Annotated in this window: 36 protein-coding genes, 2 tRNA genes and 1 pseudogene (2 of these 39 running past the window's edge); 36 read left to right on the plus strand and 3 right to left on the minus strand. The window is 24.2% G+C overall.

The annotated features are described in order from the left end of the window. The 9 genes and pseudogenes from T397_RS0101555 to T397_RS0101605 form a co-directional block, all read left to right on the plus strand. Positions 1-57: transfer RNA gene (locus tag T397_RS0101555), tRNA-Leu, on the plus strand; it begins 29 nt to the left of the window's first position. Positions 58-60: 3 nt separating this feature from the next. Then, positions 61-134 (plus strand) — tRNA-Gly (locus T397_RS0101560). A 266-nt stretch (positions 135-400) separates the two neighbouring features. Beyond that, positions 401-1,243 (plus strand): annotated as a pseudogene (locus T397_RS04430) (Abi family protein). A 195-nt stretch (positions 1,244-1,438) separates the two neighbouring features. Continuing rightward, complete coding sequence (pta, locus tag T397_RS0101580) at positions 1,439-2,416, plus strand: phosphate acetyltransferase (RefSeq protein ID WP_027123935.1); 978 nt, start codon at positions 1,439-1,441, stop codon at positions 2,414-2,416. 75 nt (positions 2,417-2,491) lie between these two features. Beyond that, the gene (tpx, locus tag T397_RS04210; RefSeq protein ID WP_052663064.1) at positions 2,492-3,310 is read left to right on the plus strand and encodes a thiol peroxidase; all 819 of its coding nucleotides are present in this window, start codon (positions 2,492-2,494) and stop codon (positions 3,308-3,310) included. A gap of 130 nt (positions 3,311-3,440) precedes the next feature. After that, entirely contained in the window at positions 3,441-4,721 is a 1,281-nt protein-coding gene (dcm, locus tag T397_RS0101590; protein ID WP_052663065.1) for a DNA (cytosine-5-)-methyltransferase, read from the plus strand. Next, positions 4,721-6,100, plus strand: a complete 1,380-nt coding sequence (locus T397_RS0101595) for a PDDEXK family nuclease (RefSeq protein WP_027123937.1) — start codon at positions 4,721-4,723, stop codon at positions 6,098-6,100. The genes dcm and T397_RS0101595 overlap by 1 nt, the downstream gene beginning before the upstream one ends. Position 6,101: 1 nt before the next feature. Continuing rightward, positions 6,102-7,355: a ParB N-terminal domain-containing protein gene (locus T397_RS0101600; RefSeq protein ID WP_027123938.1), complete on the plus strand. Its 1,254-nt coding sequence runs from the start codon at positions 6,102-6,104 to the stop codon at positions 7,353-7,355. Next, the gene (locus T397_RS0101605; RefSeq protein WP_027123939.1) at positions 7,348-9,903 is read left to right on the plus strand and encodes an SNF2-related protein; all 2,556 of its coding nucleotides are present in this window, start codon (positions 7,348-7,350) and stop codon (positions 9,901-9,903) included. The genes T397_RS0101600 and T397_RS0101605 overlap by 8 nt, the downstream gene beginning before the upstream one ends. 100 nt (positions 9,904-10,003) lie before the next feature. On the opposite strand, the gene T397_RS0101610 is transcribed toward T397_RS0101605, so the two are convergent. Beyond that, the gene (locus T397_RS0101610) at positions 10,004-13,318 is read right to left on the minus strand and encodes a synaptonemal complex protein 1 (protein WP_027123940.1); all 3,315 of its coding nucleotides are present in this window, start codon (positions 13,316-13,318) and stop codon (positions 10,004-10,006) included. A gap of 408 nt (positions 13,319-13,726) precedes the next feature. On the opposite strand from T397_RS0101610, the gene rpsD reads away from it, so the two are divergent. From rpsD to T397_RS03875, 8 genes are all read left to right on the plus strand, one after another. Next, complete coding sequence (gene rpsD / locus T397_RS0101615; protein ID WP_027123941.1) at positions 13,727-14,347, plus strand: 30S ribosomal protein S4; 621 nt, start codon at positions 13,727-13,729, stop codon at positions 14,345-14,347. Between the two features lie 79 nt (positions 14,348-14,426). Continuing rightward, positions 14,427-16,565, plus strand: a complete 2,139-nt coding sequence (gene topA, locus T397_RS03870; protein WP_052663066.1) for a type I DNA topoisomerase — start codon at positions 14,427-14,429, stop codon at positions 16,563-16,565. Between the two features lie 82 nt (positions 16,566-16,647). Then, positions 16,648-16,950: a thioredoxin gene (gene trxA / locus T397_RS0101625; protein ID WP_027123942.1), complete on the plus strand. Its 303-nt coding sequence runs from the start codon at positions 16,648-16,650 to the stop codon at positions 16,948-16,950. Positions 16,951-16,961: 11 nt separating this feature from the next. Continuing rightward, positions 16,962-17,810: an HAD-IIB family hydrolase gene (locus tag T397_RS0101630; protein WP_027123943.1), complete on the plus strand. Its 849-nt coding sequence runs from the start codon at positions 16,962-16,964 to the stop codon at positions 17,808-17,810. A gap of 102 nt (positions 17,811-17,912) precedes the next feature. Next, positions 17,913-18,074, plus strand: coding sequence for a 50S ribosomal protein L33 (gene rpmG / locus T397_RS0101640; RefSeq protein WP_027123944.1), 162 nt, complete (start codon positions 17,913-17,915; stop codon positions 18,072-18,074). Between the two features lie 7 nt (positions 18,075-18,081). Further along, positions 18,082-19,167 (plus strand): aminopeptidase P family protein, encoded by a 1,086-nt coding sequence (locus T397_RS0101645; RefSeq protein ID WP_052663067.1) that lies wholly within the window; start codon positions 18,082-18,084, stop codon positions 19,165-19,167. Between the two features lie 13 nt (positions 19,168-19,180). Beyond that, the gene (locus T397_RS0101650) at positions 19,181-19,915 is read left to right on the plus strand and encodes a hypothetical protein (RefSeq protein WP_027123946.1); all 735 of its coding nucleotides are present in this window, start codon (positions 19,181-19,183) and stop codon (positions 19,913-19,915) included. An 89-nt stretch (positions 19,916-20,004) separates the two neighbouring features. Further along, positions 20,005-21,561 carry a glycosyltransferase family 2 protein gene (locus T397_RS03875; protein ID WP_052663068.1) on the plus strand — a complete coding sequence of 519 codons (1,557 nt, stop codon included), beginning with the start codon at positions 20,005-20,007 and terminating at the stop codon, positions 21,559-21,561. A 5-nt stretch (positions 21,562-21,566) separates the two neighbouring features. Here the strand turns inward: T397_RS03875 and T397_RS0101660 are convergent, their stop codons facing one another. Continuing rightward, a complete protein-coding gene (locus T397_RS0101660; protein WP_027123948.1) occupies positions 21,567-22,238 on the minus strand; it encodes a potassium channel family protein in 672 nt (223 codons plus the stop codon). An 88-nt stretch (positions 22,239-22,326) separates the two neighbouring features. Between T397_RS0101660 and T397_RS0101665 the strand changes: the two genes are divergently transcribed. The 17 genes from T397_RS0101665 (at position 22,327) to T397_RS04215 (ending at position 54,367) form a co-directional block, all read left to right on the plus strand. Beyond that, complete coding sequence (locus T397_RS0101665) at positions 22,327-24,171, plus strand: TrkH family potassium uptake protein (protein WP_036448607.1); 1,845 nt, start codon at positions 22,327-22,329, stop codon at positions 24,169-24,171. Between the two features lie 150 nt (positions 24,172-24,321). Continuing rightward, the gene (locus T397_RS0101670) at positions 24,322-24,708 is read left to right on the plus strand and encodes an MPN385 family protein (RefSeq protein ID WP_027123950.1); all 387 of its coding nucleotides are present in this window, start codon (positions 24,322-24,324) and stop codon (positions 24,706-24,708) included. A 260-nt stretch (positions 24,709-24,968) separates the two neighbouring features. Further along, a complete protein-coding gene (locus T397_RS0101675; RefSeq protein ID WP_027123951.1) occupies positions 24,969-28,178 on the plus strand; it encodes a hypothetical protein in 3,210 nt (1,069 codons plus the stop codon). A gap of 31 nt (positions 28,179-28,209) precedes the next feature. After that, positions 28,210-31,644, plus strand: a complete 3,435-nt coding sequence (locus tag T397_RS0101680) for a hypothetical protein (RefSeq protein WP_027123952.1) — start codon at positions 28,210-28,212, stop codon at positions 31,642-31,644. A 214-nt stretch (positions 31,645-31,858) separates the two neighbouring features. Continuing rightward, positions 31,859-35,095: a hypothetical protein gene (locus tag T397_RS0101685; protein WP_027123953.1), complete on the plus strand. Its 3,237-nt coding sequence runs from the start codon at positions 31,859-31,861 to the stop codon at positions 35,093-35,095. Positions 35,096-35,116: 21 nt separating this feature from the next. Then, positions 35,117-38,623, plus strand: coding sequence for a hypothetical protein (locus T397_RS0101690; protein WP_027123954.1), 3,507 nt, complete (start codon positions 35,117-35,119; stop codon positions 38,621-38,623). A 182-nt stretch (positions 38,624-38,805) separates the two neighbouring features. Continuing rightward, positions 38,806-39,015 (plus strand): heavy-metal-associated domain-containing protein, encoded by a 210-nt coding sequence (locus T397_RS0101695; protein WP_027123955.1) that lies wholly within the window; start codon positions 38,806-38,808, stop codon positions 39,013-39,015. Next, positions 39,002-41,107, plus strand: a complete 2,106-nt coding sequence (locus T397_RS0101700) for a heavy metal translocating P-type ATPase (RefSeq protein WP_027123956.1) — start codon at positions 39,002-39,004, stop codon at positions 41,105-41,107. Before T397_RS0101695 ends, T397_RS0101700 begins: the two co-directional genes overlap by 14 nt. A 216-nt stretch (positions 41,108-41,323) precedes the next feature. After that, entirely contained in the window at positions 41,324-42,508 is a 1,185-nt protein-coding gene (gene tuf, locus T397_RS0101705) for an elongation factor Tu (RefSeq protein ID WP_027123957.1), read from the plus strand. 204 nt (positions 42,509-42,712) lie between these two features. Then, positions 42,713-45,664: an MPN396 family protein gene (locus tag T397_RS0101710; protein ID WP_027123958.1), complete on the plus strand. Its 2,952-nt coding sequence runs from the start codon at positions 42,713-42,715 to the stop codon at positions 45,662-45,664. A 4-nt stretch (positions 45,665-45,668) separates the two neighbouring features. Further along, complete coding sequence (apt, locus tag T397_RS0101715) at positions 45,669-46,205, plus strand: adenine phosphoribosyltransferase (RefSeq protein ID WP_027123959.1); 537 nt, start codon at positions 45,669-45,671, stop codon at positions 46,203-46,205. A gap of 21 nt (positions 46,206-46,226) precedes the next feature. Continuing rightward, positions 46,227-47,072: an energy-coupling factor transporter ATPase gene (locus tag T397_RS0101720; RefSeq protein WP_027123960.1), complete on the plus strand. Its 846-nt coding sequence runs from the start codon at positions 46,227-46,229 to the stop codon at positions 47,070-47,072. Next, positions 47,051-47,971 carry an ATP-binding cassette domain-containing protein gene (locus tag T397_RS0101725; RefSeq protein WP_027123961.1) on the plus strand — a complete coding sequence of 307 codons (921 nt, stop codon included), beginning with the start codon at positions 47,051-47,053 and terminating at the stop codon, positions 47,969-47,971. Before T397_RS0101720 ends, T397_RS0101725 begins: the two co-directional genes overlap by 22 nt. Next, on the plus strand, positions 47,964-49,184 hold the full coding sequence (locus T397_RS0101730) for an energy-coupling factor transporter transmembrane component T family protein (RefSeq protein ID WP_027123962.1): 1,221 nt from the start codon (positions 47,964-47,966) through the stop codon (positions 49,182-49,184). Before T397_RS0101725 ends, T397_RS0101730 begins: the two co-directional genes overlap by 8 nt. Next, complete coding sequence (gene truA / locus T397_RS0101735; RefSeq protein ID WP_052663069.1) at positions 49,159-49,920, plus strand: tRNA pseudouridine(38-40) synthase TruA; 762 nt, start codon at positions 49,159-49,161, stop codon at positions 49,918-49,920. The genes T397_RS0101730 and truA overlap by 26 nt, the downstream gene beginning before the upstream one ends. A 4-nt stretch (positions 49,921-49,924) precedes the next feature. Further along, positions 49,925-50,752, plus strand: coding sequence for a Cof-type HAD-IIB family hydrolase (locus T397_RS0101740; protein ID WP_027123964.1), 828 nt, complete (start codon positions 49,925-49,927; stop codon positions 50,750-50,752). Between the two features lie 276 nt (positions 50,753-51,028). Next, positions 51,029-54,367, plus strand: a complete 3,339-nt coding sequence (locus tag T397_RS04215) for a DEAD/DEAH box helicase (RefSeq protein WP_052663070.1) — start codon at positions 51,029-51,031, stop codon at positions 54,365-54,367. A 334-nt stretch (positions 54,368-54,701) separates the two neighbouring features. Here T397_RS04215 and T397_RS0101750 read toward each other — a convergent pair whose 3' ends face one another. After that, positions 54,702-55,733 (minus strand): DUF6856 family protein, encoded by a 1,032-nt coding sequence (locus T397_RS0101750; protein ID WP_027123965.1) that lies wholly within the window; start codon positions 55,731-55,733, stop codon positions 54,702-54,704. A 120-nt stretch (positions 55,734-55,853) separates the two neighbouring features. Between T397_RS0101750 and miaA the strand changes: the two genes are divergently transcribed. Next, positions 55,854-56,765: a tRNA (adenosine(37)-N6)-dimethylallyltransferase MiaA gene (gene miaA / locus T397_RS03885; RefSeq protein ID WP_052663071.1), complete on the plus strand. Its 912-nt coding sequence runs from the start codon at positions 55,854-55,856 to the stop codon at positions 56,763-56,765. 3 nt (positions 56,766-56,768) lie between these two features. Further along, positions 56,769-57,671 carry the 5' portion of a radical SAM family heme chaperone HemW gene (gene hemW / locus T397_RS0101760; protein ID WP_027123966.1) on the plus strand. 138 nt of this gene lie beyond the right edge of the window, so the window shows 903 of its 1,041 coding nt (coding positions 1-903); it begins with the start codon at positions 56,769-56,771; the stop codon falls past the right edge of the window.

Here is a 57,671-nt window from a genome sequence, read left to right on the forward strand (position 1 = left end):
GACTTAAAATCCTGGGGTAGCAATACCGTGCCGGTTCAAGTCCGGCTTCGGGCACCATAGGCGGGTATAGTTCAATGGTAGAACCACAGCCTTCCAAGCTGTTGATGTCGGTTCGATCCCGATTACCCGCTCCATTATTACTAAATTTCGAATTAATATAAATGCCAACTCTTTATTTAAATAAGGAGTTGGTTTTTTTATAAATTTATGGATAAAAATTTTAGATATTTTAAAATGAGTTTAAAAAATAATAAAATTACAATTTATTTTTATTAAAGTTTTGTATTATGAAAAAAGAAAAAAAATGTAAATTAAAAAAATTTTTAACATTTAATGAACAAATAGAATTATTAAAAAAAGAAATTTAAAAATTAATAATAAAGATAAATTACTTTACTATTTAAAAAACTACAATTATCAAAATTTTATCAATGGATATAATGACCCCTTTATGTCAGGTTTTAGAAGAGCAAATAATAAATACATGGATAAAGTTAATGAAGAATCTTTAATAACATTATTTAATTTTGATAGAGATATTAGTAAATTAATTTTAAGCAATATTTTCAACATAGAAAGAAGATTCAATACAGCTATTTGTTATTCAATTGCTAAAAAATTACATTCAATTAATATGCCTAATGGTGATATTCTTAATTTATCATCTGAAAATTGAAATAAAATTTATAAAATAAAAATTAAAGATAGAGAAAAAATAGAAAAACAAATTTTGAAAAAAATTGACATAAAGATAAATTTATATAAAAAATATAAAAATAATTTAAAAACAATTCCTATATAATCCTTATTTCTTTCAATTTCTTTTGGTTTTTTATTAAAATATTTTTTTAAATTAAACAATGAAATTCAAATGGATATATTGAATATAGCATTTCAAAAAAAGTTTGACAAAAATATAGATATTTTTTCAGCAGTAATGCACAGCTTGGTAAATATTAGAAATAGATGTTGTCATAATAATGTTGTTTATAATATTCAAATCAATAAAGATAGTCATTCATTAAAAAAATTTTTATATACTTTCTTTGAAAATTTTAATAACAATATTAGACTTTTAGAAATTGTAAAAATTATTGATTGTTTAAATTCTTTTGGTAGTTCTACTGAATCACTCCAAACGATTATAAAAGAAAAGATAAATTCAAAAATATCTAAATCTGATAAAATTCCAGATGAATCAAAAGAATTTATATATAAAAAAATGAATTATATTCCTTGCTAAAAAATATTTTTGAATTATAATAAATTTGTAAAGTCGGTAACGGTTGTCTTACTTTAAGATATGAAAGAGCATTTGCTCCATCCCAGCTGAAGCGCCCTAACATCTTGTTAGGGTTTTTTATTTTTATAAATATATAACTAATCAAATAAGTTTGTATAATTAATTTCTCAATATTTTTATTCATGGATTTTACAAATGAGCTCAATTATTAAAACATTAATTCAAAAAATTACTGATAAAAATGTTAAACCTAAAATTATTTTAGCTGAAGGTTGATCACCTTTTGTGCAAGAAGCAGCAGAAGAATTAGTTAAAAATTATCCAATTATTCCGATTTTAATATTTAGAAATAAAAATGAAATTCCAACGTCTATAAATTCTGATATAAAAAAAATTATTGTTGATGATTTAGATTTAAACAAATATGCTAATCAATTATACGAATTAAGAAAAACAAAAGGAATGACTATAGAACAAGCATTTGAAGAAGTTAAAAAACCAAATGTTTTAGCTTCTTTATTAGTTAAATTAAATGAGGCTGATGGTGAAGTTTGTGGAAAAGAGTATCCTACAAAAGATACATTAAAACCGGCATTGCAAATTATTAAAACTAAACCAAATAATAAAATTGTTTCAAGTTTGTTTGTAATGGAAAGACAAAATGAAATTTTAATATTTGCTGATTGTGCCATTAATATTAATCCAAATTCTGAAGAATTAGCTGAAATAACTAAGGGTGCGATTGATTTTGCTAAAAATGTTTTAAAAATTCAAAATCTTAAAACTGCTATGCTGAGTTATTCAACTTTTGGTTCAGGTGTTGGCGAATCTGTTGATAAAGTTAGAAATGCGTATGAAATTATTAAACAAGACCCAATATACAGCAATATAGATTTAGCAGGAGAAATTCAATTTGATGCTGCTTATGTTGATGAAGTAAGAAAACAAAAAGCACCTAAATTAACATGAGACAAAAAACCTGACATATATATTTTTCCAAACATAGATTCTGGTAATATTGGATATAAAATTGCACAACGTTTAGGTAATTTTGAAGCAATAGGTCCAATTTTAATTGGATTAGATAAACCTGTTAATGATTTATCGCGCGGAGCATCAGTTTCAGAAATTGTTGATGTTTCAATTATTACAGCAGCTCAAGCTATTTTATAAATTAGTTATTAACAAACAAAATTAATTTAATGTAAACTAATATCATATTAAATATTTAATAGGAATAGAAATTATATGAAATCATTATTACTTAAAGATATATCAATGAATAAATCTTTAAAAACAGAAGTAAAAATTGGATATGAAATTAAAAATATAGAATTAATAGATAAAGATTTAAATTTTCATTCTTTATATGAAATTCATGGAAAAAAAATTATTTCTATTTTCCCATCAATAGATACAGGAATTTGTGACACTCAAACTAAAGAAATGTATAAATTAGCAAAAGAAAAAAATATTGAATTAATTAATGTTAGTGCTGATTTGCCATTTGCGCACAAACGATGATGTTTAGCTAATGAATTAATTGATGCTAAATTACTTTCTGATTATAATGAACTTAAATTAGGACACGAATTAGGTATAGTGATACCAGAAGCTAATTTGCTATATAGAAGTGTTTTTATTTTAGATGAAAATAATAAAATTATTTATATTCAATTTGCTGAAAAAGTAGGCTCTTCTTTAGATTTTAACCAAATTAAAAATTTTTTAAATGCTAATTTAATTAATGTTGAAAAAACAGAAATCAAAATAGATAATTTAGCGAAGTATAAAAAACAATATAAATCGGTAAAAATTGATTTTAATTTTATTTGTAATCTTTTAATAGAAAAATTTGAAAATAAAAAAAATTTTTCAGAACTTGAAAAAATTTTTTTTAATTACAATGCTCATGGATCTGTAGTATGAAATTTATTTAATTTTTTAAATTTAACAGGAGACAAATATAATCATTTTAATGATGAAAATTTTAATGTAATTGAATGAATTGATAAAAATGATTATAAAATTTTGGAATTAATTAGTAAAATAGATATACTTGAATAATTTGTGTTTATTTTTTTTACATAAAGATTTGTACATACATATATATATATATATATTATGAAACACACTTTATCTAAATTATTTTTTATTGCTTTTATTTTTATTATCAGATACTTAATTTATATTAATTATGATTAAAGTTGTAGAGTTATTTGCTGGTGTTGGCGGATTTAGAGTTGGCTTAAATAATGTTAAACTAGTTAAAGGCAAAGTTAGAGAATCAAAAAACTTTAAATTTGTATTTTTTAATCAATGAGAACCCAAATCAAAAAATCAATTTGCATACAATTGCTATATTAGTAGATTTTTAAAAGATTCAAATTTAAATAATTCTAATGTTGATATTAACTTAATAGATAAATCTGCTATACCTAATCATGATTTATTAGTTGGCGGTTTTCCATGTCAAGATTATTCAGTTGCAACAACCTTAGTTAATTCAAAAGGTTTAGAAGGAAAAAAAGGTATTTTATGATGAGAAATCCATAAAATTTTAAAAGAAAAAAAACCAAAATTTTTGCTTTTTGAAAATGTTGATAGATTACTTATTTCACCATCTAAAAACAGAGGAAAAGATTTTTCTACAATTTTAAAATCCTTGTCAGATTTAAATTATTATGTTGAGTGAAAAATTATAAATGCTGCAGATTATGGAATGCCACAAAAACGAAAAAGAATTTTTATATTTGCTTGCAAAAAAAATTCATTCTTTTTTAAAAATGAAATAAAAAAATATTATAAAAATAATGTAAAAAATTTTAATTTTAAAAAATTAATAAATAATAAAAATAATTTTTTTAATAAATCATTCGATTTTTCTATAAAAGAAGAAAAAAAAATAAATTTAAATTCGGAATTAAAAAATAAAAATTTTAAAATAAATTTTTTTGATTTTGGAATAATGCTAAATATAAATAATGTTTATACATTTAAAACAAAATCAATATATGAAGGAAAAAAAATTTATTTAAAAAATATATTAATCAATAAAAGAGATATTGATAAAAAGTTTATTATTTCAGAAAACAGATTAGATAAAGTAAAAATATTAAAAAGCAAAAAAAAAATAACGAAAAAAAATAAAAAAACTGGACACAAATATAATTATTCTGAGGGGAGATTAAATTTTCCCGATAATATAAATTTGCCTAGTCGAACTTTAGTAACTTCTGAAGGCTCATTAAGTAGAATGAGTCATTTTATTGAATATAAAAAAAATAAATATAGATATTTATTACCTATAGAATGTGAAAGACTTAATATGTTTCCAGACAATTGAACTAAAATTGATGGTATAACTGACAAGCAACGTTATTTTTTAATGGGGAACGCATTAGTTTGTGGAATAATTAATAGATTATCACTTCCATTAAAAAAAATTATAAAGAAGGATATTAAAAACAATATTTAATGTTTAATAACAAAAATTTAAAAATATTGATAGATAAATTAAATTTATTAAGAGATAAAACTCTTTTAGAATTATCTAATTCCTATGATTTGAAAATTTCACTAGGAAAAAATAAAAGAAATTTAATTTTAAAGAAATATTTAGATTTATTTTTTAACAATAATTCTAATAAATTTTTAAAGGATAATAATATTTCCTTGAGATCTATATTTTATAATTTTGATAAACATGAACTAAAAGAACATATTCAATTAATATCTTTAACTTTAGATGATTTAAAACAAGATAATTTCAAAAAAACAAGCTTATATAACCTATTAAAAAATAAAATATTTCTTTTTGTTTTATTTGATAATAATAAAAATGATAAATCTGAATTTGTGAAAGAAATTTGTTACTTTAAATTTTCTGATGAAAATTTAAAAAATGCTGAAAAAGTTTTTTTTCATACTAAAAAGATTTTTACAAACGGGGGAGCAAAAACTTTTTCAAATAATAAAATTAAGTATAATTTTATTAAATCCTCTAATAAATTAAGTTTTCATTTAAGACCTCATGCAAAAAATTCTTATGATACATATACAACATTTGCTAATGAAAAAATAATAAAGCAAAGTTTTTGACTAAATAAGGAAGAATTTATTAAAAAAATTAAAATGTTTTTGCTTTCAAACAATATTTCAGAAAACAAAAATTTTAAAAATACAACTTTTGATATCACAATTGATAAAAATTATGAAAACATTTTAAAATCTATTAATATGGAATTTTCAAATCAATTTTATACTTTAGATGAAATTTTTAATTGATTTGAAAAAAAATTTGAAATTAAATCCAAAAATTTGATAAATTTTTTTTTAAAAACAAACAATTTTGAAATATCTAATAACATTGTTTCAAAAAAAATATCAAATTCAGAATATGCAAAAACAAATTGTGAAACTTTTTTTAAGAATATTGAAAATTATGATAATGAAATTATTAACAAAATTAAAGATTATGTAGGTGATAATTATTTTAACTATTATTATTTAAAAAATAAAACTCAAATTTGTAATAAATTAAGAATAGATTTTACTAATTTTGATAAAAAACTTATAAAAAATAAAAATATTTATTTTTTTAAGCTGTGTAATGTAAAAATTTTTAATTTCGTGAAATCAAAATCAAGATCAAATTTATTTATTAAATCTTTTTTAACAAATAAAAAAGAAATTTATATAAATGAATTTGTTGATACTTTAAAAAATAAATATAATTTAGTGATATCAAAAACAAAATTAATTAAGTTATGTGAAAATAATCTATATTACAATAAAAAATTTGATAAAATTTTCCTAAATAAAGAAATTTGTATTGAAAAAATAGAGTCATTATAGTATGCATGGTGAAACTAGAAATAACTTGTCTTTACTAGAAAAATTTGAAAACAAAGAAATAAAACAAACTGAAACTAATCAAAAACTTACAATTGCAGGATCAACAGAAGTTTATCCAGTATATTCTATTCCTATAAAATTTTTATATTTGAATGATAGTAACGATCGTATTTCTACAGATATAAGTAAATTAAAATCAAACGAAAAAGAAAATAATCATTTCAATTCCATTTTTGACAATGAAGAAAGAAATAAAATAATTGAAAAATTCATTGAAAAAAGTAGTGACGAAACATTTAAAAAAACTAAAGAAGATATTAAAATTCATGGTCAAATGAAACCGGGAGTAGTTTTAGATGACGGGAGAGTCATAGATGGAAATAGACGATTATCATGTATAAGACAATTAAATAGAGAAAATATTAATAATTTTGGAGAATTTCAAGCTAGCATCATAACGAAAAAATCAATTACAGAAAAAGATATTAAAATTTTTGAATTATCAATTCAATTTGGGGAAGACAGGAAAGTTGAGTATAATCCAATTGAAAAATTATCAGGTATATATGATGATATTGTAAAAAATAAAATTATTTCTGTAGAAGATTATGCTCAAAGTGTTAAAAAAACTGTAAAGTCTATTGAAGAAGAAGTTGAAATTTCAAAATTAATCGTTGATTTTTTGGAATTTATAAACTGTAACGATAATCAATTTTATATTGCAAAAGAATTAGCAATCGATGGACCTATAAGAGAAATTAATAAAATTATTAGTAAAATAGATGATAAAACATTGGTAGAAAAAATTAAAAGAAGTTGTTTCATGGGAATTATAGCAAAACCACAAAACGATTTAACAAGGTATATAAGAGATTTTAAAAAAATTGCTCATTTTGAAAAATCAGAATCTTTTTTTCAAGAATCAGATAAATTATGCAAGAATTTCTTAGAAGTATTTCCACCAGAAATTAAAGAAATTGAAGAAATTGAAAAAATAAGAAATGAAAACAAAAACATTGTTGATGAATTTTCTTCTATTGTTACTACCGCATTAGATAAAGCTAATTTTCTTAATTTAAAAACTGATTCTGTTAGAGAAATTAAAACTATATTTAAAAAATTAGAAAATTTTAATGATCCTGTTATTTTTGCAGGAATAAAAAAAGATTTAGATGTTTTTAACCAATTTAACGAAATTATAGATAAAACAATAAATTTACTAGAAAAAATTAAGAAAAACATAACAAATGTTTAAAACTTTAAATTTAAAACCATTTTATACAAGTGAAAATTCTGATATAGCAGATAGTTTTTATAATCCAATATTAAAAGTTGCTTCTAAATATGATAGAACATCTGGTTATTTTTCTTCTAAAGCTTTATCACTTTATGCAAAAGGATTAGAACATTTTGCAACAAAAAATAACAAATTTAGATTAATAATTTCACAAAATATTTCTAATGAGGATTATGAATTAATAAAAAAAGGTTATTTTTTAAAATCTAAAATTCAAAATAAATTAAATTTATCTTTAGATGAAAAACTTACTCTTACAGAAGAAAACCGTTTATCAAATTTAGCATTTTTGATTTCTCAAGGAATTGTAGAAATAAAATTTGCTTTTACAAAAAATGGAATTTTTCATGAAAAAATGGGAATTTTTTACGATGCTAATAACAATATAATAACTTTTGTTGGTTCAAATAATGAAACTGAATCTGCTTTTAAAAATAATTATGAATCATTTTATGTTCATTTAAGCTGAATAAAAGATCAAACAAACTTTTACAATGATTCAATTTCTCGATCAATTCAGAATTTTGAAAAATTATGAAATAATGATTCAGAAAATGTTCTTGTTTTAGAAGCGGAAAAAACTATAAAAGAAAAAATATTAAAATTCAATAAAAATAAAATAATATTTGATGAATTATATTTATCAAAAAATACAATTTTTTTTGATGTTGATAACAATGTTCCATTTTTAAAATTAAATTTAGATAACAACAAAATATTTAAATCAAGTCCTATTTTTAAAATATATATTAAGGATTACTTAAATTATTATGATGAAGTCAATAATATTGTAGTATTTAGGGATGATGTTGAAATTGAAAAATTAAAAAATATTTCACAAATTTTGACTGACGAATTAAAAAAAATAAAAATAAATTTTATAGTAACTAACAAATTTTTAAATTACATTAATGAATTTGATTTATTAATTAAGCAAAGATGCAAATTAGGAATTAGCATTAAAAGAAAAGAACCTACTATTTTAAAAAAATTTGAAATATACAAAGAAAAAATAAATAAATTGCTTTCTAGAACACTAAAAGAAAAACAAATTTGAGATTCTTTTTTTATGACGTCAATGATAAGATCTTGTAATTTTTCAGTACCTGGTTCCGGAAAAACATCTTCTGTTTTAGGAACTTTTGCATATTTGCGTGAATTAAATAAAATAAGCAAAATAGTTATAATTGGCCCAAAGAATTGTTTTAAATCTTGAAAAGATGAGTTTAAAAAATGTTTTAATAATAAAATTATTCTTAAATATTTTGATGCTCATGAAAATACGGAAAACCCTATAAATGATAATTATAATATGTATCTTTTTAATTATGAAATATTAGATAAGTATATAGATAAAATAATTCGTATTTCCAAAGAAAATAATTGTCTTTTAGTGTTTGATGAAATTCATAGAATAAAAAAAATTGATAGCAAAAGATTTTTATGGGCAAAAAGTATTGTAAATGACTTTAAATACAGAATTGCTCTTACAGGAACACCCATACCTAATACTTATTTGGATATTTTTAATATTCTAAATATTTTATTCGATAAAGATTACAATAGTTATTTTGGATTTTCAAAAATTAAATTAAAAAATACTGATGAGTTTTTAAGAAAATCAATTAATAAAAAAATTTATCCATTTTTTTGCAGAACTTCTAAACAGGATTTGCAAATACCTGAACCACAAAAAGATTTATTAATTAAATCAAATTCAAATATATCTGAAATTGAATTATTCAAAATAATATATCAAAAATCATACAAAAATAAATTTTCATTTTATACAAGAATTTTACAATTAGAATCAAACCCTCATTTATTATTGAAATCTATAAATAAATATGATTTGAAATCAATAATTAATGATTGAGATGAAAATGAGATATTAGATTTTCAAGATGATAAATATGATAAATATGAAAAATTAATAAACAGTATCGAAATAACATCTAAAAAAATAAAATGTATTGAATTAATTAAAGATCTAGTTTTATTAAAAAATAAAAAAGTAATTGTTTGATGCATTTTTGTTGATTCTATGCTTAGTATTCAAGAATTACTTGCAAATCAAGGAATAAATGCTAAAAGTTTGTATGGAGAAACAGATTCTCAAACTAGAGATTCAATTATAGAAAATTTTAAATTAAAGAAAATTGATGTTTTGTTGACTAATCCTCATACATTAGCTGAATCTGTTTCTTTGCACGAAGTTTGCAGTGACGCAATTTATTTTGAATTTTCATTTAATTTAGTTCATTTATTACAATCTAAAGATAGAATTCATAGATTGGGAATTAGAAATAATAATACACAATGATATTTTTTAATTAATGATTATGATATAAATGGAGTCAAATATTCATTGAATGAAATTATATATAATCGATTGACTGAAAAAGAAAAAATAATGTTAACTGCATTAAATCAAAATTCATTAGAATATATATCTACAATCGACGAAGATTTAGATTTTCTTTTTGATCACATGAAATTTATTTAATATTAATTTGTTTTGTTATTTTTTTATGTATTCTTGTAATAAATTTTAATATTAAAATAATCTTAATTCATTATAATTAACAAGTTGCAAAACAATAATTTTAAATATTTTTATTTTTTTTCATTTTTTTGTGTATTGCAAATCAAAAAATAGTTAAAATTGTAACAACAAATATAATCAGTGATGGTAGCAAAACAATATACAATTCATTATTGTTTTTTAAATTATTATTATTAATTAGTTCATAATCAAATATGAAATCTTTTGAAGTTAAATAATTTTGTGAATTTTTTTCAATAATTTGTACATTTAATTTTATTTGGTTTTGTTGTTTGTTTTCAATTATAAATTTATAGTCAAATTTGCTTTCAACAGAATTTCATCCATTTATTTTTTCTACAAAAGAATCTGGATTTTTAACTAAATTATTTAATTCTTCTTGTGTAAATTGGTTTGTTTTTAACGATAGTTGCAATTCGTCAATTCTATTTTTTTCGTTTTTTAAATTTTGATCAATTAATGTTTTAATAGTGTAATCAACTTGAAAAATTTTAGTTTCTTTAATTTTAGATAAATCATTATTTAATATGACTTTAACATTAAATGAAAATTTGTTGTTTTTCTTATCAAAATTAGAGATTTGATAAGAAAATTTACTTTTATCACCAACTACAGAATTTCAATTTAATAATTGGTCTACAAAATTATTTTCATCAATTGAATTAATTTCTTCCTGTGTAAATTCATTTTTGCTTAATTTTAAATCAATAGAATTGATTCTATTAATTTCTTGATTTAATAAGATTTCATCAGAAATTGGAGGCTCAACAGGTTTATCATCTTTCAAATAAATATGTTTTTCAAATTCTCTTGTTGTCATAGAGATATTTTTATTATTTGAACTAATTTTTATTTTGAACTTATATCCATAATTAGAAAATAAACTTTCTTGTTTATATGTTTTACTAAAATCAACAACTTCATAACTAAAATTTTTATTATCTAAATCAAAATTAGAAATATTTTGAAGTAAATTATTTTTTGTAATATTTTCGAAATCGCTCAAACTAGCTTCAGATTTTTCAAATTTATCCATAATTATTAAATTATTTGCATTTAATTTTTCAATTTCACCTTGAACAGAGTTTTGATTATAATTGGGATCTGTATTAGGTTTTATAGTTACTTTAACTTTGTTTATTAAAGATTTATTTTTTTCAATTTCAGAAACATTGTTTCCATAAAAATAAACTATTTGATATTCACCTGAAATTTCGTAATTTACATTATTGAAAATAATGTTGTAATTTGATCCAAATTCTTCGAAATTTGATTTAAAAGATTTTGTAAAAAATGGTTTAAGAGTTTTGTCATAATTTTTGAAATTATAATTGTTATTTCCTTGAGTTGTTTCAACATTTTTAGTTAAATGATAAATAGGTTTTTGAGAACTTTTAGTATATACCAATTCTGTGATATTATCTTGAATTTGATCATAATTTAAAACTGTTTTAGGTGGAACAATAGATTCATTTCATGTATTATTTAAATTTGGATTAGCACTATCTAGCGAATCTAAATTAAATGCAAAAAAATCTGATGATTTAGGAATAAATTTTTGACCCTCATAAACTTTTACTATTTTTTCTAAATTATTAGCTTGTTTAGTTGTATCAATTAATTTTAATTTTAAGTTCTTGTATGGTAATGGATCATAATAGTAATTAAAAGTTTGATCTGCTTTGTTAATAACTAATTCTTTATTATCTATTTTGCTTTTTTTAGGATCTAATCTATAGCCATTAAATAAAATTTTTTCTAATTTAAATTTACTTCCATCTCTTTTAACCAAAATTGTTGGTTTAACGTTTGGCAAACTTTCATTTGTTTCTTTGTTTTTGAAATTTATAGTAACTTTATATTGTCTTTTACCTATGTAATCTCTTAGATATGATGTGCCATAATAATGGCGATTAACACGATCATTATTTGTTGCTAAAACTTCATTAGTTTCAGCATCAACAATTTCTCCAGAAATTGAATCTTTTGATGTTAGTCCAGAGGGACATGTTTTGCTTGTTTTAAAAGATAATCCTTTTAACTCATTTGGTTTAATAACAAAAACTTCAGATTCTTCAAAAAATGTATTTTTATCTTTTAGTGTGATTCTAAATTTTATTTTTCTAGTCTTTGATGTTATATTGTCAATAACAGTTCGCAATTCTAAATGTTTATCTTTAGCTAATGTTATAGTTTGTCAATTTACTTCTTTGCTTGATATATTATCTACTGAATAAGGATTTGTTACATTTGTTGTTGGGTCATTATATTTTGGTTTACCTTCAACTGTTGTAAGTTCAGGATCTGCAATATAAAATAATTCACTATTGGTTGCTTTTGCTCCCGTTGTAACAATATGATGCATACATACTTCACAAAAATCCATTGCTGTTGCATATGTCCCATAATGCATAATACATTCATCTGCAGGCAAAAATACATTGTTATTTTTAGTTTTGTATAAACCAATTCCTCTAAAATTTAAAAATTCTTTTCAAGGTATAGAATTTTCATTTTCTGGATCACTAATATAAGCTCTATTGATATTATTACCCGATGAAGTTGTATCAGGGTATTCATCAGTTAATCCTCAAATAGAATGACCCATTTCATGCATATGAATTGTAGCTAAATTATCAGTGGTTGCTCTATAATAATCTGATAAAGTTGCATTAGCAGTCACATTTCCTAATTTTCTTATTATTCCTGCTGTAGAACCATTTATTATCCCATCATCTTCAAGAAAATTTTTAGAAACATCATAAGATAAAACATTTTTCTTTATTTTTCCTCAATTTGGTACTTGCAATCAAGATGATGAAACATTTGATGATGCATAAGAACCAAAAAAACTTTTAGATCCATCTGTAATGCTTTCATTGTAATTTAAGGCATCTGGTTGAATTGAATAAACATTAATTTTGTCATTTAAAAATGTTTGATATGGATTTCTTGTACCTCTAAGAATTTCTTTTTCTATTGTGTGTTGATGATTTGGATCAAAAATTGACCCATCTGTAGTCATTGGAGATGATAGTCATGGAGTTATAACTCTTTCATACATTGTATTAAAAAATGAATCATCTGAATCTTGAAATGAATAATTATCTCCCAAAAGCAAAACATTTATTTTGTTTTTATCATTTCCAGTTTTTCTTAATGTTTTAACTTCATATAAAGTATCAGGTTTAGCAATTGTATAAATATTGTCGTCTTCAGTGTTAGTTGCAACACTATTGTCATTATTATTAATTTGATAAGATTGATTAGTTTTGTTGCTAGCGATTAAAAAAATTGAACAAAAAATAAAAAACGTAATTATTAATTTACTTAAATTTAAATTTTTTTTAAACATTTTTACAAACCATAAAATATAAAATATTGCTTTTTTAAATTAATTTTTAATGCATCTTTTCAATTAAATGTTTTCTACAACATTATTAACATATTTATTTAAACACTAATTTTAATTTATATAAGATAAAAATAAAAATGTTAAGACAAAATTGTTAATAATTAAATAAACACAACATTTTAATAATAAAACTTAAATAATATTTCTTTTAAAAAAATTATCAAATTTTTAATTTATTTATTAAAATCTACGTAGCACATCAGCATATTAATATTGTAGGTAGAACAAATTTTGACATTTGTTTTGAAAGTAAGGAAGCTGATAGAACCTGAAATCATTAGCAAAATTTGCACTTATTAGAATTAATTTTAGCTTGTGCTTTAATTTAATCACAAGGATACTTATATAATGTCAAGATATACAGGTAGTGTTTTTCGACGTTCAAGACGTCTTAATTTTTCATTGCTAGAAAGTGGCAAAGAATTTTCAAAAGGAAAAAAACGCAATTCAATACCAGGACAACATGGAAGTAATAAAGTTCGTCCTAAGTTATCTGGTTATGCAGAACAATTACAAGAAAAACAAAGAATGCAATATATGTATGGAATTAATGATCGTCAATTTCGACGTTTGTTTTCTGTAGCTAAAAAAATGGAAGGAATTTTAACAATGAATCTATTTAGAGTTTTAGAATCTAGATTAGATAGCATTGTTTTTCGAATGGGTTTTGCTCCAACACGTCGTGGATCAAGACAATTAGTTAATCATGGTCATATAAAAGTTAATGGTAAAACTGTTAATATTCCTTCATACATTTTAAACATTGGAGATGTTATTGAATTGAAAACAAGTGCTCAAAATTTACCAATGGTTAAACAAGCTATTGAATTTAAAAAATGAGCACCATTTACAGAAGTTAATCAAAAAACATTTCAAGGAACATATACACGTTATCCAGAACGTAATGAATTGCCAATTGAAATTAATGAAACATACGTTGTTGAATGATACAAACGTTTAGTAAAATAAAACCAAATTCAATACTTTTTATTAGATTTATCTATAATCTAAAATATTTTAACTATCAAAAATTAGCGAAAAAACATAAATGAAAAATAAGTTGCTTATAATCGAATCACCAAATAAAATCAAAACGCTGCAAAAATATTTACCAGCTGATTTTGAAATTGTAGCAACTATAGGTCATATTCGTGATTTAAGCAAATTTGGTTTAGGTTTTGATAGTAAAACAATGGAACCAAAATGAATTATTCCTAAACCTAGTAAAACAGGTGAAAAATCTAAAAAAGAAATAATCACAGATATTAAAAATAAAGCTGAAAAAGCAAAAGAAATTTATTTAGCTAGCGACCCTGACCGAGAAGGCGAAGCAATATCTTGACATGTTTATGAAATTTTAAATCAAAATGATAAAAAGAAATGTAAAAGAATTGTTTTTAATGAAATTTCAAAAGAAGCAGTTTTGAATGCATTAGAACATCCTAGAGATATTGATAAAAAATGAGTTGAATCACAATTTGCTCGACGAATTTTAGATCGAATGATTGGATTTAGATTATCACGCTTAGTTCAAAATCAGTTGCATGCAGAATCAGCAGGAAGAGTTCAATCTGTTGCCTTAAAATTTTTAGAAGATCGTGAAAAAGAAATTGAATCATTTGTTCCTAGAAAATGATGAACAGTTGATGTTCTTTTAAAAAATAAAACTCCATTAATTTTGCGCAAAGTGTCTGATGAAATTGCTAAAAAATTAAGTTTTGAAGAACCAAAAGAAGTTTCTGGAATTGACTTTAAAACACTAGAAGATGCTAAATTGTTTAAAAAATCTTTAGGTGAAGAATACGAAATTTATTCAATTGATGATCCAAAATTTTATACAAAATCCCCTAAAGAACCATATAAAACTTCAACGATGCAACAAGATGGTATTAATAAATTAGGCTGAACAGCAAAGAAATTAACATTAGTAGCACAACATTTATATGAAGGAATTAATGTAGGAAAAGAACATATTGCTTTAATTTCATATCCACGTACAGATAGCACAAGAATAGCTGATGCTTTTAAAACAAATGTAATTAATTATATTGAAAAAAATTATGGAAAAAATTATTTAGCATCTTCAGAAGTTAAGCAAAAAAAGAAGAGTTCTAAAGTTTCTGTAAAAATTCAAGATGCTCATGAAGCTATTCGTCCAATTGATATTTCTATTACTCCAGATTCAATAAAAAACAAAGTGCATCGTGATGAATATGCATTATATAAGTTAATTTGAATTCGAACTGTAGCTGCTTTTATGGCACCGGCTCAATATCAAAGAATAGATATTCGTTTTACAAATAACGGTCATAAATTTTATGCTTCAAGTCGTTCAATTAAGTTTGATGGTTATACAAAAATATATACACATTATGAAACACAAGAAAAGATTCATATCTTACCATTAAATGAATTTGAAATAGGTAAAAAATTCAAAGCTTCTGAAGTACAAATTAATGAACATGTCACTTCACCACCCCCACGTTTTACACAAGCATCTTTAATTGCTGCTTTAGAAAAATCAGGAATTGGTCGACCATCAACATATAATACAATGGCAAATGTTGCATTAAATCGTGGGTATGCCAATTTAGAAGCAAAAGCATATGTACCTACTTCATTAGGTCGAAAAGTAATTACAGAATTAGAAAATTATTTTAATAATATTATTAATAAAGAATTTACAAAGGGAATGGAAGAACATTTAGATGAAATTGCGAACGGGAAGGAAGAGTATCGCAAATATTTATTAAATTTTTGAGAATCATTCGAAAAGGAAGTTATTATGGCATTTGATAAAATCGAAAAAGTTAAACCTGAAATTGAATATGTAGGACGTGATTGTCCAAATTGTAAATCTAAATTAATTTATCGTTATAGTTTTAAAAGTCGTAACAAATTTATAGGTTGTTCTAATTATCCAGAATGTCGTTATTTAGAATCATTAGAAAAACCAAAATTATTAGAGGAAAATTGTCCTAATTGTGGGAAGCAATTAGTAGAACGCTCTTCGCGTCGTAAAGGTAGTCAATCTTTTATTGGTTGCACAGGCTATCCATCATGTAATTACATGCGCACAATGGAAGGTGAAGTTATAGTTCCAAAAGATAAAACTAAAAAGACAACTTCCAAAAAGAAAACATCAAAAAATTCTAAGAAAGAATCAAATGATGACAAAGATGAATAATTTATAAGCAATTTTTATCACAAAATTTTATAGTTTAGTAAAATTAAATTTCTATTTAAATTTAAAAGGTTTATAAATACGTATGATAACAATTAAAAACAATTTAGAATTCGATGAATTAATTAAAAATAATGAAGTAGTTATTGTTGATTTTTATGCTGATTGATGTGGACCATGTAAAATGATGGCTCCATTTTTTGAAGAATTATCTAAAGAAATGACATCAATTACTTTTGCAAAATTAAATGTTGATGAATTAAATGATTTAGCTGAATCTTTTGAAATCACTTCTATTCCAACATTAATTGTTTTTAAAAATGGTAAACAATCTGAACGTCACGCTGGTTTTTTAAATAAAGAAGGAATAATCAATTTACTTAAATAATATTTATAAAAATGGATAACAAAAAATTTAGATTTTTAGCTTTAGATTTAGATGGAACATTATTGGGACATAACAAAAAAATTTCTAAAGAAACTATATTAGCTCTAGATTCTTATGCTGAAAAATACCCAGATTCTGTGAATGCTATTATTACTGGTAGATATCCATATTCTGCAAAACGATATGCCAATTTTATTAATGAAAAATCTAAATTATTTAAGATTCATTATGTTGGTGCTAGTAATGGTTCATTTTTTTATGAAATTGATTTAAATTCTAATAGTTACAATTTGTTATCCGAAAATTTAATTCCGCAACAACAAGCACTAAAAATTTACGAATTTTGTTTAAAAAACAACGTTTTGTTTTGAGGATATCCAAGAAATTTGCACAAAGGTGCACCTATTGTTTTAAGTTCTCATTTTTCATCTTTTTTAATTCATTTAGTAAGACCTAAAGATACACATATTATTAACAAATTTTTAAATGAAAATTATTCCAAAATTAATATTGTTTGCACATCAGCAAAAAAATTGGATGTTTTATTTGAAAATTTAAAAGAAATTTATCCAAATATTTTTGAAATTTCAAGAACTTCTAAAAATATGTTAGAAATCACAGCTTTTAATATAAATAAGGGCAAAATTGTTGATTTAATTTGTGATTCTAATAATATTTCTTATGATCAAAGAGTTGCAATTGGTGATTCTCATAATGACAAAAACATGTTTAAAAAAGTAGCAGTTAAATTAGCGCCCATTAATGTTAGAAATGCATTAAAAAGTGAAGCTGATTATATTGGAACAAAACATTTTAAAAAGCGAATTTCATGTTTGTTCTATGATTATTTGTTGAAATAATAATTTTTTAAGAATAAATTTAAAACTATTTTTATATAATGATAAGTAATTAAATAATCAAAATATTTCATTTGGATATAACTATATTAGGAGTATTTTAAAATGGCAGTAAAACGCGGAACAAGATTAAGTTGTTCAACATGTAATGAAATTAATTATATAACTCACAAAAATTCTAAAAAAAATCCTGATAAATTAGAATTAAATAAATATTGTTCACGTTGTCGAACAACATCTTTACATAAAGAAATCAAAAAGAAATAAGTTATTTATGAGTAATAAGCAATCTTTAGGTACTGAATTTATTTTTAAACATAGTGTTGTTAAGGACATTTTAAAAAGAGAAAAAGCTGATACTTTATTACTTGTTTCAGATCAAAATCGTTTATGATTTACTGAGTTTGCTTCAACTTTTGGTTTTTTATTTATCAACAAATCAAAAGCTATTTTAGTTACAGATGCTAGATATTTTGAAGCAGCACAACGAAACATTAAAAATGTTGAAGTTGTTTTATACAATAGTCCTAAAATTTTAGAAGAAGTAGCTAAAAAGATAAATGTTGATCAATTAATAATTGAAGGTGAGTACCTTACTTATAATTATGAAGGTTTACTTAATAAATTATCAAGTAAAAAACCAAAAATTATATCTTCACAAATTTTGCGTGCTATCAAAACACCTAAAGAATTGAAATTAATGCAAGAAGTTGTAAATATCACAGCTAAAGTTGGTAATAATTTAACTAAATGAATTAAACCAAATATGACTGAAATAGATTTAGCTAAAAAAATTACTATTGAATTGATTAATGCTGGTGGAGAAAAAAATTCTTTTGATCCTATTGTCGCTTCAGGCACAAATGGATCCAGTCCTCATCATCATCCAACAAATAAAAAATTAGTAATGGGCGAATTTGTCACTTGTGATTTTGGAACTACTTATAAAGGGTATTGTTCTGATATAACAAGAACTTTTGTTGTTGGAAATAAACCCAAAAATCAAAGATTAGTTAATGCTTATAGAGTAGTTGATGCTGCTAATCGTCAAGGAATTAAAGCATGTAAAGCTGGAATAAAGGGAATGGAATTAGATACTGTTTGTCGAAATTACATTAACCAAACAGAATTTAAAAAATATTTTGTTCATTCAACAGGTCATGGTGTAGGACTAGATGTTCATGAACTACCAAATGTTTCACCTAGTTATAATTTTGAACTTTTACAAAATTCGATTGTTACAGTAGAACCAGGTATTTATATCCCTAAAGTTGGGGGCATTAGAATTGAAGATATGGTTTTAGTCAAAGATAAAAAATCTATTTGAATGTCTGAAAAAATTTATCGTCCTAAATTTTAGAGGTTTATTTTAAATGCCAGGTTGAAGCGAAAATCTTGAAGATAAGTTATTAAAAATTAGAATGGAAAAATATAATGAGCATGCAAATCGCCCGCCATCTAATAAATTAATAGATATTAAAACCAAACCTTTTGTATTTTTTGTAGCAACATTATTTGTTGTTTTGTTTTTTGTTGAAATGATTTTGATTTGCATTGCTATTCTTGCTCCATTTGATTCTTTAATTGGTATAGGAGATTTGTTTAATTTGAATTCTAGATCAATTAATCTTTTGTGAAATATTCAAAGTAGCATGGGTAATATTATTTATTCGCTTTCAGCATATGCTATAGCTATTATTTTTATTGGTATTGTTTTAATGGTTAATTTGTTTTACTTTATAAATATTTGATTAAAAGATGATTTATTTATTTCGTTAAAAAACGATAAAAAATTAAAAAATAAATTTTTTTACATTTTTATTTTTAGTGCTGTATTTTTTGTTGTTTTTATTATCATAAGTTTAATAGGTGTATCGCCTTTAAATACTCCAACTACATTAACATTAACTGGTATAAATTTAAATACACCATTAGGGATATCTTTCTTAATTAATCAATCTGCAAGTGGAACATTAATTACTTCTCCTAGTAGTTTTGGTTCTTTTGTTAGTGCAATGCAAATAATTTGTTTTTTATTGTCAATTGTTTGATTAATTGGATTTAATGCAAAAATTAATTGAAACAAAATAATTAAAAAAATGAAATAACAACTATTTTCTATTGATAAATTAATTAAAAAGCAAGTTTAAGTTTTAAAAAACTTGCTTTTTTTTTTTTTTTTTTAGCATTAATTATTATGAAAAAAATTAATGCTCCATATATTTTGATATTTGTTTTGTGAGGCGGATTTACATCATTAAGTTCTTGATATTTAATTGTTTTTCAATGAGAAAACACTTTTTTTACTCTTCAAGATATAGTTGTAAAATTTTTTTTAATTCTTAATTGATTAATTATTAATATTGGATTTTGCAATGGTATTAAAGATTTTGTTATTTTGTTAACTTATTACATTTATTTAAAACCCAAATATAAAAAAAATTATTTTAAACAATTTAATCATTCAAAATTAATTTCTAAATTAGAACCAAAAGTATTGCTTTTATATACTACTTGCAATGATTTTGATGAACAAAGTTTATTACAATCTATTAATCAAAATTATTCAAATTTTTGTACTTATATTTTGGATGATTCAGATCAAGAATTTTATAAAAATAAAATTGATAATTTTATTAATAAAAACAAAAATATTAATCTAGTTAGAAGAAAAGACAAAAAAGGTTTTAAAGCAGGGAATATAAATAATTTTTTAATGAATACAAAAGAAGAATTTGATTATTTTGTTTTGTTAGATAGTGATGAAATAATTCCAAATAATTTTATTAAAAATTGTTTACCATATTTTGAAAATAATGTCGGAATTGTTCAAGCAAATCATAAGGCAACAAGATTTTCAAATTTATTTGACAAACTTGGTTCAAAAGGTGTGTTACCTGCATGAACTACTTTTATATCATTTAAAAATGTTTATGGTTCAGTAACATTAAATGGTCATGGTGCAATGATTGATCGCAAATGTTATTATGATTCTATGGGATTTCCCGAAATAGTTGCTGAAGATTTGGGATTTGCAGTAAATGCTATTAATAAAAAATATAAAATTGTTTTTGCGTATGATGTTATATGTGAAGAAAAATTTCCTGTAGATTTTATTTCATTTAAAAAAAGAAATATTAAATGAACTCAAGGCAATTTTGAATTTATTAAAAAATTTGGACTCAAACTCATAATCAACAAAACAAATTTTTTTAAAAAATTAGATTTATTTTTATCGTCTACATCAATTTTTTTAACTGTTTTTTGTTTTTTCACAATAATCATCAATTTTTCAATTTTATATCCTTTAGGTTTTTACTACAAATATTCATATTTTCTTTGAATTTTTATAGTATTTTTTTTCTTAATACCTTTGCTTAATGACATTATTTTTTTAATAAGAAAAGAAAATTTTTTTCATTTACTAGGATATTTGTTTTTTTGTTGTTTACTTTATCCATCTATGATTATTTCATCAATATTAACTTTTACATTTTCAATTTTTGGAAAAAAAGCAAAATTTATTGTTACTCCTAAAAATAGTAAAAAATATACTTTTTGAGAAGCGATAAAATTTAATAAGTTAGAGTTAATAAGTTCTATTGTTTTAATTACTTTAATAACCTTACTAACAATTTTTGTTAATAATTTTCAATATGTTTTAATTTTATGATTGGTATTTTTCATAATACCATTTTTATCTACACCATTTTTAACTCTTTTAAGTAATAAAAGCGTTGTAGTTAAAAATTAAATTTTTTATTTTTTTGTTGGATTAATGAATTCTAAATATTCATCTATCTCATCTGATTTACAAACTACTGAAATAAAATCTGCTTGCATTAATGTTGTATCTGCATCTACTGGAAAAATTAATTTATCTTGTCTTTGAATAGAAATGATATTAGCTCCTGCATAAGCTCTTATGTTAATATCTGATAATTTTTTATTAAACAATTTTGAATTTGTTAAGCTAGATTTAACAATACTAATAGTTTTACCTAAAGTAACAATATCTGCATTAGATTTGTGAATCATTTTCATAGCAATGTTATTTCCAACAACTTCTTCAGGAATAACTGCTTCTTTAACACCGATAGTGTTTAAAACGCGTTTATGAATTAAATTTTTAGCTCTTGCAATTATATTTTTGACTTTTAATTCTTTTAAGTTAGCTGCAATCATAATAGATGATTCAATATTACTAACACTTACAATAACTGTATCTACTTCTGAAATATTTAATTCTTCTAATGTATTTAAATCCGTTGCATCAGCTTGAAAGACATATTCAAATTCCTTTGAAGCTAATTTTGTTTTTTCTTCATCATTATCAATTAAAATTACATTATAATCATTAGCTGATAGTGATTTAGCAACTTGAGTTCCAAATCTTCCTAAACCAATTACACAAAAATCACTTTTAGCCATGATGAACCTTTAAATTAGAATAATTTAAACTTACTTAATATTATATATTACAATTTAACAAGCAAATTTAAAAATCATCTTTAAATATATGAACATTTTTTATCATAATCGTTTTAATAATTTCAAAAAACGTCATCAAAAATTATTTAAAGTTTTAAAAATAATTTTTATTGGTGATACTGTACCTCAAAAAATTGTTCATTTCTATATTTACTTAATATTAATTGGCGCAATTTTATTATATTTGCCTATTTCATTAACTTCATATCCTGAACCATATAAAAAAATTATTAATGAAGATTTTTTTGCAAATGGTACTTATAGTGCTTTAGCAAAACAGGTTATAAATGTTGATTTAGATAGATTAAAACCTAACAATTTTTATTCATTAGGTGATAATTTATTTGTTGTTTTTGATCCCACTTATGGGACATACAAAGTTATTGAAACAGCAAATTTTACTTTTTTAGATGCTTTATTTACTGCTGCTTCAGCTTTTAGTGATACAGGTTTATCAACTTTAATAGTTAGAAGTACTTATAGTATTTTTGGTCAGGTTGTTATTGTATTGTTAATTCAAATAGGTGGAATAGGATTTATTGTAATTTTCTTTTTGATTTGAAAATTCTTCAAGTCTAAAAAAAATAAACAAGATTCTTTTTCAACTTCTATTATTTTACGTGCTGAACGAGGAAATTCTAAATTAGGCGGTACTACAAGAACAATAATAGTGGCTATTGTATTTATTTTTGTTGCTGAATTAATCTATGCCATTTTTTATAGTTTATATTTTAATTTTGCATTAGCATATGAACAACAAATAATAGGTAATTCAATCACTCCTGATTCTACAAATTTAGCCCAATATGTAACAGTTAATTCTCAATATCCAACATATTTGTATCACAACCCTATGTCAATATGAGCCGGCATATTTCATTCAATTTCATCAATGAATAATGCTGGGTTTGATATTATAGGTAGCTCTAGCTTATCTTCTTACAGCAATGATTATCATGCTGTGTTTTTATTTATTACTATGAGTGAATTTATTGTTGGTGGTATTGGATATCCAGTAGTTTTTGATATATATGAAAAAATAAGATTACGCAAAATATTTAATAAAAATCACAAATTCAGATTTAGTTTATTCACAAAAGTATCTTTGATTACAACATTAATAATATCTATTTTAGGAATAATTATTTCAACTAGTGTTGAAATGACAAGTGTTAATGGAATTTTTAATTTGCCTAATCAATTGTTAAGTGATAGTAACTTGCAATTCAAAGATGGAATTGATAAAAACACTATATCAAAAGCTATTTTTGGTAATAATCCAAGTTTTAATGCTGTTTGAAGATTAATGTTTGAAACAATGTCTACAAGAAGTGCTGGTTTTTCAACTATAAATAATTTCTTATATACTGATGCAACTAAAGGTATTTTCATTGCTTTAATGTTTATTGGTGCTGCTCCAAGTTCTACTGCTGGTGGAATTAGAACAACAACTTTTGCTGTTATTTGTTTAGCAATTTGAGCTAAATTAAGAGGTAAGAATCAAGTTCGAATGTTTAAACGCGGAATTAGTAATCAAACAGTTAACAATTCATTTGTTTGTTTCTTGCTAATTTTAATAGTTTTGTCATTATCATGTATTATTACCAAAATTATTATTGATTCGTCTCATCCTGACACTAACTTGGGTTTAATAGATATTCTTTATGAATTTTCATCAGCATTTGGAACAGTAGGTTTAACAACTGGAGTTTCAGGATTATTAACAAATATCAATCCTGTTCCATTTATTTTAACCATTTTATTAATGATCATTGGTCAATTAGGTGTTTCTACAACATTATTAACATGAGTTAAAAAGAATCCAAATGGTAATTTATATTCATATCCATCAGAAGATTTGAAAATAGGGTAAATTAAAATTTGAATATTCATATTTGACTTTTTTATTTTTTTTAATTAAAATTCGAAAACCACATTTAAGACTATTTTAGTTTTTTACTTATATAAGTAAAATTTAAACTATTTTTTAGGTGCTTTTACTAATATCTATAGGAGGTGAACTATGTGATTAGTAAGATTTGTTAAAAAATTATTGTCATTTGCAATCTCAGTTGCTATTATTGCTGGTTTAGTAGTAGTATTCTTAGGTTCTATGTGATTTAGCAACAACTACAATTTCGATCAATGACAAGGATTATTAACAGAGCCAAAAATGCCTACAGGTGCATTAACAGCAATCTTTCCTGATGTTGCAAATTGATATAAATTAACATTAGAACAATATAGCGGTGATGTATTATCTTTATTTCATTGATTAATTCCAATTGGTTTTGGACTTGTGTTTGCTATTGCTATTCAAGTAGTTTTAAGCATTATCTTCCACTTTATTAAGAAAATCTTTCGTAAAAAGAAAAATGTTAAAGCAACAAATGTTTCAGTTGCTGTTTAACTTAAACATTAATTAATTTATAAAATTTAAACTCAAAATATAAATCAAGTTTTTATCTAAAAACAAATTTTTATATACATTTTTTTCAAAAAAAGCAAGAATTTTAATTCTGCTTTTTTTTTTTTTTTTTTATGTATTTATAATTGAATTAAAATTTGTAATTTTGTCCCGTTTGCATTATAATGATTAATAAATTTGTTTTTTAATAGAGAGATAAAACATAATTTTTATAATTGTGTTCAAATATTTTTAAAAGAAGAATGTTAAAGTTTAAGTACTATAAATTTTTAATAGGTTTTGCTATTTTAACAACACCTTTATTAAGTTTGTTTTGGGTTAATAATTCTAATTTAAATACCAAAAATTTAGATAATTCTTTAGTTAATTCAAGTGTTGCAAAAAATGTAAATATAACTCCTAAACCATTAAATGATCCTAATTTAGATTTAAATATTTCAAGTCTAAGATTAGATTCTGGAAGAGTTTCTAACGATGAAGTTGTCGACCAAAATGGTAATTACATTTTAACTGCATCAAATAGAAATAATACAAAAGCTAAAGTTGCTAAATTAAATTACCAATTACAATATCTGTATGATTGAGAGTATAGTCAAACTTCATATAAAACAAGGCAAGTAGTAGCTGATATAAATGATATTGGTTATTATTATGCTTTATTAGTAAACGAAAATGTTACTATTAGTTCTTCTTCAAGTAGTAGTGGTAGTCAAAGTATTGCTAATGCTATAACTTTTGATATACAAAATCCTGCGTTAGTAGTTCAATTGTATGACACGGGATCAAAATTTGAAACAAAAAATATTTATAAATTGGGTTTGCCAAATTTTGGAATAAATGATAAATCAAAATATGGTACCACAGTTGCTAATGGAGTTTCTGTAACAGAAAGTGGTTTTGCTAATAATATTTGAGATCATGTTTATGTTCAAGAAGCAATTCAAGAAACTGATGAAAATTCTAAATTATCATTTATAAGGAATACATCTGTTTCAAATAATACATCACGTGAAAGTGAAAGAACAGACACAAACATTTATGTTAATGATTCATCTAAATCAGTAATTTATAAATTGTTAGGTTCTGATGGTAAAAAAGATTCTACAACTTCAACTTCAAGTAGTAGTGATAATCAATATTATATTTTAAAACAATTATATTTAGGCAATGCCAATAATATGGTTTATTTAAAAGATGATACAACAAATAAGAAAATGATTTTATTATTTGGTGGAAATTCTTATCAAAATTTTTGATTTTATAACTTTGAAGTAAGCACTAGAAATAGTGGAAGTAATCAACACATAATACCATTATTTTATGCTAATTATGATTTTGATCCTTTCAATGCTAAATATAAAAATGAAACTTTGTATGTTACAGAACCAACAGTTGATGTTTCTAAAGTTTTGAAAAAATTTTTTTATTTGCCATTCATGACTAAAAATAGAATTTCAAATTTGGCATGATTTGTAGGTGGAGCTAAAACATTAACATTAGTAGATCAAAAAAATACTAGTAGTAATTCATATGTATTTTTAGCTATGATGCAGCCGAATATTTCTGATTTTGATAAATCATTGTTAACTGCGAATGCAGGTGATGCCAATAAAAAAGGTACTTTTGGAACACCTGAACAAGTTAGTGTATGAAATGAATCAAATAAAGAAACTACTGGTTCTAGCGTGCCAACTACAAACTTACCTAATGCTAGAAATGTTAATCCACAATTATCAAATTTAGATCAAAGTTATAATAATACAGATGTTTTAGTTGGTTCTTCATCAAACAATATATCATACGAATTATTTAGTCCAACACAACCATGATCAAGCAACTCAAGTAATTTTAGATATCCATTTACAGCAATTCAATCAGAAACTATTTTACCGGTTATGACAAGTGAAATTGCAGCTATGATATCTGTTAAACCTACAGATAGTTTTTCATCATTCCCTGAAGAAAAAATTTATTTGAATACATTTAATGATTTACCAACAAATTCAAATTCTAGTTTACCAGATAAATTTTCTTTGTTTAATTGTGCACATTCAAGTAATATAGGATATAGACGTTTTGATTTTGGCAAAGAATTAATTTCAAATCCTAATAATTGAAATAAAGATCTAGTTGTTGATAAAAATTCATCATCTACAAATCAAGTATTTGATGTAGGTATTGATCCTGTTGGAATGTCGCGAATTTTACTAAATAAAAATCCTGAAAAATCAGATAAATTTATAAATGATGGATGAGCAAATACTGCTAGTCAAAAAATAATTTCATTTTCTCCACAATTAACAACAAAAAATATTGAAACTACTTATGGTACTTATAAACAAGTTGCCGCAGTTTTAGTTTTAAGAGATGCAATATATTCATTTACTTATGATTTTGTGCAACCTGAAAAAGGTATGAGAATGGTTCCGGTTGCTAATTTTGAAAATAAAGTTAAAAGATCAATAATTTTAAATTCAAGTTCAGATGCTCAAAAATTTATTAATTTTTTATCTATCTCATATTTGGATAATGTTTGAATTGTTACTTTCCAAGATCCAAACAATTCTAATCATGCATGTTATCGTATTTCGTATGCACCTGTTCCAAATGCCTGAACAATAATGTTAGATAATGTATTAACAAAAAATAGTAGTAAAATATCTAAATTATTTGTTTTGTTGCAAAATAATTTTCTTGTTTTAAATGATCAAAAAAATATTCAAATAATCAATACTATTTCTGATGGTGATTTTATTGATTTTAATAGTGATTCATCAATAAGTGCTAATGCTAAAATTTGGGGAACTATTGAACCAGTTAGTCAAGAATATTTATCAAATAATAACTTGTTATCTAAAACATCTTATGAAATTTCAACTTCTATAGATTTATTAAATCAACTAGTTAAATATTCAGGTGGTTGAAGTGTTGATCCTATGACTAATGAACCTACTGAAAAACCTATTATTTTTAATATTAATTCCACATCTTCAAGTGTTAGTTTTGATGTTGCTTTAAAATTCATTAATGGTAAATATTACTCATCTGCTTCATTTGATAATTCTAAATATCCAAACATAGTACAAAATAGTTTGTTAAATATTCCTTCATTTACATATGATGGTTTTGCTACTTTAGCACCTTGAGTTATTCCAGCAATTGCTGGTGGAGTTGTTTTCTTAGTTGTAGTACTTATTTTAGTTGGTATATTTGTAATATTATCATTACATAAAAATAAAAAAGTTATGCAAAAAGGATTTGCTTCATCTAATAAAAAAATTGATACATTGACAACAGCTGTTGGTAGTGTTTATAAAAAAATCTTGACACAAACTAAAAATAATAAATCACCTCAAATGTTGAAATCAGCTAAAAAATCTGAAAAAATGAAACCTAATGTGAAAACTCCAAATAAACCTATTTCTGGTTCAGCACCTAAAAAACCAGCATAATTTTGTTAAGGAAATAAGTAGAGAATAATATATGAAAAAAATAAAATTTAACTATAAATATTTATTGATTTCTTTGGTGAGCACAACAATTGTTAGTGCTGCTGCAATTAGTTTATATAGTACTTTTAATAAAGATCAAATTTCTAATCCTATTATTAATCAAAATGTAAAAAGTTTTTCAAATCCAAGTATTGTTGGTAATAAAGTAGGTAAAATCCGACATTGACAAAATAATAATTTTAATGGTGTTGAAATTAAAAATGGTGGTTTTGTTGTATTAACAAGTACACAAAGTGCAACAAGAATTGATGCATTTGGAAATATATTATGAGAATTTGATCCAGAAAAAATAGCATCTGAAGATAGTCAATATGCAAATTTAGCAGGCAAAAAAGTTGTTGAAATAACTCAAGATGAGGGTGATAATTCTAATATTCTTTATTTATTGTTGATACCAAAAAATACACCCGATAAACAAGCATCTATAGATCCAAAAGATCTTTATGCATATAATGAATTAACAGGAAGTTCAAAAAGCAAACAACAAGCAACTGTTGTTCAAATAATTGAAAATGTTAATTTATACCAAGGAAGCACTTGAACTCCTTCATTTACAATTAAAGGATTAATGCATATTGATCCTAAAAAAATGGTTGATAATTATCCAAATCAATGAAAATCTTCTCAATCATCATCTACATTTTTTACAAAAGAAGATCATCCATCTTGATATGTAGCTAATAATTCTGAAAAAGTACACAACGATGCTGATCAAAATACTAATCAATACAATGGTTTAAAAAGTGCTAATATGGTTTTGCCGTGAAAACAATATATTACTAATTTGGGTAATATGTTTGCTAAAAATGGTATTGTATTAATTTTTGGTGGCAATGGTTCTATATACAATGATCCTGAAGCTTTAAGTATCGGAATGTGAAAATTAGATTTTTTAAAACCATATTCTGGAAATATTGATAATAACCAAAATTATGGCGGAATTCCTTATGCTTATTTATTAAGATATTTAAGATATGATCCATCAAAACCACTTTTGGGAACTAGTGCACCAAACCGACGTTGAAATCAATCATATGCTCCTATTGGACAAACTGATAATTTTACATATGTTCCAAGATTAGCAGTTGGCGGTGTTCAAATTAATGCTTCAACTGATGAAGCTACTTATTTATATTTAGCTGCTGGAATTACAGTAGGACAAGCAAAAGAATCACAAGCTCGTGAAGTTATTAGTAATAGCAACACTTCTACTAATAAAGTTGTTACTAAAATTCAAGATAAACGTTCATTGCAGTTAACAGGTGCCAATACTATTACTAACACAAAAGATACAGCAGCTAATTCAATTGATCCAGCTTTATTATTTGGCACAGCTTTTAATATTGATTCATTAATTAATTTACCAACAACTAAATTAAATGAAAATTTAACTATTTTTCAAAATGTTTTTCAATATGAAAGTTATTTTGATGTTGGTGCAACAATGAGTGTGTCTTCTGCAGTTGGTACTTATTATTATTTTGATAAGAAAAATCATGCAAGTTCATCGACAACAGATATAAATACATATACAACAGCCTCAAATGGTTGAAATAATTTAGGTAGAACTGCTTTTCCATGAAGTTATAAACCAAACAATGATATAGGAAGTATATTTCAACCAAAAACTAATGATAATAATAATGCAACTTATTCATACAATTTAAGTTTATTAATTGAAAATGCAATAAATTATTATTATTCAACATTATCATTTGGTTATTCACTTAAATGTCTTGGTGGATTAACTAAAATTGAAATGCCAAGTAAAGAAAATCCAGAAAATACAATTTATGGATATGCTATGCAAGTTGGTAAATCAATAGTGTATTTAAATGAACCTAAATCAGATTTAAGGAGTATTGCATACCATGGACCATCATCAATATCGATTGGAGAAAGTAATTTAGTTGGATCCGCAAAATATGGAGATATGGATTATCCATATGTAAAAATAAATAACTCAAATATTGGTTATGTTCCATCAGATTATTCTAATATCACAAATAATATTATTAATACAGGTGTCGCTATATATGTAACAGGAATTAAAGATTTTAATGATACTATTCCAACTATTGCTTCACAATTTGAAATTGGTAATAGTCCATATGAAGATAATAGTTCAACTACAAAAACTAATGGTACATTACAGCCAACAATTCCATGAAATGATTTTGTAGGTTTGAATTCTACTAATTTTAATTCAGAAATATCTAGTTTATGATTAAATAATAATCAAACAAAAACAAATAACAATGAACATTTTATAGTTACTAAATCACCAGAAATTAGTGAATATTATGGTAATGCAATTTGAACTGAAAGATTTTATTATAACTATGGCTCTTCAAATAACGCTGATTGAAAAGGTTCAAAAAGAGCTTGATTTGAAGTAAAAGATTCTAATAGTTTATCTAATAGTAGCACTACAGTTGGATGACAAGTAGGACTTGATAGTAACCTTACTGCTGATTCGTATTATGTTCAAAAGAACAATGAACAACCTCAAGGTGATTTTGATGTTTTATTAAGAACTAGAGATGACACGCAAAAAAATAATGATATTTTCTTTGGTCAAATAAATAATACAAGAGAACCCGGAATTTCATATTGTAAATTAAAGCAAAACTATGGTTCATATTTCTATGAAACAATTTCTGAAATAGATCGATTATCGTTGTTGGGAAATGGTCAATTTGTAAATAACTTATCTAACCAAATTTTAACTAACAATTTAGCTAATTTATTAGTTCAAGTTAATTTATCAACTGTTACAGGAAATCCATTGGACTCTAAATCAACTATAAGAATTGTAAAAAATCAATTTTTGAATGAGGTATTCCAAGTTACAAAAAATCCAATAATTGAAGGATCTACACCAACATATGGTCCAGTAATTATTGTCGCATCAAATGTAGATTTTGTTTCTCAATCTGCAACATTTACAGCATACTCATGAAATAGTTTAACTAAAAATTATGATGTAATGCCAAGAACGAATAGTTCTAAAATTAATGTTATAAATAATTCTATTTTTGCTGGATTTAGTGCAATGGCTGATTGAATTCTTCCTGTAGTTATTGCTATTCCCATTGTATTAGTTGCATTAATAATTGGTTTAGGTTGCAGTATTGGGATTCCAATGGCTAAACATAAAAAAGCTATTAAAGTTGGTTTTGAATTGCAACACGATAAAGTTGGAACATTGACTTCAGCTGTTGGTGGTGTTTTCAAAAAAATTATTGACAATACAAATTCTAATAATGTGAAATCTAAACCACAAATGCTTAAGGCTGCAGCTAAAAAACCAAATACAGTTCCACCTGCTAGATCTCAATTAACAAATGATTCTGTTTCTAGACCCACTCCACCATCATCTGCTCCAAAACCACCAATAAAATAATTTTTAATAAGTTTAAATTTATAGAACATTCTTTATAAACTCATCGGCAAATTGATGAGTTTTTTTTTTTTTTTTATAAACATTAAATTACTTTTTAAAAGATGTAATTTGATTTTTTGATATTTTTATTATTATAATATATAGGATTATGTGTTCTTGTGAGAGAGAAATAATACACATATGTTTTTTTGATGTGTATTGTATATTTTAAGGAATGTTTAAATTTAAATATTATAAATTTTTTATTGGTGCTATTGTTTTGACAGCATCATTTTTAGGATTAGTTTTAGTTAGTAATTCAAACACAAAGAAAATAGACAATAATTCACTAACATTAAACACAAATACTGTAAAAACAAACGTTGTTCCTAAACCATTAAATGATTCTAGTTTAGATATAAAAATTACAAGTTCTAGAATTGATTCAGGTAGAGTTGGTATTGATGAAGTAACTGATCGTGATGGTAATTATATTTTAACCGCAACTAGCAATAATAATCAAAAAGCTAAAGTTGTTAAAATTAATTATCAAATGCAATACTTATATGAATGAGAATACAAACAAGATACTAATTATCAAACACGACAAATAGTAGCAGATACAGATGATAATGGATATTTTTATGCTTTGTTAGTTCATAATGCAACAAAAATAGGTATTCAAGATCAAAGTAATACAACAGCTAATAACATTAAATTTACAATTGAACACCCCGCATTAGTTGTTCAACTTTATGATACAGGTTCAAGTTTTGATCAACGGAATGTATATAATTTAGGTTTGCCTAATTTTGGTATAAATAATAAAAATAGTATTGCTAGTCATTTAGCAGATACAACAAATACAATAACTGATTCTCAAGCAGCAGATAATATTTGAGATCACATTTATGTTCAAGAAGCTATTCAAGAAACTGATGATAATTCCAAATTATCTTTTATTAGAAATACAACAACAAGCAATTCAACAGCTAGTGACACAACAACTACTGTAAATAATGTATATATAAATGACAATAGTAAATCAGTTATTTATAAACTATTAGGTAATAGTGGCAAGAAAGATTCAAATAGTGCAGTAGATACTAGTAATCATGACTATTACATTTTAAAGCAATTATATTTAAATAATGCTAATAATATGGTTTTTTTAAAAGACAAATCTACAAATAAAAAAATGATTTTGTTGTTTGGGGGTAATGCATATCAAAGTTTTTGATTCTATAATTTTGAAGTAAAAACAAGTGGTAAAAGTACTTTATATGTAACCCCTCTATTGTATGCAAATTATGATTTTGATCCTTTTAATAGTAAGTATCAAGAGGAAAATTTATATATTACTGAGCCAAATACTAATACTTCTAATGTTATGAAGAAATATTTTTATTTGCCATTTATGAAAAAAAATAAAATATCAAATTTAGCATGATTTGTCGGTGGTGCAAAAACATTAACTATATCTAATCAAGAAACAAATGAATCTAATTCATATGTATTTTTAGCTATGATGCAACCAAATGTATCTGATTTTAATAGTTCCTTGGTAGATAACACTCAAAATTCTCAATCCACAGATATGGAAACTATTAAAAAAGGTACTTTTGGTACACCTGAGGAAGTTAGTAGTTGAAATGAACAAAATATAAGTCAAACAGGTGCTAATGAGCCAACTACACATTTACCAGTTTCTCAAAATGATAATTTACAAGTTACTAGTACTAGTAAATATAATAATAAAGATGTTTTAGTTTCATCCACTTCAAATAATTTATCTTATGAATTATTTAAACCTATTTTTACATGATCATCTAAATCAAGTAATTTTAAATATCCTTTTTCTGCAATTCAATCACAAACAATTTTACCGATAATGACTAGTGAAATAGCTGCTTCAATTTGTGTCGAACCAAAAAATAGTTTAAATGAATTCCCAGAAGAAAAAATTTATTTGAATACATTTTTTAATTTGCAAACTAGTTCAACTACTGAATTTTCAAATAAATTTTCATTGTTTAATTGTGTTAAAACTAATTCATCAACAAATAATTTTAAAAGATTTGATTTTGCATCAGAATTAATTTCAACTCCTAATAATTGAAATACAGATATAAAAGTTAATACAACTATTAATTCAGAACCAGTAGCTTATCCAGTTGGTATTGATCCAGTTGGGATGTCACGAATTTTATTAAATAAAAATCCACAAACTAACAATCAAAATTTTATTAATGATGGATGAAACAATACTGCTAGTCAAAAAATTATTGCATTTTCTCCTCAATTAACATCAAGCTATGTAAAAACAGACTTTGGAACTTTTAATCAAATTGGTGCTGTTTTAGTTTTAAGAGATGCTATTTATACATTCACATATAATTTTGTTCAACCTGCCGTTGGTATTAGAATGGTTCCAGTAGCTGATTTTCAAAATAAAGTAAAAAATTCAATTGAATTATTTTCATCAACTGATCTTCAAAAATTTACTAATTTTTTATCAATTTCATATTTAAATAATGTATGAGTTGTCACTTATCAAGATTTAAATAATTCTAAACATTTGTGTTATTACATTTCATATTCACCAGAATCACATTCTTGATCATTATCTTTAAATAGTGTTTTATCAGAAAAAGCTAGCAAGGATAGCAAGATATCTAAATTGTTTGTTTCAATGAAAGATAATTTTCTTATCATTAAAGAAAACAAGAGTATAGAAATCGCAAATACAATTTCTTCAAAAGATTCAATTATTCTTAATGATAATCCATCAATTCAAGCCAATGTTGAAATTTGAGGAACAATTAAACCTGTTGACCAAGAATATTTATCAAACAATAATTTATTATCTAAAACACCAAGTGAAATTATAAGTGATTCTGATTTATTGAATCAGTTAGTTGATTACTCTGGTGGATGAAGTGTAGTTAATTCAACCCCTAGTGAAAAACCTTTAATTTTTAACGTTAAATCTACTTCTTCATCTATTATATTTGATGTTGCATTGAAATTTATTAATGGTAAATATTATTCATCTGCTTCATTTGATCAAACACAATATCCTAATATTATTCAAAATAGTTTGTTGAATATTCCTTCATTTTCTTATGATGGATTTGCTACATTAGCTCCTTGAGTTATTCCAGCAATCGTTTGTGGAGTGGTTTTCTTGGTAATTTTATTAATATTGGTTGGTTGTTTTGTAATAATTGCGTTACATAAAAACAAAAAAATGATGCAAAAAGGTTTTGCTTCATCTAATAAAAAAATTGATACTTTGACAACAGCTGTTGGTAGCGTTTACAAAAAAATCTTGACACAAACTAAAAATAATAAATCACCACAAATGTTGAAAGCTGCTGCGAAAAAATCAAATGTTCAAAACAATTCTGCGCCCAAATCACCAATCCCACCAAAACCAGCTGCAAATCCGGCCCCTAAAAAACCAAATTAATAAATTTTAGAGAGAAAATTTATGAATAAAAAAAATAGAAAATTTAATTATAAATATTTATTAGCTTCATCAATTAGTATTGCAATTGTTAGTACAACAATGATTAGTTTATATTGTACTTTTAATCAAGAAAAAATTAATAATTTAGTTCTTAATCAAAATTTAAAAAGTTATAGTAGTTCTAATATTGGAAAAAAAGTAGGTAACATTCGTCGATGACAAAATAATAATTTTGATGGAATAGAAGTTAAAAATGGCGGTTTTGTTGTATTAACAGAAACTCAAAGCGCAACAAGAATCGATGCATTTGGAAATATTTTATGAGAATTTGATCCTCAAACTTTAAGTTCAGATTATCCTAGTTTTGCAAATAAAAAAGTTGTTGAAATTACGCAAGATGAAGGAATAAATCAAAATATTCTTTATTTATTATTGGTTCCAACTCAAGTGCCTAATGAACAAACAACAGTTGATGTAAATGATGCTTATTCTTATAATGATTTGAATGGTTCAAACAATAGTAATAAACAAAAACAAGCAACAGTGGTTCAAATTGTTGAAAATGTAAATTCATATACAGGTAATAATTGAACACCTTCTTATACCATTACTGGTTATATGGATATTAATCCTAAAAAAATGGTCGATAATTATCCATCACTTTGAAAACAAGATTCATCTAATTCATCATCTAATGTAGATGGTACTTCACCAACACAAAATACTTTTTTTACAAAAGAAGATCATCCTTCTTGATATGTAACTAATAATTCAGAAAAAGTTAATAATAGTGTAGATCAAAACAGCAATAATATTTCTAGCAATAAAATGGTTTTACCATGAAAACAGTATGTTACTAATTTAGGTAATATGTTTGCAAAAGATGGTATTTTACTTATTTTTGGTGGTAATGGTTCAATATATAATGATCCAGAAGCGCTAAGTATAGGAATGTGAAAATTAGATTTCACAAAATATGTTTCTGATATTAATAACAATCAAAATTATGGCGGGATTCCATATGCATATTTATTAAGATATTTGAAATATAATCCATCAAATTTATCTTTACCAGATAGAGCTCCAAATCGTCGATGAAATGAATCTTATGCACCAATCGGACAAACTAGTAATTTTACATATGTTCCAAGATTAGCAGTTGCTGGAATTCAAGGTAATGCTTCTTCATATGAAACTACTTATATTTATTTAGCAGCTGGAATTACGGTAGGACAAGTTAAAGAATCTCAAAATCGTAATGGAAATAATAATAATAATAATCAATCATCAGTTGCAACAACTATACAAGATAAACGATCATTGCAATTAACTGGTGCAAATACTATTGTTAATACTCAAGATACAACAGCTAATTCAATTGATCCTGCATTGTTGTTTGGTACAGCTTTTAATGTACAAGCATTATTAGATTTACCAATTAGTAATTTAGATACAAATATAAATTTTTTTCAAAACGTTTTTCAATATCAAAGTTATTTTGATATTGGTGCTACAATGAGTGTCTCATCTGCTATCGGCACATATTACTATTTTGATAATAAAAATCACTCAAGTAGTGGATCAACAGATATAAATAGTTATACAACAAGTGATTCATCAACTGATTCTTCTACTTGAAAAAATCAATGTGGTCGTTCAACATTATCATGAGAATATGCTCCAACACAAAAAGTTGGAGATGTATTTTTACCTATTAGCAGTAATAATAATAATAATAAGGCATCATATTCATATAATTTAAGTTTATTAATTGAAAATGCTATTAATTATTATTATCCAACTTTGTCATTTGGTTATTCATTAAAATCATTAGGTGGACTAACTAAAGTACAAATGCAAAGTAAAGAAGATCCTGGTAAAACAATTTATGGATATGCAATGCAAGTTGGAAAATCAATTGTTTATTTAAACGAACCTAAATCAGATTTAAAAAGTCTTGCATATCATGGTCCTTCTTCAATATCAATTGGTGATAGTAATTTAGTTGGTCAACCTAAATATAAAGATATGGATTATCCATATGTAAAAATATCTAATCAAGCAATTAGTTATGTTCCAGCAAGTTATAAAACTATTACAAATAATATTATTAATACAGGTGTTGCAATTTATGTAACAGGAATTAAAGATTTTAATGATACTATTCCAACTATTACTTCACAATTTGAAATTGGTAATAGCCCATATGAAGATAATAGTTCTAATAGTAAAACCAATGGTACTTTAAAACCAAATATTTCATGAAATGATTTTGTTGGTTTAAATTCTACTAATTCAAATTCAGAAATATCTAGTTTATGACTAAACAACAATAATTCCAAAATTAATGGAAATGAGTATTTCATCGCTACTAAATCACCAGAAATTAGTGAATATTATGGTGATGCAATTTGGCATGAAAGATTTTATTACAATTATGGTTCAAATAATAGAACTTGACATGGTCCAAAAAGAGCATGATTTGAAGCAAAAAATTCTAATGATTTAACAATTAATAGTACATCAGTAAGTTGACAAGTGGGATTAAATAATAATCTTTCTACAAATTCATATTTTGTTCAACCTAATAATCAACAACAAACTAACGGTGAATTTGATGTTTTATTAAAAACAAGAGATGATTCATCAAAAAACGAAAGCCTATTTTTTGGTCAAATCCATAATTCTAGTAATGAAAAAGGTCTTTCCTATCGAAAAGTTGAAGATGTATATGGTCAATATGAATATAATACTATTTCAAATATAGATCGTTTTCAATTGTTGGGAACTGGATCATTTGTATCAACTTTAAATAACCAGATATTAACAAATAATTTAAGTAATTTATTAGAACAAGTTAGTTTATCAACAATTAATGGTAATTTAGAAGATTCTAGTACAATGATTAGAATTGTAAAATCAGAATTTGCAAGTGAAATCTTTAAAATTACTAAAGAACCTATTATTCAAAATTCTACCCCACCACATGGTTCAGTAATTATAGTTGCATCAAATACAAATTTTGTTTCACAAACAACAACATTAACTGCTTATTCATGAAATAGTTTAACTAAAACTTATGATGTAATGCCAAGAACTAATAGTATAAGTATCAATCAAATAAACAATTCTGTATTTTCTGGTTTTAGTGCATTAGCTGATTGAATTTTTCCAATTATTATTGCAGTACCAATTGTTTTAGTTGCTTTAATTATTGGCTTAGGTTGTGGTATTGGAATCCCGATGTCCAAACATAAAAAAGCTATTAAAGTTGGTTTTGAATTGCAACACGAAAAAGTTGGAACATTAACTACAGCTGTTGGTGGTGTTTTCAAAAAAATTATTGATAACACAAATGCTAATAATATGAAAGCTAAACCACAAATGCTTAAAGCGGGTGGCTCAAAACCAGCACCATCACCTAGTGCTGCACCTGCAAAACCAACATCAGTATCGAATGCTGTTCCAAAACCAGCCCCTAGTGCTGCGCCCGCAAAACCAAGCACACCAAACACTTTTTCAAATTAAAAAACAATTAATTTTTAATTTTTCTAAATATTTTAAAGCTTTTATTTTTCTTTTGTTTTTTGTTTAATTTACTAAATAACAAAATGTTAAATAATAAGCTTTTTTTATTTAATTAAGAAACTTTATTTTTATAATTAAAAAAGATATTTTATCAATATTTAAATTATTTTTTTTGAATTTATATGACAAAATCAATAACATTTAAAATTTATTTTAGTTGTGGCACTTGTGCTCAAAATATAGAAAAAGCTTTAAAAAAATTAGATCTTGTAGATTTTATAATTAATAGTGTTTCTCAAGAAGTTGAAATTGAATATGATCCCAAAGTTATAGATGAATCAGTTATCATAAAAACGATTGAAAAACTTGGTTATAAATATGAAATCATTTAAAAGTTTTTATTCTAAATATGGTTTAAAAATTGAATTGATTTTAGCCATATTTTTAGATTTTTGATTAATTTTAGGTCATATTTTAATGTTAGCTATTCCTAATAATAATTTCACATTATTTTTAAATGATCCTATCTTTGGTTTTGTTATTGCAACATTTGTTCAATTCTTTATTGGAAGAAAATTTTATCTTTTGATGTTTAAAGAAATTTTTAAATGACATCGCTTGGGAATGAATACATTAATTGGCACATCTAGTTTATTTGCGTACGTATGAAGTGTATATGCATTAATATATTCATTAGTAACTAATTCAAATGATATTAGTCATCATAATGGTTTTATGTATTTTTTTGAAATCGGAACAACAATCATAACTTTTTTATTAATTGGAAATTATATAAGTGATTTTTTAAAATCAAAAGTAAATAAGGATATAAATAAAGTTTTAGAAATCCAAACTCCTTTTGCTTTAAAATATGATTTGGAATCTAAAAAAACTGAACAAATAAGTTATAAAAGTTTAAATATTGGTGATTATATTTTAGTAGAACCTAATACAAAGGTTCCGATTGATTGTAAGATTATTGAAAATTCATCTTATTTTGATGAAAGTCTTTTAACAGGAGAAAGTACACATATTTTTAGAAATGTAGGATCCAATATAATAGGTGGTAGTTTAAATTTAACTAATTCAGTCATTTGTCAAGTAATAGTTGATCCTAATAAATCTGTTGTTGCCAATATAATTAAAAGAATAAAAAAAATTCAAGCTAGTAAATCATATGTTCAAAAAATAGCAGATAAAATTGCATCATGATTTGTGCCATCAATATTGATTTTGGCAATTATTTGTTTTTTAGTTCAATTTTTTTATGGTTATGTAATTCAACAATGATTAGGTTTAAGCGATAGTCATTTTTTACCTCATTTTTTAAATCCCGATAATGCGGATGCAACAATGAATAATGTTAGAGTAGCAATTTATTTTTCAATTGCTTTAATTGCAATTTCTTGTCCTTGTGCATTGGGATTAGCTATCCCTTTAGCAATTGTTGTTGGAATTGGTAATGCTGGTCGTAATGGTATTGTTTACAATAATCCAAGTGTATTTGAAAAAACTAAAGATATTAATTTAGTTGCTTTTGATAAAACGGGTACTATTACAAAAAACAAATCATTTGTTGAACAAACATTTGGAGATAATAGCCATTTAGACAAAATTTATAGTTTAGTTCAAAATGCCTATCATCCATTATCTAAAACAATTTTCAATTATTTAAGTGATAAAAATATTAAACCAATTGAAACTTCTAATTTTGTTGAAATTCCAGGTGTAGGCTTGAAAGCCCAAGTTGCTGACCAAACAATTCAAATTGCTTCTTATTTACATTTTTTAAAATTGAATTACAAATTTAATAATAATTTAGATTTAGAAAAAATTAAAAATAGTACTAATGTTTGTTTTGCAATTAATAATGAAGTTGTTTTTGCCTTTTTAATTCAAGATATTATTCGTGATGATGCTCTTGAAACAATTAATTTATTAAAAGAGAAGAAAATAAAATTGTGCATTATTAGCGGTGATAATTTTTTTGTTGTTAAACAGTTGGCTGACAAATTAGGTATTGATGAATATTATGCTAATTGTTCTGCGTTTGATAAAGAACAATTGATTCGTAAATTTCAATCAGAAAAATATGAAGTTGCTTTTGCGGGAGATGGAATTAATGATTTAATTGCATTACAAGCTGCAGATCTTTCAATTAATATGTCTTTAGTTAATGAAAGTGCCAACGCTGTTAGTGATATTAGTGTTGTTAATCAAAATTTAAAAAATGTTTATAATGCAATTCAAATTTCTCGCAAGACTAGAAAAATTATTTGATTTAATTTTTTGTGAGCTTTTATTTATAACATTGTTGTAATTCCATTAGCGTTTTTGGGAATTGTTCCAACTATTATTGCTGTTATCCTAATGGGATTTAGTGATTTTGCAGTTGTTTTAAATACTTTGATATTTCGATTGTTTTATTTCAAAGAAAAACCTAAAAAGAAACATTTTAATTTCTCTAGAAAAAAATTAAATTAAATATTCAAAATTTAAATAATTTTAAAAAATGTTATTTGTAATTAAATTAAATTTTTTACAAAATTTGTTAGTTTAATAATATAATTATTTTCGTAATTATTATTTACAAATGTAAATAATTAATAAGAGAAATATTCTCTTCATGGTTTTTTGAAGAGTGGTATTTGATTAAAAATTACTACATCTTTCCAATAATTTAAGGAGATTCAAAAATTTATGGCAAAAGAAAAGTTTGACCGATCTAAGCCCCATGTAAACATTGGTACAATCGGTCACATTGACCATGGTAAAACTACCTTAACTGCTGCTATTTGTACAGTTTTAGCAAAAGAAGGTAATTCTAAGGCGATGCGTTATGATGAAATTGATAAGGCACCTGAAGAAAAAGCTCGTGGTATTACTATTAACACTGCTCACGTTGAATATGAAACAGCAGCTCGTCACTATGCTCACGTTGACTGTCCAGGTCACGCTGACTATGTTAAAAACATGATTACTGGTGCTGCGCAAATGGATGGAGCAATTTTAGTTGTTTCTGCAACTGATGGTCCAATGCCTCAAACTCGTGAACATATCTTATTAGCACGCCAAGTTGGTGTTCCTAAAATGGTTGTTTTCTTAAACAAATGTGATGTTGCTTCTGATCCAGAAATGCAAGAATTAGTTGCTGAAGAAGTAAAAGACTTATTAAAATCTTATGGTTTTGATGGTGACAATACTCCAATTATTCGTGGTTCAGCATTAGAAGCATTAAATGGTAAACCTGAATGAGAAGAAAAAATTAAAGAATTAATGAAGGCAGTGGATGACACTATTCCTGATCCAGTTCGTGATACTGAAAAGCCATTCTTGTTACCAATTGAAGACGTAATGACAATTACAGGTCGTGGTACTGTTGTTACAGGTCGTGTAGAACGTGGTACTCTAAAATTAAATGATGAAGTTGAAATTGTTGGTTTAGGTGAAACATTTAAATCTGTTGTAACAGGTATTGAAATGTTCCGTAAAGAATTAGATGAAGCTCGTGCTGGTGACAATGCTGGTATTTTACTTCGTGGTGTTGACCGTGGTCAAGTACAACGTGGTCAAGTTCTTGCTAAACCAGGTTCTATTACTCCTCATACTAAATTTAAAGCTGAAATTTATGCTTTGAAAAAAGAAGAAGGTGGTCGTCATACTGCTTTCTTAAACGGTTATCGTCCTCAATTCTATTTCAGAACAACTGATGTTACAGGTTCTATTAAATTAAAAGATGGAACTGAAATGGTTATGCCTGGTGACAATACTGAAATCACTGTAGAATTAATTTCACCAATTGCTTGTGAAAAAGGAAGTAAGTTTAGTATTCGTGAAGGTGGCCGTACAGTAGGTGCTGGAACTGTTGTTGAAGTATTAAGTTAATTTAAAACTTAGCAACAAGAATATCAAATATAAAGTGTGTCTAATATATCAAGATACACTTTATTTTATTTAGCTAAAAATTTAAATTGTCTTTAGCTTTGTAATAAAAAAATATATTATTGCTTAAAACATAAAAAATAAGATAAAAATATAAAATGTTATTTGTTATAATTTCATTATCTTATTTCATACGGTATTAATTAGATGTTAAAGAAAAAACCTTCGTTTGACACTTTATTAAAAAGTACTATAGTTTTTGTATTAATGGTCTTGAGTATCATTGGTATTGTTTTTGGTTCATTAAGATTGGCTGATAGTGCTAATCGTGGTGCATTTTATGATGGTACAATTTCAACAACAGTGTATTTTTCAGCATATGAACCAGCAGATAGTTCACAAAGAGTTAAGGACCAAGATTTCACTAAAGAAAGAAATACAACTGATACTAAATTAATTCCTAATATTCAAGAAATGTTAGATCAAATTTCAAATACTTATGCAAATCGTTTGTACTTACAAGGTTTTAATCAAGTGGTTATTTCTTCTAATCAGGCGGATGCAAATGCGTCTAATTTAGTTGATCAAAATTTAATAAAAAAAAGTTGATTAATAAATCAAAATGCTTTGCCATCAATAACAGTTACTGTTAACAAATTAAATCCTCAAGATCGTGAAGAATTATATTACACTCAAAAAATCTTACGTCAAACTACATTCGAAATTAATCGAAGTTTTGATTTGACATTAGAATCAACAGATGGTTATCAAATTTTTAGTTCTTCAGGAATTGCTAATCAACCCGTTCAACCTATAAGATTTATTCCCGGTTCAGCTAGTGCTACTAGACCAGCAGCTTCTTCGACTGATAGTTCAATAACATTAGAATTGAATATTCCTGGCGTAACTCTAAATAGTGAAAATAATACTGCTTTAAATTATTTTGATCAAGCTATTGAAAATATTAATAAAGAAAGTGATTACATAAGCGGAAATGGTCAAGCATCTGTTGAAGGAAATAATAGTTTATTTAATTCGGGAGCTAATGGATCTACAGCACAAGGAAATCGAAATTTAATTTTATGGAGTGATAAAGAAGGTGCTTTGGCATATGTTCGTCACATTTTTAATGTTGATGAAGGTTCAAGAGAGTATTTTAGTTTTTCTGAAAAAGAACAAAATTTATGAAAATTTTTACATCGTAAATCTCCATATGATGGTAGTGAAGAATCTTCTAAAGACACTTCATTAATTAAAGCATTTAGTTCTGCTGATGAAATTCAATTAAAAGATTTATATTACATTTATGCTAAACCAAATGCATATGAAGCCAAAAGTGATTCAGACAATAGTTCTCCATCAACTATAACGTCGCCTTCTGAAACAAGAACAAGTCGGGGAGCACCAAATGATTATTCAAGTTTATTTGCTCCATACATTCTATATGAAGCAAGAACGATTAATCCTGATGCAACTCAAAATGATACACTAACTAACTTATTTCCAAAAGAACAAACATTCAACCATGGTGGTAATAATAAATTAGTTTTAAAAGAAATTCTTGATGATACTGGTTCATATGCCAATGTAAGTTTTGCAAATGCTAGTCGAATTGCTAATTTAATTAATAGTGGTAATTTTAATAACAACGTAGCTCTAATAGGTTCAAACTCAATTGCTAATGATCCTATATTAAGTGATACATTTATGCAAATTGATGCATTTGCTACATCAATTATTGCTTTAAGTGCTTTTGTTTTATTAGTTGGTATTATTGTTAGTATTTTATATAAAATACCAGGATTATTTAGTTTTTTACCAATTTTGTTAGGTGCAGTATTAAGTTTATTACTTTACAATGAATTTGGTGGTATTATCGATTTATTTACATTATTAGGTTTGATTGGATTAATAACCATTGGTATTGGTTGTTTATTATTAATTTTTGAATCAATTAGGCGTAATATTAGAAATAGTACATCGATAACCGAGGCTGTTAGATTAGCATACAACCATACCTTTATGAAAATTGTTGATATTCATTTGTTAACATTAGTTTTAGGTTTGTTTTTAATGTATGTTGGTCATTATCAAGAAAGTTCATTTGGAATTTTAATGATTGTTGGTTCATTTGTGTCTTTCTTTGTTGTTTATGGTTCTTCAACAATATATGTTAAATTATTTGTTTCCATCAAAAATTGAACAACATATGGTTTATTTGTTTATAAACGTGATACAAAATGATTAAATCAAATTACTGGACAATTAAATTTACAAAATGATGATCATTTGATTTTAAATCGTTCTATATCAAGTAATGTTGATGATGAACTTCATAATTTGTTTAAGCAAAATTTTAGAAATTTTTTCTTTAACCCTAAATCATTATGAGCATTATTAACTTGATTAATTGTAGTTATTGTAGGAATTGTTTCTTTAGTTTTATTTAGTTTAAATCTTGTTTGACCATTAGATGCTAGTGTTCAAAATTCAGGATTAATTATGTTTATATCAATATTTGGATCTATGGGTGTAATGGCAATTTATTTTGCTTTAAGATATCGATGAATTGTTTTGATTCCATATATTGTAAGTAGTATTATTAATTTCTTTTTAATTGTAAGCATTTTATTAGTATTTTCTCCGCTTTTAATAAATACTATTCAATTTGAAGCAGTTTTTGTTTTATTGATTTCATGAATTTTGACACAAATAGCTTTCATATTTAGTATTTCTTGAAATTATAGTTATTGATACCATTATGTTGTTTATAAAAAAGAATCAATTGTTAAATTAATTAATAACAATATCTTTACTTCAATTAGACTATTTGTTATTTTTGGTTCTATTTTTCCATTAGGTGTTTTATTAATTAGTTTATTTAATATAGGTGGCAATGGATCATTTATTAGTCAAGATTTGAATTTATTCTTATTAACATTATTTGGTTTATCATCAGTTGCATTATTATTTTCTTTAATGATTGCTAATTATTTATTTAGTCAATTATTGGGCTTAATGATTTTATTAAGACAAAACATGATTTCTAATAATAAGAAAAAATTACAAATCCAATTTAAAGAAGATAAAGATTATGATCGTTTTGATGAACAAATTATTCCGGGTATAAATGAAAGACTTATAGAAAGACGTTACTAGTTTTATGACAGAAAAAATTCTTAAAAAAATAGATGCAAAAATTTATAAAGTTCGTAATTTTCCTATCAAAGATATGTTATTTTATGACATTATGCCTGTAATTAATGATAGTGAATTGTTTTGTGCTATTATTAATCAAATGAAAGGATTTGCAAAAAAAATTAAAGCCGAAGCAATAATTGCTCCAGAATCACGTGGTTTTATTTTTGGTGCTGCTTTAGCATATGCTGCTAAACTTCCTTTTATTGTTGTTCGTAAACCAAAAAAATTACCAAGAAAAACTTTGCGTGAAAATTATTCATTAGAATACAATGACAATGCATCACTTGAAATTCATGAAGATGCAATTTTGCCTAATCAAAAATTGTTGTTAGTTGATGATCTTTTAGCAACAGCTGGAACAGTTGGTGCAATTTCACGATTAATTAAAAAGTCTAAAGGCAAATTAATTGGTTATAGCTTTTTAATTGAATTAGAAAAACTTAAAGGACGTAAATCACTTAATAATAAATTACCTTTGAACGTAATTATTAAATATTAAGTATTTTAAGAGTAATTTCAAGTGAATCAAAATTCATCATTGGACACAGTAATTAAATTTCAAAATGTTAGTTTTTCTTATGCTGAAAATTTTGTTGTAAAAAACGTTAGTTTTGAAATTAAAAAAAATGAGTATGTTTGTATTATTGGCCATAATGGATCTGGGAAATCAACGATTTCAAAAATTTTAACTGGAATTTTAAAACCTCAATTAGGTGAAATTTATCTTTATGATCACTTAATAACCTCTAAAAATTCAAAATTTTTAAGAGATAATATTGGTATTGTTTTTCAAAATCCTGATAATCAATTTATTGGAATTACTGCTGAAGATGACATTGCATTTGGATTAGAAAATCGTAAATTTCCTCGTGAAGAAATGATTAAAATTGTTAATAGCGTTGCTAAACAAGTAGATATTGAACACATTTTGAAGTATGAACCTTACAAATTATCAGGTGGCCAAAAACAAAGAGTAGCAATTGCTGGAATTTTAGCAATTAATCCAAATATTATTGTTTTTGACGAATCAACATCAATGTTAGATCCTAAAGGAAAATTAGATATTAAAAAATTTATGATTTCTTTAAAAGAAAATGGCAAATCAGTGATTTCAATAACTCATGATATGGAAGAAGTTATAAATTGTGATCGCGTATTTGTTATGGATAATGGTCATTTAATTAAACAAGGAACACCTGAGGAAGTTTTTAGCAATGAAAACTTTTTAAAGGATATTAAATTAGATATTCCTTTTACTTTAGCATTGTCAAAACAATTAAATAATTTGAACAAAGATGTTAAGCAAACATTAAAATACAATGAATTAATTGAGGAGATTGCATCATGTTTAAAAAACAAAAAATAGTTTCTCCACTTAAAAATGATGAGTTCTTATCTGTTTCAAATTTAATGTGTATTTTTAACGAAAAAACTCCAGATGCTTATATAGCTCTTAGTAATATTAATTACACTTTTAAAAAAAATAAAATTTATTGTATTATCGGTGATTCAGGTAGTGGTAAATCAACATTAGTTACTCATTTTAATGGTTTGTTAGTTTCAAAATATGGTGAAATATGAGTAAAAAATTTTCATTTGGGTGGAAAAAAAACAAAAATTAAAAATGTTAAAAAATTAAGAAAAATTATTTCAATGGTTTTTCAATTTCCAGAATACCAATTATTTAAAGATACAGTTGAGCATGATATCATGTTTGGTCCAGTAGCTTTGGGTGCTTCAAAACAAGATGGTCGAAGATTGGCAGAAAAATATTTAAAAAAAATGGGATTAGATAATTCTTATTTAGAAAAAAGTCCTTTCGAATTATCAGGTGGTCAAAAACGAAGAGTAGCAATTGCTGGAATTCTAGCTATCGAATCAGAAGCAATTATTTTTGATGAACCAACAGCGGGATTAGATCCTCAAGGCGAAAATGAAATGATGCAAATTATTTTAGAATCAAAAGCTAAAAATAAAACTGTTTTTGTTATTACTCATCAAATGGAAAAAGTTTTAGAAATAGCTGATGAAATTATTGTATTATCAAAGGGTCAAATTATAAACTCAGGAACACCATATCAAATTTTTACAAATAAAGATTTATTGAAATCTACAACAATTATTACTCCCCCTGTAATTCGTGTTATTGATGATTTGGTAGCTAAAGATGAAAGATTTAAAAAATTATATGATTATGAACCAAGAACAGTTGATGAATTATCTAAAGCAATAAATAAAGTAATTAGTGAGTATGTAAATGTCTAATTTTATTAATGGTTACATTTTAAGAAATTCGTTTGTTCATCGAATAAATCCTGTATTAAAAATATTAATTTTTATATCTTTTGTTGTTTTAATTTTGTTGCCATTAGGATTTGTGATTCAATCTATTATTTTTTTAATTGTTACTGCAATTTTTTTTGTGGCTAAATTACCTAGCAGAATGTATTGAACAAATTTAAAAACGATAATTTTTATGTTTTTAATTTTGTTGTTTATAAATTGATTTACATATCGAAATCCTGGTTTTATTCAATTATTTAATGACGAAAAATTAAATCCTGGTTTTTTAAAAATAGGTTTATATAATGATGACGTCTTATCTGATTTTTATAATCATTTAAATTTTCCAAATTTTTTTACTAATCAAAATTTTGAAATTCAACTTAATGGCACCAAATATCCTATTATTACATATTCAGATTTTTTAAAATTGTTATTTAATAATGGATTTAATAATATTGTTTGAAATAATGGAACTGAAACAAATCCTGATTATGTAATGAATCCTAATTATATATTAGCTATCGGGAAGTATTTTGGATCTAATATTGTTGGATTCAATATTAATACAAATACACATTTAATTGAACCAATAATGCAATTTAAAGGTTATTCGTTTTCTGTTAGAGCAATTATGATGGCTTTGTTGATTACTCAAAAAATTCATATTATGATTATCTTAGCTATCATTCTGACGTCAACTAGTACTTCAATTGAATTATCTTTTGCAATTGAACAAATTTTATCTCCATTTAAAATTTTTAAATTACCAGTTAATGCGTTGGCAATGACAATTAGTATTGCAATTAGATTTGTACCATCTTTATTATTAGAATCTCAAAGAATTTTAAATGCGCAAGCATCTAGAGGAATTGATTTTAAAAATGGTAGTTTTTTTGAACGGGGACATGCTTTAGTTTCTTTAGTTGTACCTATGGTTTCAATTGCTTTCAGAAATGCTAGTGAAATATCAAATGCAATGGAAGCAAGAGCATACAACTCTCGTTATTCACGAACTAGATATAGAATATTTAAGATTCATTTTATAGATTGAACAATTTATTTGTTAATTATGTTATTTTTAGGTTTTGCTATTTTTGCAACTGCTAAATCAGTATTTTTTGCTTTTTTTGGTTCTGCTAGTTGAATGACTCAAGGAATTGGTCATAATGTCTCAGTCGCCCCTAATTCCTAAAAAAGGATTTACAAGATATTGTTTTAAAATATCTTATAATGGTTCAAAATTTCATGGTTGAGCTATTCAACCTAAATTAAAAACAGTTCAAGGTGATTTGCAAACCGCTTTATCATCTTTGTATAATGAAAAAGTGATAGTATATGGTTCAGGAAGAACTGATTCTACTGTTCATGCAATTGCTCAAGTTTTTCATTTTGATGTAAAAAAAGATATTCCCATAAAAGGAATAATTTCTAAATTAAATTCTTTTAATTTTGGAATTTGAAATATTTTTGATGGTAAAAAAATTATTAAACCTTTTCATTCTCGTTATAGTGTTAAAAATAAGACATATCTTTATAAAATAGAAATAACAAAAAAAACAAATCCTTTGACTTTTGATTTTAGTTGACAAATTCCTTATGAAATTTCATTAAAAAAATTAAGAGAAATATCTAAATTATTTATTGGCAAAAAAAATTTTTTATCATTTACGACAGATAAAAAATTAGATTCAATTAGAACTATTAATAAAATAACAATAACTAAAAAAAATAATTTCTTATATTTTAAAATTAACGGAACAGGTTTTTTGCGAAATATGGTTAGAATGATAATTGGATGCATGATTAATTTTGCAATTGACAAAATTGATTTAAATCATTGTAAAAATTTATTTGATAATCCTAGTAAAGGTAAATCTGTTTTTAAAGCTCCAGGATCGGGATTATATTTATTAAAGGTTAACTATTAAATTTATGAATTTTGAAAATGTTAAAAATGATGTTAAATATCTTTTATTTGATTTAGACGGAACATTGATAAACAATGAACGAACCTTAGCTAATGATAATATCAAGATACCTAAATTATTAAATTCTTTTAATTTAAAGCATTCAATAATTACTGGTCGACCACCATATATGATGCTTAAAGAAATTTTTGAATTACAACCTAATATTCCAATTGTAGCAGCAAATGGAGCCATAATTTTGGATCAAAACAAAAATATAATTTATTCTGAACATATGAATCAAGAATTAGTAAATAAAATTATTAATTTTTGTGTAGCGAACAAATATAATTTTTATTTATATACATTTAAACAAATTTATACATATCCTGAAAGTTTTCCACATGTTGATTGCTGAAAAGAGATTGTTAAAAAACTTCCAGTAGAATTCCGATGAAAAATTGAACCATTAGCTAAATATAATAAAAAAGATCCAGTTTTTAAATTTTTAGTTTGAAGTATTGATCAGAATAAAGTTTTTAATCATATTAAAAATAATTTTGGTTCTGAAGTATCTATTGCGAAAAGCACAAGAAATTCTATCGATATTGGGAATTCAAAAATTGATAAAGGCACAGGTTTTGAAAAGATTTTCAATATTTTAAATGCAACTAACGAACAATTTATGGTTTTTGGTGATGGCGGAAATGATCTACCTATGTTTAATAAAGCTAAATATAGTGTTGCTATGTTAAATGCAGCTGATTTTGTTAAAACAGAAGCTAAATTTATAACTGACTATGATAATAATCAAAGTGGTGTTTATCACTTTATTAAAAAAATTTGAAATTAATAGTTTATATACTAATTTTTCATTATTAAATTTATGAGATATTTACTAAACAAAAATAATAAATTTAAAATTTTAAATGTATTAAAAAATCGCTTTAGGTGCTTGAAAAAAATTAATAAATTTTATTTGTTTAAATTCCAATTAAATTTTATATTTTTGTTATTTTTATGTAATCTATTAAAGCATCAAGCAAAATTAAGATAAAAAAAATATTTTTTCAATATGTTATAATTAGTTGATTACACACAACAAATTTATATTGGATTTGGTTTGTAAATGAACAAAAGTAGTATTGAAGAATTTGCAAAGAGTGAAATTGTCTTTATTAAAGGGCAAAATTTAGTTAATAGAAATCGCGTAATAGCAAAAAATTCATCAAAAAAAGAAAATTATTATATTGGAAAAGTTTTTGATTTAGATGATGTTTTTCAAATTGAATTAGTTGTTGAAAAAAATAAAATTTTGTCTTTTAGTTGCACTTGTAATTTAGATAAACCTTGTTTTCATATAATTGGAGTTTTAATAAAACTGTTCATTCAACCACATGAAAAAAATAACAATGTAAGTCATTATGATTTAATTAAACAAAAAGCATTAGAAAAGAAAAAACAAGATGCTAAAAATAAGCAAAAACATTTAGATAAAAAAATAAATTATTCCTATAAAAAATTAGATTGAAATAAAGGATCAATTTCTTTTACTCAATTACACATTAATTTTGATAACAACCAAAAAATTAGTCAATTTAGTTTCCAATTGACATCAGGTAATAAAATTTTTACACCCATTTGTTCTAAAAAAATTTTTAAAAACATTAATAACAAAAATGGATCATTGTTAATTTCTTTATTGGATCATTCATCATATGAAATTAATTCTAGCGCTTTTAATGAATTAGATTTAAAGATTCTTAGATTTTTAATTGAAAATCAATTATCTTTTAAAAATCATCGCAATTATGAATTAAGAAATAATTCAAAAGATACTTTTTGAATAAATAGAAAAGTTATTTTTAATTTAATTAATTGATTGAAATCTGAGTATAAGATTAAAGATAATCTCAATTTATCTAAATTTTTAGAAGAAAAATCTGATTCATTTAGAATGATAATGGATAGCCCAAATAAATACATTTTATATAAAGAATTAAATGAACATAGTAAATATCATATTAGTTTAATGATTCAACAATCAAATAAAAAATGAATTAGCATTAGTGAAGTTAATGCTAATAAAAATGGACAATTACTTTGAGCTGATCCTACTATTCAATTTTGAAAGAATAAAAAGAATCTTGAAGTTGTTAGTTTAGTAGAAAATACTTTAGTAGAATCTTATTTTTTCTATTATTTCAATAACAATATTAAAAATTTTAAATACACAACTTCTGATGGCAAGAACCAAGATATTTTTGATTTTATACCTAAAACAATTATCAGTTTAATTTATAACGATAAAGAAAAAATTATTAAACATAGAATAAAATATGTTTATCCAGGATCTCCATCATTTAGTGTTTTTTCAACTGATGATAATTCTTCAACAAATAAAAAAAGATTATGAATATATGAGAAATCTATTATTAATGTTTTATCTAGTTATTTTTTTGGTTCAAAACAATGATTTATTAAAAGTAAAAAAATATCAACTTTAAAAATAAAAGAATTTGAATCAGCAATTAATGATTTTAAAAAATATAAACAAAGCCCAATTGCTCAATATGAAATTTTAAGCAATTTAACAAATGAATTAAAATTAAATTTCGATTATAAAAATTTTAAAAAAATATCTATTAACGATGATAAATTGATAATTAAATGTGATAACTTTAATTTGACATTAGAAGAATTAAAATTAATTTGCAAACATTATATTTCAGGAAATCAAATCTATATTAATGATAAATTTTTTATTAATTTAATTTCGGAAAAAAATAAACCATTCTTAGATTTTTGGTCAAAATTTGATTATTACAATGCAACATCTACAAAATTAGGATATTTTACTTTACCAAAATATCGAATTTTTGACTTATATATTGCTTTTAAAGGAAATATTAGTTTAATTAAAAAACATGTTGAAAAAAATGTTTTTGATTTAATTTTTTATCTTGTTAATAAAAAGAACAAAGACTTTAAAGTTCCTTTACCGTTTAAAAATGTATTAAGACCATATCAAGTTGACGGTTTTAAATGAATTAAGTTATTACTAGAATACAATATTGGTGGTGTTTTAGCTGATGATATGGGATTGGGAAAAACAATTCAAATCATTTCTGTTTTATATGATGCATATGTAAATAATAAAATTAAAAAACCTTCTTTAATAGTTGTTCCCACATCATTAGTTCACAATTGAAAAGTGGAATTTGAAAAATTTGCAAAAGAATTAAAAATATGTGTGATTGAAGGGACAGCAAAAGAACGAACTAAATTAATAAAATCAAATAAACATAATATTGAAATAACTTCTTTTTCTGTATTTAAAAAAGATATTGAATATCATAATAAAAAATCATATGAATTTTTTATTTTAGATGAAGCACAAAATATAAAAAATAATAATACAAATTTAAAATCATGTGTTAAAGAAATTACTTCTAAACATAATTTAGCATTAACTGGCACACCGATCGTGAATAACGTTCTAGAATTATGATCTATTTTTGATTTCGTATTACCGGGATTATTTGGGACAACTAATGATTTTGCTAATGATTACGAAAAAAATATTACTAAAGACAATAACCCTATTTTGTTAGAACGTTTAAAACAAAAAGTAAATACATTTGTATTAAGACGAACAAAAGAAAAAGTTTTAACTGAATTACCACCTAAAACTCAAACAGATATTTTAGTTACTTTTACACCTGAACACAAATTGTTTTATGAAAAGTGATTTCACGATTCTCAAAATAAAATTAAAGAATTGATAACTAAAAATACTGAAAAAAAGAAAGAATTAAATTCTATAAAACTAAATGTTTTTACAATGATAAATGATTTGCGACAAATTTGTTGTAGTCCCGAATTAAAAGATAAATCATTTATTGGTAAAAATTCTAAATTAGAAACTTGTTTAGATTTGGTTAATCAAGCAATATTAAATGAACGAAAAATTTTAATATTTACACAATATTTAGGAATGATTGATATTTTAAAATCCGAATTAAATAAACGTGGCATTAAATATTATGTTTTATCTGGAAGTACAAAAAACAAAGATCGTGTTTCTATTGTTGATAAATTTAATAAAGATAAAACACCTATATTTTTATCGACATTAAAAACTGGTGGCGTTGGTTTAAATTTAGTTGGTGCTGAAATTGTTATCCATTATGATTTGTGATGAAATTTAGCTATTCAAAATCAAGCAACTGATCGAGTTCATCGTATTGGTCAAAAAAAACCTGTGAATGTTTATAGATTGATTACAAAAGATTCTATTGAACAAAAAATTGTAGCAATTCAGGAAAATAAAAGGCATTTAATAAAAAGTATTATTTCCGACAATGAAGAAAACATTTTAAGCAAAATTTCTTTAGAAGAGTTAATAGAATTGTTTGATATTGATATTAAAAAAACATTGTTAAAAGATGACATAGATAATCATTAGCAACATTTAATATAAGCACAATTTTACTATAGGTTTAACAACTTTGGATTATTTAGTATGATTAAGTTAATGCAATTTTATTGTTTTTAGTTTTTTTGTGTTTATAGTTAATTCTTTGATAAACATAAAAAAAAACTAATTTATTCAAATTATTAAAAACAAACTATTAAATCTTATGGCAAAACAATAAAATAAGATTTTAAAATTTTAGTAAATATATCTTATAAAATTAAAAAATATTAGAAATATTTTAAAAAAAATAAATAGATTATGCAAAAGCAACCTATTTATTTTTCTACTTTATTTTTGAATTTTATTCATTAAAAAATAAAATTTATTTTAAATTATCTGTTTGATAAAAATCTCTTAAGAATATTGAGAAATCATCACTTCCAGGAGATGAAACAGCAGCTTTATTTGAAATAGTAATTTTATTTTTTATTTTTTGTTTTGTTGTAGCGTCACTATTTTCTGGAGTAGTTGTTTCGCCACTACCTGAATTATTTTCACCTGAACCATTATCTTCTTCGGGCGGAGTAGTTGAGCCATCATCGCTTCCACCACCAGATGTTGAATTATATGCAAAGAAACTACGTTGAATTTTGCCATCTTTATCTTGCTTAAAGGCTATAGCCATTATTTTAGTAATTTCTCCATAAGTATCATTGCTTGCTGATGGAATTGTTCCATCTGTAGAATTATTTGTAGGGAATTCAGCAGATTTATTTAATCAACCACTAGCATTTGTTTCACTTGAATATGTGTTGTAAAGAAAATTAACAATATCTCGATATTGAATAGCTTGCGTGTCATTTCTTCTATATTTTTCTGAATTATCTTTTTGTTCTTTAGTAGCAATTTGAGAATCTGAATCTACTTTTCTATATTTTGCAAAAGGATTATCTTTATTATTTGTATTATTTTCGGATATGTATGAATCAACAAATAAAGCAAATTTAACACCATTTGGATATAAACCTTTAATTGGTGAATTTTCACCTAAAATGTATTGAACAGCCTTGCCATAATTACCATATCATCTAGGAGTTATTGCTGTGCAATTTGTTCCATGTAAAAATCTTCATTGATCATCATTTGAATATGAGGCTACCAACAAAACATAATTTCCATCATTAAAATTTTTAGTTCCGTACACTAAATTTTTAACATCGGATTCATTGATTGTATCCAATTTATCATATTCTTTGTTTTGATTTATATCATCTAAAGTTATTGTTCTAAATAAATTTGAATTAACATTTGAACAACTTGTAGTCATTAAACTAATACTTACAGCAGCTACTGAAGCTAAAAATAATCCTAGTAAACTTGTTATCTTTTTTATTTTTTTACTTTTCTTAGTCATTGGTTACCTAATTTGATCAATTTTTTAAATTAAAAATTTAAATATGAACTTGAACTATTTTATTATATAAAATAGTAATATTACTAAAAAAAATAAACTTTGTTTAAAAATATTTAATTCATGAAACAAAAAATTATTGCTATTGTCGGACCAACTGGATCAAAAAAATCGTTTTTAGCAATTGAAATTGCAAAGTATTTAAATTTAAAAGCTGAAATAATAAGTGCTGATGCTTTTCAAGTTTATAAAGAAATTTCAGTAGGTATTAATAAACCAAATGTTGCAGAATTAAATAAAGTTAACCATCATTTTATAAATAATATAAGTGTAAATGATTCATGAAATATTAAAATTTTTAAAGATCAAGCTGAAAAAATTATTGATAGTTTGTTAAATAAAAAATTTATCCCAATAATTTGTGGTGGATCACATTTGTATATAGATGCGATAACTAAAAATTATAACTTAAGCAATTCACCTATGCGAGATAGAAATTTATACAAAAATTGGTCAAATGAACAAATTTTTGAAAAATTTTTTTTAATTGATCCCACTGAAGCTAAAAAAATTTCTAAATATAATAGGAAAAGGCTAATTAGAGCTTTAGAGATTTATGAAACTACAGGATTTAAAAAAAATGAATTAATTCAGAATCAAATTTTAAAGTATGATGTTTTGTATATTTATTGCAATTTAAATAATAAAAATTTGTTAATGGAATTATTAAATAAAAGAACCGAAAAAATGTTTAATAATGGTTGAACAGATGAAATTAAATTTTTAATTGATAATCAACCTAATTTTATTAATTCACAAGCATCAAAAGCAATAGGATATTCCTATTTAATTGATTGTATTTTAAACAAAAAAGAAATCGAGTTAGATGAATTGAAAAAATTAATTAGACAGTTAGCTAAAAAACAAATAAAATGATGCAACAATCATTATATAAATAAGACAATTCATTTTGATTATTTGGAAAATAATATAAACTCTATTTTTAAACAAGTAAGCGAATTTTTTAATATTTAATTTATGAATCCTCAACATTTATACATTCACGTTCCTTTATGTAAAGAAATTTGTACATTTTGTGATTTTAAAAGAGATTTAATTTGTAAGTACAATCCAAAAAAAATTATTAACTATTTAGTAAGTAATCTAAAAAAATTTTCTATCAAACAATTTTCTACCATTTACATAGGTGGTGGCACACCAAATGTTTTCTCTGATGAAGATATGAATTTTTTCTTATCTCATTTGAAACCTTTATTAAAGATTAATAATGAATTTACAATTGAATGTAATCCAGATTTAATAACTAAATCACAACTTCAAATTTTTAAAAAAAATTCAATTAATAGAATTTCATTAGGTGTTCAATCCACTAATAACAAAATCTTAAAAATTTTAAATAGAAGCCACACAATTGAAGATTGCCAAAAAGCGATTAAATTAATGAAATTGTTTAAATTTAATAATATTTCAGTTGATTTTATGTATGCATTGCCATTGATGAAGATTGTTGATACATTAAATGCTGTTGAATTTGCTGTAAAAAATAATATTCAACACGTTTCTTTTTATGGTTTAGATTTAAAACCAAATTCTATATTGACAAAACAAAAATACAAAATTAATTTAGATGATGAAGCTGATCAATTAGAATCTATAATTTCCGCCTTCAATAAAACCAAATTTAAGCGTTACGAAGTATCAAATTGAGCTATATCAAAAAAATATCAATCTAAGCATAATCTAGCTTATTGATTAACAAAAGATTGAGCTGCAATAGGTTATGGCGCTTTTGGATTAGAAAAACGTTTATATTATCATTACGAGGGAACTATAAATAAACCTAAAAAAATAACATATAAATTAAGTGATGAAGAGTATTATTTACAAGTTTTAATGATGGGTTTACGATTAAAAGACGGC

The sequence above is a fragment of the Mycoplasmoides pirum ATCC 25960 genome, from assembly GCF_000685905.1.
Taxonomy (GTDB): domain Bacteria; phylum Bacillota_I; class Bacilli_A; order Mycoplasmatales; family Mycoplasmoidaceae; genus Mycoplasmoides; species Mycoplasmoides pirum.